General features: G+C 55.3%; 51 protein-coding genes (2 of these 51 only partly in view). 35 read left to right on the top strand and 16 right to left on the bottom strand.

The annotated features are described in order from the left end of the window. The 6 genes from porV to EGT74_RS05585 form a co-directional block, all read left to right on the top strand. Nucleotides 1–482: the end of a type IX secretion system outer membrane channel protein PorV gene (gene porV, locus EGT74_RS05610; protein ID WP_123845542.1), read on the top strand. 682 nt of this gene lie to the left of the window's left edge; only the last 482 of its 1,164 coding nucleotides appear in the window; its start codon lies off the left edge, out of view; the stop codon is at nucleotides 480–482. Nucleotides 483–578: 96 nt separating this feature from the next. Beyond that, the gene (gene ispF, locus EGT74_RS05605) at nucleotides 579–1,061 is read left to right on the top strand and encodes a 2-C-methyl-D-erythritol 2,4-cyclodiphosphate synthase (protein WP_123845541.1); all 483 of its coding nucleotides are present in this window, start codon (nucleotides 579–581) and stop codon (nucleotides 1,059–1,061) included. 30 nt (nucleotides 1,062–1,091) lie between these two features. Continuing rightward, nucleotides 1,092–1,535 (top strand): dUTP diphosphatase, encoded by a 444-nt coding sequence (gene dut, locus EGT74_RS05600; RefSeq protein ID WP_123845540.1) that lies wholly within the window; start codon nucleotides 1,092–1,094, stop codon nucleotides 1,533–1,535. Nucleotides 1,536–1,537: 2 nt separating this feature from the next. After that, entirely contained in the window at nucleotides 1,538–3,289 is a 1,752-nt protein-coding gene (locus EGT74_RS05595; protein ID WP_123845539.1) for a tetratricopeptide repeat protein, read from the top strand. Nucleotides 3,290–3,331: 42 nt separating this feature from the next. Beyond that, nucleotides 3,332–4,159, top strand: coding sequence for a DUF4292 domain-containing protein (locus EGT74_RS05590; RefSeq protein ID WP_158618017.1), 828 nt, complete (start codon nucleotides 3,332–3,334; stop codon nucleotides 4,157–4,159). A gap of 69 nt (nucleotides 4,160–4,228) precedes the next feature. Next, entirely contained in the window at nucleotides 4,229–5,626 is a 1,398-nt protein-coding gene (locus EGT74_RS05585) for a murein hydrolase activator EnvC family protein (protein ID WP_158618016.1), read from the top strand. A 104-nt stretch (nucleotides 5,627–5,730) separates the two neighbouring features. Here EGT74_RS05585 and bshA read toward each other — a convergent pair whose 3' ends face one another. Then, nucleotides 5,731–6,870 carry an N-acetyl-alpha-D-glucosaminyl L-malate synthase BshA gene (bshA, locus tag EGT74_RS05580; RefSeq protein ID WP_123845536.1) on the bottom strand — a complete coding sequence of 380 codons (1,140 nt, stop codon included), beginning with the start codon at nucleotides 6,868–6,870 and terminating at the stop codon, nucleotides 5,731–5,733. A 141-nt stretch (nucleotides 6,871–7,011) separates the two neighbouring features. Here bshA and EGT74_RS05575 point away from each other — a divergent pair, with 141 nt between their 5' ends. The 3 genes from EGT74_RS05575 to EGT74_RS26840 all read left to right on the top strand — a co-directional run bounded on the left by EGT74_RS05575 (nucleotide 7,012) and on the right by EGT74_RS26840 (nucleotide 9,101). Continuing rightward, nucleotides 7,012–8,385 (top strand): M20/M25/M40 family metallo-hydrolase, encoded by a 1,374-nt coding sequence (locus tag EGT74_RS05575; RefSeq protein ID WP_123845535.1) that lies wholly within the window; start codon nucleotides 7,012–7,014, stop codon nucleotides 8,383–8,385. A gap of 42 nt (nucleotides 8,386–8,427) precedes the next feature. Further along, entirely contained in the window at nucleotides 8,428–8,823 is a 396-nt protein-coding gene (locus EGT74_RS05570; protein ID WP_123845534.1) for a hypothetical protein, read from the top strand. 113 nt (nucleotides 8,824–8,936) lie between these two features. Further along, nucleotides 8,937–9,101, top strand: a complete 165-nt coding sequence (locus EGT74_RS26840) for a hypothetical protein (protein WP_158618015.1) — start codon at nucleotides 8,937–8,939, stop codon at nucleotides 9,099–9,101. A gap of 38 nt (nucleotides 9,102–9,139) precedes the next feature. On the opposite strand, the gene EGT74_RS05565 is transcribed toward EGT74_RS26840, so the two are convergent. After that, a complete protein-coding gene (locus tag EGT74_RS05565; RefSeq protein WP_123845533.1) occupies nucleotides 9,140–9,841 on the bottom strand; it encodes an SAM-dependent methyltransferase in 702 nt (233 codons plus the stop codon). Beyond that, nucleotides 9,831–10,604: an EI24 domain-containing protein gene (locus EGT74_RS05560; protein ID WP_123845532.1), complete on the bottom strand. Its 774-nt coding sequence runs from the start codon at nucleotides 10,602–10,604 to the stop codon at nucleotides 9,831–9,833. Before EGT74_RS05560 ends, EGT74_RS05565 begins: the two co-directional genes overlap by 11 nt. 94 nt (nucleotides 10,605–10,698) lie before the next feature. On the opposite strand from EGT74_RS05560, the gene EGT74_RS05555 reads away from it, so the two are divergent. Continuing rightward, nucleotides 10,699–11,310 carry a DNA-3-methyladenine glycosylase gene (locus EGT74_RS05555; protein WP_123845531.1) on the top strand — a complete coding sequence of 204 codons (612 nt, stop codon included), beginning with the start codon at nucleotides 10,699–10,701 and terminating at the stop codon, nucleotides 11,308–11,310. Between the two features lie 62 nt (nucleotides 11,311–11,372). Here EGT74_RS05555 and EGT74_RS05550 read toward each other — a convergent pair whose 3' ends face one another. Both EGT74_RS05550 and upp read right to left on the bottom strand, forming a co-directional pair. Then, nucleotides 11,373–12,395, bottom strand: coding sequence for a PorP/SprF family type IX secretion system membrane protein (locus tag EGT74_RS05550; RefSeq protein ID WP_123845530.1), 1,023 nt, complete (start codon nucleotides 12,393–12,395; stop codon nucleotides 11,373–11,375). A gap of 202 nt (nucleotides 12,396–12,597) precedes the next feature. Further along, nucleotides 12,598–13,251 (bottom strand): uracil phosphoribosyltransferase, encoded by a 654-nt coding sequence (gene upp, locus EGT74_RS05545; protein ID WP_123845529.1) that lies wholly within the window; start codon nucleotides 13,249–13,251, stop codon nucleotides 12,598–12,600. Between the two features lie 111 nt (nucleotides 13,252–13,362). Between upp and EGT74_RS05540 the strand changes: the two genes are divergently transcribed. Further along, nucleotides 13,363–14,454, top strand: coding sequence for an anhydro-N-acetylmuramic acid kinase (locus EGT74_RS05540; protein ID WP_123845528.1), 1,092 nt, complete (start codon nucleotides 13,363–13,365; stop codon nucleotides 14,452–14,454). On the opposite strand, the gene ade is transcribed toward EGT74_RS05540, so the two are convergent. Next, nucleotides 14,440–16,083 carry an adenine deaminase gene (ade, locus tag EGT74_RS05535; RefSeq protein ID WP_123845527.1) on the bottom strand — a complete coding sequence of 548 codons (1,644 nt, stop codon included), beginning with the start codon at nucleotides 16,081–16,083 and terminating at the stop codon, nucleotides 14,440–14,442. The two genes, EGT74_RS05540 and ade, sit on opposite strands and share 15 nt — an antisense overlap. Before the next feature lie 87 nt (nucleotides 16,084–16,170). Here ade and EGT74_RS05530 point away from each other — a divergent pair, with 87 nt between their 5' ends. After that, nucleotides 16,171–16,893: a LolA family protein gene (locus tag EGT74_RS05530; protein ID WP_123845526.1), complete on the top strand. Its 723-nt coding sequence runs from the start codon at nucleotides 16,171–16,173 to the stop codon at nucleotides 16,891–16,893. Between the two features lie 32 nt (nucleotides 16,894–16,925). Here the strand turns inward: EGT74_RS05530 and EGT74_RS05525 are convergent, their stop codons facing one another. Next, on the bottom strand, nucleotides 16,926–17,930 hold the full coding sequence (locus EGT74_RS05525) for a helix-turn-helix transcriptional regulator (protein WP_158618014.1): 1,005 nt from the start codon (nucleotides 17,928–17,930) through the stop codon (nucleotides 16,926–16,928). Nucleotides 17,931–18,029: 99 nt separating this feature from the next. Here EGT74_RS05525 and EGT74_RS05520 point away from each other — a divergent pair, with 99 nt between their 5' ends. Both EGT74_RS05520 and EGT74_RS05515 read left to right on the top strand, forming a co-directional pair. Then, a complete protein-coding gene (locus tag EGT74_RS05520) occupies nucleotides 18,030–18,617 on the top strand; it encodes a hypothetical protein (protein ID WP_123845524.1) in 588 nt (195 codons plus the stop codon). A gap of 192 nt (nucleotides 18,618–18,809) precedes the next feature. Next, entirely contained in the window at nucleotides 18,810–19,445 is a 636-nt protein-coding gene (locus EGT74_RS05515; protein WP_123845523.1) for a peroxiredoxin, read from the top strand. A 339-nt stretch (nucleotides 19,446–19,784) separates the two neighbouring features. On the opposite strand, the gene EGT74_RS05510 is transcribed toward EGT74_RS05515, so the two are convergent. The 4 genes from EGT74_RS05510 to rlmN all read right to left on the bottom strand — a co-directional run bounded on the left by EGT74_RS05510 (nucleotide 19,785) and on the right by rlmN (nucleotide 24,824). Next, nucleotides 19,785–21,299 (bottom strand): S41 family peptidase, encoded by a 1,515-nt coding sequence (locus tag EGT74_RS05510; RefSeq protein WP_123845522.1) that lies wholly within the window; start codon nucleotides 21,297–21,299, stop codon nucleotides 19,785–19,787. A gap of 182 nt (nucleotides 21,300–21,481) precedes the next feature. Further along, entirely contained in the window at nucleotides 21,482–22,249 is a 768-nt protein-coding gene (locus tag EGT74_RS05505) for an RluA family pseudouridine synthase (RefSeq protein ID WP_262697110.1), read from the bottom strand. Beyond that, complete coding sequence (locus EGT74_RS27140; protein WP_123845520.1) at nucleotides 22,249–23,742, bottom strand: pseudouridine synthase; 1,494 nt, start codon at nucleotides 23,740–23,742, stop codon at nucleotides 22,249–22,251. Before EGT74_RS27140 ends, EGT74_RS05505 begins: the two co-directional genes overlap by 1 nt. Before the next feature lie 41 nt (nucleotides 23,743–23,783). After that, complete coding sequence (rlmN, locus tag EGT74_RS05495; protein ID WP_123845519.1) at nucleotides 23,784–24,824, bottom strand: 23S rRNA (adenine(2503)-C(2))-methyltransferase RlmN; 1,041 nt, start codon at nucleotides 24,822–24,824, stop codon at nucleotides 23,784–23,786. Between the two features lie 96 nt (nucleotides 24,825–24,920). Here rlmN and EGT74_RS05490 point away from each other — a divergent pair, with 96 nt between their 5' ends. Together EGT74_RS05490 and EGT74_RS05485 are read left to right on the top strand one after the other, a co-directional pair. Then, complete coding sequence (locus EGT74_RS05490; RefSeq protein WP_123845518.1) at nucleotides 24,921–26,120, top strand: acetyl-CoA C-acyltransferase; 1,200 nt, start codon at nucleotides 24,921–24,923, stop codon at nucleotides 26,118–26,120. A 98-nt stretch (nucleotides 26,121–26,218) separates the two neighbouring features. Further along, complete coding sequence (locus EGT74_RS05485) at nucleotides 26,219–27,148, top strand: DMT family transporter (RefSeq protein ID WP_123845517.1); 930 nt, start codon at nucleotides 26,219–26,221, stop codon at nucleotides 27,146–27,148. Between the two features lie 532 nt (nucleotides 27,149–27,680). On the opposite strand, the gene EGT74_RS05480 is transcribed toward EGT74_RS05485, so the two are convergent. Further along, on the bottom strand, nucleotides 27,681–28,253 hold the full coding sequence (locus EGT74_RS05480) for an RNA polymerase sigma factor (protein ID WP_123845516.1): 573 nt from the start codon (nucleotides 28,251–28,253) through the stop codon (nucleotides 27,681–27,683). A gap of 350 nt (nucleotides 28,254–28,603) precedes the next feature. Between EGT74_RS05480 and uvrA (EGT74_RS05475) the strand changes: the two genes are divergently transcribed. Beyond that, on the top strand, nucleotides 28,604–31,408 hold the full coding sequence (gene uvrA / locus EGT74_RS05475; protein WP_123845515.1) for an excinuclease ABC subunit UvrA: 2,805 nt from the start codon (nucleotides 28,604–28,606) through the stop codon (nucleotides 31,406–31,408). A gap of 153 nt (nucleotides 31,409–31,561) precedes the next feature. On the opposite strand, the gene EGT74_RS05470 is transcribed toward uvrA (EGT74_RS05475), so the two are convergent. After that, nucleotides 31,562–32,011 carry a DUF4293 domain-containing protein gene (locus tag EGT74_RS05470; RefSeq protein WP_123845514.1) on the bottom strand — a complete coding sequence of 150 codons (450 nt, stop codon included), beginning with the start codon at nucleotides 32,009–32,011 and terminating at the stop codon, nucleotides 31,562–31,564. Between the two features lie 114 nt (nucleotides 32,012–32,125). Between EGT74_RS05470 and EGT74_RS27440 the strand changes: the two genes are divergently transcribed. From EGT74_RS27440 to EGT74_RS05385, 17 genes are all read left to right on the top strand, one after another. Next, the gene (locus tag EGT74_RS27440; protein ID WP_123845513.1) at nucleotides 32,126–34,432 is read left to right on the top strand and encodes an NADP-dependent malic enzyme; all 2,307 of its coding nucleotides are present in this window, start codon (nucleotides 32,126–32,128) and stop codon (nucleotides 34,430–34,432) included. A 51-nt stretch (nucleotides 34,433–34,483) separates the two neighbouring features. Next, nucleotides 34,484–34,927, top strand: coding sequence for a DUF2059 domain-containing protein (locus EGT74_RS05460; protein WP_123845512.1), 444 nt, complete (start codon nucleotides 34,484–34,486; stop codon nucleotides 34,925–34,927). Nucleotides 34,928–35,096: 169 nt separating this feature from the next. Then, nucleotides 35,097–36,128 (top strand): hypothetical protein, encoded by a 1,032-nt coding sequence (locus EGT74_RS05455; protein ID WP_123845511.1) that lies wholly within the window; start codon nucleotides 35,097–35,099, stop codon nucleotides 36,126–36,128. Nucleotides 36,129–36,180: 52 nt separating this feature from the next. After that, nucleotides 36,181–36,924 (top strand): MlaE family ABC transporter permease, encoded by a 744-nt coding sequence (locus EGT74_RS05450; RefSeq protein ID WP_123845510.1) that lies wholly within the window; start codon nucleotides 36,181–36,183, stop codon nucleotides 36,922–36,924. Nucleotides 36,925–36,948: 24 nt separating this feature from the next. Next, nucleotides 36,949–37,764, top strand: coding sequence for an ABC transporter ATP-binding protein (locus EGT74_RS05445; protein WP_123845509.1), 816 nt, complete (start codon nucleotides 36,949–36,951; stop codon nucleotides 37,762–37,764). A 92-nt stretch (nucleotides 37,765–37,856) separates the two neighbouring features. Then, a complete protein-coding gene (sucD, locus tag EGT74_RS05440) occupies nucleotides 37,857–38,744 on the top strand; it encodes a succinate--CoA ligase subunit alpha (RefSeq protein WP_123845508.1) in 888 nt (295 codons plus the stop codon). Nucleotides 38,745–38,828: 84 nt separating this feature from the next. After that, nucleotides 38,829–39,887, top strand: coding sequence for an NAD(P)/FAD-dependent oxidoreductase (locus EGT74_RS05435; RefSeq protein WP_158618013.1), 1,059 nt, complete (start codon nucleotides 38,829–38,831; stop codon nucleotides 39,885–39,887). Nucleotides 39,888–39,943: 56 nt separating this feature from the next. Further along, nucleotides 39,944–41,692 (top strand): aspartate--tRNA ligase, encoded by a 1,749-nt coding sequence (gene aspS / locus EGT74_RS05430; protein ID WP_123845506.1) that lies wholly within the window; start codon nucleotides 39,944–39,946, stop codon nucleotides 41,690–41,692. A 682-nt stretch (nucleotides 41,693–42,374) separates the two neighbouring features. Then, entirely contained in the window at nucleotides 42,375–42,887 is a 513-nt protein-coding gene (locus tag EGT74_RS05425; protein ID WP_158618012.1) for a glucosaminidase domain-containing protein, read from the top strand. Nucleotides 42,888–42,937: 50 nt separating this feature from the next. Then, complete coding sequence (locus EGT74_RS05420) at nucleotides 42,938–44,275, top strand: SGNH/GDSL hydrolase family protein (RefSeq protein ID WP_123845504.1); 1,338 nt, start codon at nucleotides 42,938–42,940, stop codon at nucleotides 44,273–44,275. Beyond that, entirely contained in the window at nucleotides 44,262–45,416 is a 1,155-nt protein-coding gene (locus EGT74_RS05415; RefSeq protein WP_123845503.1) for a GDSL-type esterase/lipase family protein, read from the top strand. Before EGT74_RS05420 ends, EGT74_RS05415 begins: the two co-directional genes overlap by 14 nt. A gap of 3 nt (nucleotides 45,417–45,419) precedes the next feature. Next, on the top strand, nucleotides 45,420–46,898 hold the full coding sequence (locus tag EGT74_RS05410; protein ID WP_123845502.1) for an MBOAT family O-acyltransferase: 1,479 nt from the start codon (nucleotides 45,420–45,422) through the stop codon (nucleotides 46,896–46,898). Between the two features lie 112 nt (nucleotides 46,899–47,010). Beyond that, a complete protein-coding gene (gene fabF, locus EGT74_RS05405; protein WP_123845501.1) occupies nucleotides 47,011–48,273 on the top strand; it encodes a beta-ketoacyl-ACP synthase II in 1,263 nt (420 codons plus the stop codon). A 281-nt stretch (nucleotides 48,274–48,554) separates the two neighbouring features. Further along, entirely contained in the window at nucleotides 48,555–51,431 is a 2,877-nt protein-coding gene (uvrA, locus tag EGT74_RS05400; protein WP_123845500.1) for an excinuclease ABC subunit UvrA, read from the top strand. 27 nt (nucleotides 51,432–51,458) lie between these two features. After that, nucleotides 51,459–51,926 carry a DUF6452 family protein gene (locus EGT74_RS05395; RefSeq protein WP_123845499.1) on the top strand — a complete coding sequence of 156 codons (468 nt, stop codon included), beginning with the start codon at nucleotides 51,459–51,461 and terminating at the stop codon, nucleotides 51,924–51,926. Beyond that, nucleotides 51,898–52,608: a DUF6048 family protein gene (locus EGT74_RS05390; RefSeq protein WP_123845498.1), complete on the top strand. Its 711-nt coding sequence runs from the start codon at nucleotides 51,898–51,900 to the stop codon at nucleotides 52,606–52,608. Before EGT74_RS05395 ends, EGT74_RS05390 begins: the two co-directional genes overlap by 29 nt. A 161-nt stretch (nucleotides 52,609–52,769) precedes the next feature. After that, nucleotides 52,770–54,494, top strand: coding sequence for a hybrid sensor histidine kinase/response regulator (locus tag EGT74_RS05385; RefSeq protein WP_123845497.1), 1,725 nt, complete (start codon nucleotides 52,770–52,772; stop codon nucleotides 54,492–54,494). Nucleotides 54,495–54,524: 30 nt separating this feature from the next. On the opposite strand, the gene EGT74_RS05380 is transcribed toward EGT74_RS05385, so the two are convergent. The 3 genes from EGT74_RS05380 to EGT74_RS05365 form a co-directional block, all read right to left on the bottom strand. After that, on the bottom strand, nucleotides 54,525–55,646 hold the full coding sequence (locus EGT74_RS05380; protein WP_123845496.1) for a terpene synthase family protein: 1,122 nt from the start codon (nucleotides 55,644–55,646) through the stop codon (nucleotides 54,525–54,527). 178 nt (nucleotides 55,647–55,824) lie between these two features. Then, nucleotides 55,825–56,955, bottom strand: coding sequence for an SMI1/KNR4 family protein (locus EGT74_RS27005; RefSeq protein WP_181954731.1), 1,131 nt, complete (start codon nucleotides 56,953–56,955; stop codon nucleotides 55,825–55,827). A gap of 39 nt (nucleotides 56,956–56,994) precedes the next feature. Next, on the bottom strand, nucleotides 56,995–57,447 hold the full coding sequence (locus EGT74_RS05365; protein WP_123845495.1) for a GNAT family N-acetyltransferase: 453 nt from the start codon (nucleotides 57,445–57,447) through the stop codon (nucleotides 56,995–56,997). Between the two features lie 120 nt (nucleotides 57,448–57,567). On the opposite strand from EGT74_RS05365, the gene EGT74_RS05360 reads away from it, so the two are divergent. Continuing rightward, nucleotides 57,568–57,671 carry the beginning of an ATP-binding cassette domain-containing protein gene (locus tag EGT74_RS05360; RefSeq protein WP_123845494.1) on the top strand. It continues 1,372 nt past the right edge of the window, so only the first 104 of its 1,476 coding nucleotides appear in the window; it begins with the start codon at nucleotides 57,568–57,570; its stop codon lies off the right edge, out of view.

The raw sequence follows: 57,671 nt of genomic DNA, 5'->3' as shown, positions 1-57,671 counted from the left end.
GTATCTCCTATACGCAATCCGCACAGAAAGATTTCCTTCCCACCAACCTCGGTTTGGGCACATCTTATACCATCGGCATCGACGAATACAACAAAGTGACCTTTTCGCTCGACGTGAATAAACTGCTCGTGCCTACGCCGCGCGCAGACAGCACTTATCCCGACAAAAGCATGCTCGAAGGCATGTTCACCTCTTTCGGCGATGCGCCGGGCGGGTTCAAGGAAGAGCTGCATGAGCTGATGTATTCCTTCGGCGGCGAATACTGGTATAACGACCAGTTTGCCGTGCGTGCGGGGTATTACAACGAGCACAAAACAAAAGGCAACCGCCGTTACTTTACGGCCGGCCTGGGCGTGAAATACAATATTTTCGGCCTCAACTTTTCTTATCTGGTGCCCTCCGGAACTGGCATACAGCGCAACCCGCTGTCGAACACCCTGCGGTTTACCCTGTCGTTCGATTTGTCGGGGAATGAAGAATAGTACAGTATCTTTGCCATAATAATTCTAGCAATGAATAAATCCTCCGTGCCACTGGAGGATTTATTATTTTAACAGACCGTAATATATTGAGCGACTATGAGCAAACTCAGGATTGGATTAGGGGTGGATTTTCACCAATTGGTACCGGAAAGGGATTTTTGGCTGGGTGGTGTGCTGGTGCCGCATCACAAGGGCGCTTTGGGCCACAGTGACGCAGACGTGCTGCTGCATGCCATTTGCGATGCCATGCTGGGCGCGGTGGGTTTGGGCGATATCGGCGTTCATTTCCCGGATACCGACCAGGCGTATAAAAACATCGACAGCAAGATTCTGCTGGCGCGCTGCCGTGAGCTGATCGGGGAAAAAGGCTACAGTGTGGTGAATGTGGACTCATCGCTTTGCCTGCAGGCGCCGAAAATCAAACCTTATGTGCCGCAGATGCAGGAAACCATTGCACGCCTGCTGGGCGTTACGGTGGAAGAAGTGTCCGTCAAAGCCACCACTACCGAAAAACTGGGTTTTGTGGGCCGTGAAGAGGGCGTTGTGGCATATGCCACCGTATTGCTGGAAAAGCAGTAGGTTTATTTTTAACTGTTTACCTTTGTTCAAATGGCTGATATACAAGTAAAGATCATTAACCGTTCGGATAATCCGTTACCGTCTTACGCCACGGCTGATGCCGCAGGCATGGATTTGCGCGCCCATCTGGCCGCGCCGCTCACCCTGCAACCGCTGGAGCGCACCCTGGTGCCTACCGGCCTTTTTATGGAACTGCCGTCGGGTTTTGAAGCGCAGGTGCGCCCCCGCAGCGGCCTGGCCATCAAACAGGGCCTCACCCTGCTGAATACACCCGGCACGATAGATGCTGATTACAGGGGAGAGATTAAAATCATTCTGATCAATTTGTCGAACGAGCCGCAGACCATCCAGCATGGCGACCGCATCGCCCAAATGGTGATCGCGCCTTTTGTGCAGGCCACGCTGGCGGAAGTGCTCGAACTGACCGACACCGAACGGGGAACCGGCGGTTTCGGCCATACCGGAAAATCCTGAGTATGCGTTTAACCGTAATCGTTATAACATTTGCTGCAGCCCTCGCGGCCGCAGGCTGTGGAAGCAACCGAAAGGTAGCCTCCGTGCCGGCCCCGTTGCCGGCCGGCGTGCAGCAGCAGGTGCTGACGCAACGGGCAGACAGCCTGTTTTTTGCCGCCCAGCGCTCCAAAATGTTAGGGGATTACAAAACAGCCATTACCCAGTATTCGGACTACATCCGCCTCAACCGCACCAACCCGACCGTTTACTACGAACTGAGCAGGCTGTTTATGGAAGTGCGCAACCCGTCGTACTCCCTCGGCTTCGCACGCCGCGCCGTTCAGCTGGACTCTTCCAATAAATGGTTCCGCATGGCGCTGGCGGACGCCTATACGATGAACGAACTGTTCGACAGTGCGGCCGTCGTATACGACCAGCTCCACCGCCAGAACCCGCAGGACGATGACCTGCTCTTCAATAAAGGCATGTCGCTTTCCAAAGGCCGCCACTACTCCGAAGCATTGCAGGTGTTCGATACGCTCGAAACCCGCGTGGGCGTGGTGGAAGACCTCGTATTCCAGAAACAGCGCATTTTCATGCGGCTCGAAATGGTCGATAAAGCGGCGGACGAGATCCGCAAGCTCATCCGCCTGGAACCGGGCGAACTGCGCTACTGGGGCCTGCTGGCGGAAATTTATGAGTCGGTGGACCGTATCCCGGAAGCAAAAGCCGCCTACGACACCATCCTGCAGATAGACCCGTACCACCCCCGCGCGCTCATCGCCAAGGCGAATTTTGAAAAGCGCAACGGCAACGAACCGCAGTACAGGGCCTATCTCATCAAAGCATTCCAGAACAAGGAATACAACATCGACGAAAAGATATCGTTCGTATACCCTTACCTGCAGATGCTGGAAACGGACTCCACCAAACGCGACGAAGGATTGCTGCTGACCGGCCTCATCGTGGAATCCCATCCCAACGACGCCAAAGCGTATGCCCTCCGGGCAGACATGTTCTCGCAGGGGAATATGCCGGACAGTGCGCTGGTGAACTACCGCAAGGCCATCTCGCTGGACTCCACGCGCTTCAGCGTTTGGTACCAGCTCATGTGGATGTATTCGCGCACCGAGCAGACCGATTCCCTGCTGCGGGTGAGCACACACGTGATACAGCAGTTCCCGAAAGAGTTCATGGGGTTCTATTTCAACGGCCTGGCCAATTACTTCAAACAAAAATATGATGCCACGATTCATTCGCTCAACACCGCCCTCACCATCGGCGGCGAAAAGCGTTTTGTGGCCGACGTATATGCGCTGCTGGGCGATGCCTACCACGCCAGCGGCCTGCACGCGCGCAGCGACAGCAGTTATGACATGGTGCTGAACCTGCGCCCGAAAGACCATATCGTGATGAATAATTACAGCTATTACTTGTCCGTACGGGGCGATAAACTGGAAAAAGCCGAGCAGCTCAGCCGCCGCTCGTTGGAGCTGAAGCCGGAGAGCCCGACCTATATGGACACCTACGCCTGGATACTGTTCAGGCTGGGCAAATACGAGCTGGCCAAAACCTGGATAGAAAAAGCCATGCAGTATCCCGAAGCGCGGCAGGACCCTGACGTGCTCGAACATTACGGCGACATCCTCTTCAACCTCAACGAAAAGGACAGAGCCGTGGAGTTCTGGCAGCTGGCCAAAGCCAGGGGAGCCAATTCGCAGGGGCTGGCCAGGAAAATAGCAGAGAAGCGTTATATCAAAAGCGTGGACCGCTGACCGGTAACGGCCATGACGGTACCTGAAAATACTATTCTAACAATGAAGCAAAAAGCAGTACTACAGATTGTTGCATGTTTATTCAGCCTCGTATTGTTTTCGTGCCGGGCTACTAAAATCACCCGGGCCACTTTCCCATCAGATACTACTGCCCGCAATATCGACTCCCTGAGCAGGGAAAAAGAGCACGCCCTGGCCCGGAACATTCTCGAAAAAGTGCGCGCCAACCGCATCGAATTCAAAACTTTTTCCGCGGAGCTGAAAATGGACTACGACGATGACAAAGGTAAACGGATGAACAACCTGGGCGTCAATATCCGCATGGAATACGACAGCGCCATCTGGATACGGGTGGCCGGCCCCGCCAACATCGAAGGCGCGCGCATACTGGTAACGAAAGACAGCATCAAGATCGTGAACCGCCTCGAAGGCACCGTGATGCTGCGCAACGTGAAGGAAGGCCAGGAGAAGCTGAAACTGAATATGGACCTCCGTACCCTGCAGGACCTGATCGTCGGTAACGCGGTATTTCTCTCCGATTCCATTTCCAACATCGTGACCACCCAGTCGGTGATCTCTTTCGCTTCGCTGCAGCCCACCCTCGTGAGCCTGTTCAATGTGTTTGCAGACGACTATGTGATACAGCAGTGCAAGGTGACCGACAAAGACAGTACGGCCGTCAACAGCCGCGTGATGGAACTTACCTACGGAGACCACAAGGTGGTGGAAGGCCGCAAGATCGCCTTCCAGCGCAAGATTTACGTGGAAGATAAAAACGTGGTGAAGGTGGCGCTCGACTTCAAACGGATGGAATTCAACAAACCCCAGTCGTTCCCCTTCCCCATACCTGATAAGTATACGCGCGAGTAATTGGGGCTCGTAGCAATTTCGTTGTATATTTAACGTTATAAATCATCACTCACATAAAAAATGGTGCAATTGAAAAAGTTTATCCCTGTTTTACTGATGGCATTCATGCTGCTGCCCGCCTTGCTGCAGGCGCAGAACCAGCCGTCGCGGGAAGAACTGGAACGGAGGAAGCGGGAGCTGCAAAGGGAAATGGAGGAAGCGCAAAGCCTGCTCCGTGAAACGAAAAAGACCAGCAAGGAGAGCCTGGGCCAGTTACGCGCCCTGCGTAACAAGATTGACGTGCGCAGCCGCATGATCCGCAATATCAACGAAGAGATCAATTTCATCAACGGCGATATCAATTCCGCGCTGCGGGATGTTAAAACGCTGGAACGGGACCTCGATACCCTCAAACAGCAATATGCACAGCTGATTGTGGCAGCCTATAAAAACAGGAGCTCCTACGCGATGCTCAACTTCGTGTTTTCAGCCGACAGTTTCAACGAAGCCATCCGCCGTTATCAGTATCTCAAACAATACCGCGAGTTCCGCAAGCGCCAGGCCGACAATATCATTGAAACCCAGGGGCAGCTGAAAGCCAAGGTGAAGAACCTGGAAGATCAGCGCATGAAGCGGTCCACCACACTGAAGTCCGAGCAGGAGGAAAGGGCCACGCTGGAGAAAGACCGGAAAGAAAAGGACGAAGTGGTGGCGAAGCTGAAAGGCCGTGAAAAGGAACTGCTGCAGGATATCGATCAGAAGAAAAAAGCCCAGAAGAAAGTACAGGATGCCATCCGCCTGGCCATCCGTAAAGAAATAGAAGACGCGCGCAAAAAAGCCGAAGCGGAAGCGCTCGCCAAGAAGCGCGCGGCCGAGGCAGAGCGCAAGCGCCGCGAAGAGGAAAGAAAACGTGCTTTAGCCGCCGCGGCGGAAGCAGCTAAAAATAACCCGACGGCCGCCGCCACACCGCCGCCTGCGCCACCACCGGTGAAAGAGCCGGAGCCGGTAGCAGCCGAAAAACCGGCGCGTGTGCTGAACGTACTGGAAGCGTCGCCGGAAGCCGCCGCACTGTCGGACAACTTCGAAGCCAACCGGGGCAGGCTCCCCTGGCCCGTGGAATCCGGTATGATCGTGGGTTATTTCGGCAAACAGAAGAATGCGGACATGGAGCGGATCACGGAAGAAAACGACGGTATCATCTTCGGCACCCGCAAGGGTGGCGCCGTGAAGGCCATCTTTGAAGGCTCCGTATCGAGAGTGTTCTCCATCCCCGGCGCAGGATTTGTGGTGATGGTAAAACACGGCCAGTACTTTACCAACTACGTAGGCATTCAGAGCCCCAGTGTAAGGCCCGGCGACAAAGTGAGGACCGGCCAGGTGATCGGCTCGGCGCGTTCCAACGAAGACGAATCGATGGGTGTGGTGGAAGTACAGGTATACAAGGGCGGCGCCCTGCAGAACGCCAATAGCTGGATTAAACTGCGATAGTCAACAGATCATCATAAAAAAGAGGGCTGCTTTACACAAGCAGCCCTCTTTTTTATGATGTCCTGCAATAAGCAGACCGTATGTCAACTTGTAGCGGGAACGATTTATGACTTCACCAGCGCCTGCTGCAGCACGGCATCGTACAGCGCTTCGTACTGGGGGATGATATTGTCGATGTGGAAACGGGCCGCCTGCTCCAGTGCGCCTTTGCGGAGGCGGGCCAGCAGGTTCTCGTCTTCCAGCACACGGATGGCGTGCGCGGCCATCTGGTCTACGTCACCCACGGGGCTGCTGAAACCGGTGACCCCATCGATGTTGATTTCGGGAAGGCCCCCGGCATTGGAGGAGATGACCGGCACCTGCGAAGCCATGGCTTCCAGCGCGGCCAGACCGAAACTTTCATATTCCGAAGGCAGTACGAACAAGTCGCTGATCGACATCACGTCTTCCAGCTGCTCCTGTTTGCCCACGAACCGCACATCTTCACAGATGCCCAGGTCGCGGCACAGGCATTCGATCGTCGGCCGGTCCGGCCCGTCGCCCACCAGCAGCAGCTTCGCCGGCATGGCGTCGCGCACCTGCTTGAATACTTTCACTACATCGGGTACGCGCTTCACTTTCCGGAAGTTCGACACGTGCAGCAGTATTTTTTCGTTGTTGGGTGCGATGGCCCTGCGGAAATGCGGCAGGTCGCGGCGCGCGAAACGCGCCGTGTCTACAAAGTTGTAGATCACCGAAATGTCTTTTTCAATGGGGAAGTACTTGAAGGTTTCCTCCCGCAGGTTTTCAGAAACGGCGGTAATCGCGTCAGATTCATTGATGGAAAAGGTCACCACGGGAGCATAGGTTTTATCCTTGCCCACGAGGGTGATATCTGTGCCGTGCAATGTCGTGATGAACGGTATATACCGGCCCTGCTTGGCTACGATCTGCTGCGCCATGTATGCGGTAGAGGCATGGGGGATGGCGTAATGCACATGCAGGAGGTCCAGTTTCTGATTCAGGATAACATCCACCATCGTGCTGCTCAATGCGCTTTCGTATGGCGGGAAATCAAACAGCGGGTAGGTGGGTACCTGTACTTCGTGATAATATATATTGGCGTGAAAGGCATTGAGGCGCACCGGTTGCTGGTAAGTGATAAAATGCACCATATGCCCCTTGTCTGCCAGTGCTTTTCCCAGTTCCGTCGCCAACACACCGCTACCCCCGTAAGTGGGATAGCATACGATTCCTATGCGCATCCTTATTGTGGATTTTATGAATTGCTAAGGTAAGTAATTTAAAAACACGGGCCGGGCGGCTCTGTCATGATAGCTTCATTTGGGGTTGAACGGTGGATTTAGTAGTTTTAATTTTACGTTAACTGACCTTCAAACCGATTTATGAGAACACCATTCCTTATGCTGGCAGCCTGTTGTGTGGCGCAATTCGCCATGGCGCAGCACGACGATTCCCTCACCATCCGGCGCTTCAGCAATGAAGTACTCGACCATAGCACCGCCTACGAAAACCTGCGGGTGCTGACCAAAACCATTGGCGGCCGCCTGGCCGGCTCACCGCAGATGGTGAAAGCCGAAAAATGGGGCGAAGCCGCGCTGAAAGCGGCCGGCGCCGATAAAGTGTACACGCAGGAATGCAAAGTGCCCCACTGGGTGCGCGGCGAAAAGGAACAGGCCCGCATCATCAGCAACCGCCGCGATTTTGTGCCGCCGCTGAACATCCTGGCGCTGGGCAATTCCGTAGGTACGGGCCCGAAAGGGGTGACCGCGCCGGTACTGGAGATACATTCGTTCGAAGAACTGGAGCAGAAGAAGGACCAGGTGAAAGGCAAAATCGTGTTCTACAACTACCCCTTCAATAAAAAATTCGTCAAAACCTTTTATTCATACGGTGATGCCGTGCGTTTCCGCGGCGCGGGCCCCAGCCGGGCGTCCAAATACGGCGCGGTGGCGGTGATCGTGCGGTCGATGAGCCACAGCACCGACAATCATCCCCATACCGGGTCCACCCGCTACAACGATTCCTTCCCGAAAATAGCCGCCGTGGCCATCGGTTTGCAGGATGCCGACCGGCTCAGCAAAAGAATAGCCAACGATCCCAGCGCCAAAGTGTTTCTCCGCACCACCTGCCAGATGCTGCCGGACACCATCGGCCATAACGTGATCGGCGAACTGAAAGGCAGTGAATTCCCCGATGAATATATTACCGTGGGCGGCCACCTCGATTCATGGGACGTTTGCGAAGGTGCGCACGACGATGGCGCCGGTTGCGTGCAGTCGATCGAGATCCTCCGCGCCTTCAAGGCCGCCGGTATCCGCCCCAAACGCACGCTGCGCGTGGTACTGTTCGCCAACGAGGAAAACGGTGTTCGCGGTGGCGCCAAATATGCCGAACTGGCAAAAGCCAACAATGAAAAGCACCTCTTCGCGCTGGAAAGCGATGCCGGCGGCTTCACCCCGCGGGGATTCATCATGGAAATGAAACCGGAGCAACGGGCCAGAATCAAAAGCTGGCTGCCCTTGTTCCTGCCCTATGGGCTGTACGACTTCGACGAGCCCGGCGGCGGGGTAGACATCACGCCCCTGCACAACCAGTTGGGTACGCCCATGGCAGAACTTTCCCCCGACTCCCAGCGTTATTTTGATTATCACCACGCCGTTTCCGATACCTTTGAAGCCGTGAACAAAAGAGAACTGGAACTGGGCGCCGTGGGAATGGGCGCATTGGTGTATCTTGTAGACAAATACGGTTTATAGCCATCCACGGGATGTTGCTGAGCAAATAAAGACCAATACCACATGAAAAGATTTATTTTAATCATCGTGAGCATACTGCTCCTGGCCTTTGCCATCTTCTTCTTTTACCGCTACTACTTCGTATTCGGCCGCGGCACCAAAGCGGGAGAACTGAACTTTTTCGTGCAGAAAGGTTATGTATGGAAAACCTATGAAGGCCGGCTGATCCAGACCGGGTTCAAACCTCAGAACCTGGGCGGCGTGCAGAGCAACGAGTTCCAGTTTTCCGTGACCGATGAAAGGATCGCCCGGCAACTGATGGGCAGCAGCGGGAAGGTGCTGGAGCTGCATTACAAGGAATACCTGGGTGCGCTCCCCTGGCGCGGATACAGTGTTTATATCGTCGACAGCATTATTTCGGTGACTGACCCGGCAACCGGGAAGAAGGTGCCGTTCTGATATTTTTGTGTAATTGCAGGAACCGGTCTGATGGAGTAACTTACCATCAGGCCGGTTCTTTTTTTATGCTGGAAATGGTCTTAAGAGAAATATTTGATGCCTTATATCGCGGGGTGTCACGAGGTATCGGCGCCGCCATATGGTGGTTGTTGGCCGGTTGCAGGCCGCGCTTCAGGGAAATGTATGCCAATGACGCGTATGAATTCCGGCACGGTGTAACGGGGCTGATCGTGAAGGCAGGCGTGCTGATGGGAATAATCATCTGGCAATTCAGCTAAACCGGCTCATTGCAGGATTTCGTAGCAGTGAATCATTCTCACTCCGCAAACAGCAGAAATATCGCCGGCCTTTTATGGAAATCAAACCCCTCTTTCCCCCATTGCGCCACGGTTTGCGTGCGGATATATTCCGTTGGTGCGGTGAGGTCTACCGCCACGCACACCTGCGTGGAAGGTTTGCAGTTTGCTAACACATCTTTCAATAACTGGTTGTTCCGGTAAGGCGCTTCGATGAACAGTTGCGTCTGGCCTTTACGGGCCGATGCCGCTTCCAGCTCGCGGATGGCTTTGGCGCGGTCTGCGGGTTTTACCGGCAGGTATCCCACAAACTGGAAGTTCTGCCCGTTCATGCCGGAGGCCATCAGGGCCAGCAGCATGGAATTGGGGCCTACCATCGGTATAACGGTGGCGCCTGCGGCGTGGGCGGCTTTTACGACCAGCTGGCCGGGGTCGGCCACGGCCGGGCATCCCGCTTCGCTGATCACGCCGATGGAATGGCCTTCTTTCAGGAGCTGTTTCGTTTTGGCGAGGTCCGGGGGCTCATGCTCGTTCATGGGCAGCAGCTGCAGCGAATCGATATCGATACTTTTATCCAATGCCTTGAGGAAACGGCGCGCCGTGCGTTCGTTTTCCACGTAAAAGATACGCAGGCTGCGAACGGTATCCGTGATGTAGGGAGGTAGGGAAAACAGCGCATCGGCACTGAGCACGGTGGGGATCAGGTATACTTTACCGGACATCGGGAAGCTTTTGTTGTTGTAAATGAATGGTGGCGGCAATCACGGCGTAACAGGGCGCCAGTATCCAGCCGATCACAGGGATGAACATACCCAGGTAGAACACCAGCCCGTTGCCGATCGCCATGCCTTTATGCTGGCCGATGTAAGTGATGCTCTGCTGCATCGTCCACCGCCGGCGCTCGAAGCTGTAATCCATCATCGAAAACCCGAAATAATAACATTCCACGAAAAGCGCGATGAGCGGGGTGAGCCAGCCCAATATGGGAATGAAAGCGAGGATGGCGATGATCAGCATGAACACCGTCTGGTAAAGCAGGTTCCGGAAAGAAAGCCTTACGCCGCGCACCACGTCCTGCAGCAACTGGGAAAAACTGAAAGGAAAATCCTTGTTTTGCATGATGGCTTCCGTTTTTTCCGAGAGGTAGGCAAAAAGCGGAGAGCCGATAATGAGGAACAGGTATTTGAAAAACGAAAAATACATGAGGAGGAACACCATGCGCACCGCCAGCCCTACCAGCAGGAACAGGAAATTGACCCAGCTGTTCTGCAGCTCTTCGATCCAGGTTTTAAGGGTGAGCAGGTTCAGCACATAGTCGATGAAAACGCCGGAATAATCCCACACGAAATAGATGCCCGTGACGAACAGCAGGCAATAGATGATGCCCGGAATAATGATCCACTTCCAGAGGCGATGGTGTGAAATAAACTGGTGAGCCCTGCCGTAAGATTGCACGGCCCCCAATACTTCTCTTAATGAAAACAAAGGTTATATCTTTTATGTATGACAGAAATAAGGTATGCGGGAGTAAACCTGGAACAACGAATGTAACGAAACTAAATTAATAATATTTTGCAGTATGGCTAAAATAGAACCGGGATTTTATGAGCGGGGGGATGTGCTGAAGATATCGAAAGCCTTACTGGGTAAGCTTTTGGTGACTGAAATAAATGGGGTGCGCACATCGGGTCGCATCGTGGAAACGGAGGCGTATGCCGGGGCGGGCGACCGGGCTTCGCATGCCTGGAACAACCGCCGCACCAACCGCACGGAAATCATGTACGCCCCGGGTGGCGTGGCTTACGTGTACCTCTGTTACGGCATCCACCACCTGTTCAACGTGGTGGTGATGGGCCGGGATGTGCCGCATGCGGTGCTGGTGCGCGGGCTGGAGCCCGTGGAAGGCATCGATGTGATGCTGGCCCGCACGGGTAAAACACGGGTGGATACAACACTCACCGCCGGGCCTGGCAGCCTCACCAAGGCACTGGGCATCACCACGCGCCTCAACGGCCAGCCCCTGACGGGCGATACGGTATGGATAGAAGACGCGCCGGCCCTGCGCCCGCGGGAGATCGCGGCAGGCACCCGCGTGGGAGTGGCGTACGCGATGGACGATGCGTACCTGCCTTACCGCTTCTGGATCCAAGACAGCCCCTGGGTGAGCAAAGGAAAGGGCCTCACACGCTAAAACAACAACGGCCGGCCAGAAGCGGCCAACCGTTTTTCAATAAGACAGGTGGATACAGGGAATCAGAATTTCGGACAGAGGGTGCCGTTCTTTTTATTGTCGCCTTTGGTCATGATGTAGATCAGTGATAACTCCGTACCACCGCGGTAATTGGAAGCGGGCTTCAGCGTGGAGGTGTTCAGGTCGTAGCTGAGGCCGGCCTTGAAACTTTTGAACTCCAGCCCGATGTACGGGTTGATGGCGTCTTTCAGGCGGTACCAGGAACCTACATAGAAGATGGTCGGTGAATCCTGCATGTCGTTCAGCATAAACCCGTACGCACCGCCGAATGTCGTTTCCACGGCCTGGTTCTGGCGCATATAGTGGGCGCTGATGTGAATGCGGTTGTTACCGTTCACCGGGAAAGAGCCGCCGCCGTGTATGGTATAACGGTAACTCAGCCGGTTGTTATCCTGCGTCATGAACGTTTCGGTCGGTTGGGTGAAATGGTAATAGGATATACCGAAGTACAGGTTCGACGATTCGCCGATCAGCCCGCTGTACAGCAACCCCACGTTATAGTCCATGTAAGAAATCTTCACGTTGGTCAGTGTTTCCCCGCTCGGTAAAGCAGGGTCGTAGCCGCTTTCACCGAACTGCGATTCGAACTGCAGCTTGCTCGGGTCTACGCGCTTCTGCACGAATGCCGCCTGCAAACCCAGGCCCAGCGTATGATTGCCTTCCACGTCGAGGCCCTTGTGGTAAGCCGTGCTGAGCCCCACGAAAGAAGAGTTCAACGCACCAGCGCCGGTTTTATCGTACAGCCCCAGGATGCCCACACCCCAGGTATCGGTATAAGAAATCACATTCTTCATGATCCCGAAATCGGCGGAAACGGTGCCGGTGATATAAGGGGAAGCAATACTGCGCCACTGAGAACGGTAGTTGCCGGCCAGGCGGAGGTCGCCGGAGAAATAACCGGTAAATGCAGGATTGAGTGTCAGCGGTGATGCGAAGAATTGGGTAAAATGCGGGTCCTGCGCTTTTACCGGACTAAAAGCATATGTCAATGCCAATATGGTTAATAGGAGTAGTTTTTTTTTCATCACTTTCAACGGTTAAAGCATATAGGGACACTATATAATGTGAAGGTACAAAATTACTATCATATTTCAAATTAAATCTATATAATGATATTGGGTCAATATAACTGATTCATTTTGAACTGTTACCTCCGTGATTTCCACACTTTGCCGATAGCGCCAATACTGATGTTATATATACTAGAACGCAAAAAAACGTGATTTGTTACTGTTGCATCTTGGTGCCGAAAGCAAGGTCGCCGGCATCGCCGAGGCCGGGCACGATATATCCCTTGGCGGTCAGCTCGTCGTCGATGTCGCCGGCCCAGATGCTGATGTTGGCGTCCGCATTGCGCTGCACGTATTCGATGCCGATGGTGCAGGCGATGGCCGTTACGATATGGATGTGGGCGGGTTTGCCGAACTCCGTCAGGTGGTCGATGGTTTTCACCAGCGAGGCGCCGGTGGCCAGCATCGGGTCGGAAAGTATCAGCACCTGCTCGTCGAGCGGGGGACAGCTTACATACTCGAGGCTGATCTCGAAACTCCCGTCGCGGTTATGTTTGCGGTACGCTGAAATGTAGGCGTGGTCCGCCTTGTCGAAATAATTCACCAGCCCCTGGTGCAGCGCCAGGCCCGCGCGCAGGATGGTGCCGAGAACGGGCTGCTGCCGTACCACCATGCAACTGGCCGTACCCAGCGGCGTCTGTACTTCACGGTCAACGTAAGTGAGGGTTTTGCTGATCTCGTATGCCGCCACTTCTCCCAGCCTTTCGAGATTGCGGCGGAAGCGCATCCGGTCGGTCTGAATTTCAGCATCGCGGATCTCGCTCATCCAGTCGCCTATCAGCGAATTGGTTTCACTTAAGTTGATTATCATAGCCCTGTTGCGTTTAGTGCTGCCAAAATAGCACTTTTTCAAATAGGAACACTGAATAAACGGTACGAATTAAATACAGCAGTCGTTGCCCGCATTTTTTATATTTGCCGGATGGTTTACAATGTTATAGGCTTGATGTCCGGGAGTTCGCTGGACGGTTTGGATATTGCTTTTGTTGAACTGAGCGAGGTAGGCGGTACCTGGACCTACGTCATCCGCCACGCTGAATGCCGGGACTACACCCCTGAATGGGTGGAGGCGCTGAAAGGGGCCATCAACCTGCCCGCGCGCGAATACCAGCTGCTGCACAGCCGTTACGGCCGCCACATCGGCGGGGAGGTGATGGATTTCATCGCCCGCCATAATCTCGATCATAAAGTGCATTTTATCGCCTCCCACGGCCATACCACCTTTCACATCCCCGAAGAGCATACCACTTCCCAGCTCGGCTGCGGCGCTGCTATTGCGGCCGTCACAGGCCTGCCGGTGATCAGCGATCTCCGCGCCATGGACGTTGCGCTGGGTGGCCAGGGTGCGCCCATCGTGCCCATCGGTGAAAAACTGCTGTTCGGCGGGTACGACTACTGGCTGAACCTCGGCGGCATCGCCAACATTTCCGCCCGCGACGGGGACCTCTTCCGCGCTTTCGATATCTGTCCCGCCAACCGCGTGCTCGACGCGCTGGCCGCCGCCCTCGGTAAGGCATACGATGAAAACGGGGCGCTGGCCGCAGGCGGCGTTACGGATGCGAAGCTGTTGCAGGAACTGAACAGCCAGCCCTATTACAGCCAGCCTTTCCCCAAATCGCTCGCGAATGACTTCGGCACGGACGTCCTGTTGCCGCTGATTGCCCGCCATACCCTGTCTGTTCAGGGAAAACTCCGCACTTACGTGGAGCACATCGCCGCACAAACCGCCGCCGCGGCGCAAAGCCTGCCGGTTGCCAAAGAGGGGCCGAAAAAACTGCTGGTAACAGGCGGCGGCGCTTTCAACGCATGCCTGGTGAAAAGCATCACTGAACAGCTCGCCCCGCTGGGTATCGAAGTGCTCGTGCCCGATGCGCAGACGGCCGCCTACAAGGAAGCATTGGTAATGGCGCTCATCGGCGCGCTGCGCTGGCGCCAGCAGCCCAACGTGCTGGCTTCCGTGACGGGCGCTTCGCGCGATAGCGTGAACGGCACCCTGTGGTTAGGAGAGGGTTAAATCTTCAAACGTAAAAGTATCTCCGTTAAACAATCCCCGGTCGCTGAGCTTGAGGTGAGGGATCACCAGCAGCGCCATGAACGACAGCGTCATGAAAGGCGCGTCGAGGCGGCTGCCCAATGCCTTGGCCGCTTTGTCGAGCGCGCTGTAGCGCTGCGCCGTAGCGTAACCGTCTTCCGCGCTCATGAGCCCTGCCACCGGTAAAGGCATCACTTCGCTGCCGTTGCTGCCGGTTACGCAGATGCCGCCATGGCAGTGTATCAGCTCGTTAACGGCCTCGCATATACGCACATCGTCCGTGCCTACCGCGATGATGTTGTGGCTGTCGTGCGCCACCGTGGATGCGATGGCGCCTTCCTTCAATCCGAAATTTTTGATGAACCCGATAGCCGGCGCCGCATTGCGGTAGCGGTTCACCACGGCGATTTTCAGAATGTCGTTACCGGTGTCGCTTACCAGGTTGCCGTCTTGAACCGGTATGGTAGCGGTGAGGCTGTTGGTGATCAGCTGCCCGTCCATCGCTTCGATCACTTGCACGGTGGCGCTGGCGCCGGTGGCGGGCGCCCTGAACTGCTGCGGCGTTTTCGGCTCGCAGCTGAACTGGTTCACCGGCGTAATGGGAACGGACGCGATGTTCGTTTTGCCGTTGGCGGCAACGAGCTGCCCGTCGATATAAGTTTCGAGGATGTTGAAATGCCGGAGGTCGGACACGACGATGAAATCGGCCGCGTCGCCCGGTTGCAGCAGGCCCACGGGCATGTTGTAATGTTGCACGGGATTGATGCAGGCGGCCTGGAGGATGTTGTAGAGATCGTAGCCCTTCGCCAGCGCGCGGCGCACCAGCTGGTCGATGTGGCCTTCCACTAGGTTGTCCGGGTGTTTGTCGTCGCTGCAGAACATCACCATCTGCGGGTGGCTTTGCAGCAGGGGGGCCAGTGCTTCAAAATTGCGGGCCGCACTGCCTTCACGGATGAGGATGTGCATGCCGTGCTGCAGTTTGCCGAGCGCTTCTTCGAGCGTAAAACATTCATGGTCGGTGCTGATGCCGGCGGCGATATAAGCGGCCGCATCTTCGCCCCGCAGGCCGGGCGCATGACCGTCTACCGGTTTGCCGGCATGCCGGGCGGCGGCTATCTTGGCCAGCACTTCCGCATCTTTATGCAGCACGCCGGGGTAGTTCATCATTTCAGACAGGTAGTAGATATCCGGCCGCTGCAGCAGTTGGGCCACTTCCTCCGCACCGATGGCCGCGCCGGCTGTTTCGAATACCGTGGCGGGTACGCAGGAAGGGGCGCCGAAGCAGCATTTGAAAGGTACCTGCGCGGCATTCTCCAGCATGTACTCCACGCCCGCCACACCCAGCACGTTGGCGATCTCGTGCGGGTCCGAAATAGTGCCCACCGTGCCGTGCACCACGGCGAGGCGCGCAAATTCCGACGGCACCAGCATCGCGCTTTCCACATGCACATGCGCATCGATGAAACCGGGGAGGATGTAGCGCTGCGGCACCGTGCCGTCCGCGGCGGGCGTGATGGATGCGATACGGCCGTCGGATATGTTCACCACGGCCGGATAACTGCGTTTGCCGGGAATGTCTACCACATGGCCGGCTACCTGGAACTGCTTCATGGGCGTAAAACTAAATTGATTTTGCCATTTTCCGGAAAAGGATACATTTGTAACAGTAACAAAGACACATTTACCAAAAATCATTTTATGAAAGCAATACGCACGTTAACCCTGTCTTTCATCCTCGCCGGCGCCGCGTTCTGCGCACAGGCGCAGACGGTGGACGAAGTGGTGAACAAATACGTGGAGGCACTCGGCGGCGCCGACAAGATCAAAGCCGTTAAAGCACAGCAGGCAGAAGGCACCATGACCATGCAGGGCCTCGATATTCCGCTCAAAGTGATCACTATCCATAAAAAAGGCATCCGCGTGGAGTTCGACGTGATGGGTACCAGTAACATCACCGTGATGACGCCCACCGCCGGATGGATGCTGATGCCCATCAACCAGCAAACCACGCCGGTAGACGCGGATGCGGCCACCGTGAAAGAAGCGGCCGTTGACCTGGACCTGACGGGCGAACTGTACGACTACAAAACAAAAGGCAATAAAGCGGAACTGGTCGGGAAAGAAACCCTCGAAGGCCAGGAGCTCTACAAAATCAAGCTGACCCGCACGGACGGCTCTGCCACCGATTATTTCCTCGATGCGGGCACTTACCACATCGCGAAAAAAATCACCATAAAGAAAATGGAAGGGCAGGAAGTGGAAGTGACCGAACTGCTGAGCAACTACAAAAAAACGCCGGAAGGATTCGTATATGCCGAAACGGTGGAACAGTTACCGATCGGGATGAAGATGAACTTCTCCAAGGTGCAGATCAACCCGCCGGTAGACGAGAAAATATTCGAGAAACCCAAGCAGCCATAATTGTAAAAGCCGGGCGTGATGCCCGGCTTTTTTTATTGATATCTTTTGATGATGTCTTCCCCTTCTTCCCGTATCTTATCCGCCAGGTGCTGCGGCTGCAATACTTTCACCCTTCCTCCCGAGCTCAGCAGCAGCATGATCAGTTCATGATTCACCACGATTTTTAGCCCGACGCGGCATTCTTCGTCGTCATCTTTCAGGATAACCTGCGAAGGGTGCAGCGGCTGTGTTTTTACGTATTTGCCCTGCAGCGGGGTATAAGAAAGCACAATGTCTTCCGGGGTTTCAGACGACACGGTGATGCCGATGGCATGCTGGAAATAACTCGCGTCGTCGAAGTTTTTCTCATCGAAGTGTTTGTTGGTGGGCCAGGTATTGACGATGCGGTCGAGCGCAAACGTCAGCACCGTGCCGCCTTTGGCTTTCTGGCTTTTGCCGATGAGGTAGAAGCGGTGGTTGTATTCCCGGAGGTGATAGGGCTCCACCCAGTGCTCCTTCGGTTCCTTGCGGTCGAAGCTCTGGTAGGCGATGCGGATCACTTCGCGGTCCTTGATGGCGTCCACGATGTCCGGGATCAGTTCCGCGCCTTTATACTGGCTGCCCCTGCTGAACTTGATGAGCCCGCGGTTTTCGAGCTGCTGGCGGTTCATTTTGAGGCTGGCCGCAATTTTCAGGATGGCGTCTTCAAAGCGCTGGATCACGGGCAGGCTGCGGAATTGCTCCAGGATGCCGATGGCCACTTCCAGGCCCTGCAGATCCGCTTCGTCGATCGGGTTGTTGCTGATGGAATACCCTTCATCTTCATAGTGGTAGGCTTTGGAGCTCCGGTTGTATTTGATGGGGGCGAAGTAATTCAGTTCGGGATCGTTGCGCATGTCTTCCAGGTCTTTCTGGATAGTACGTACCGCAATGGTTTTATCGAGTTTGCCGGATACGAATTCCACCAGGTCGTCGAGGGTGGGCTTCGGCAGGCGTTTGTTGCGTAATCGTTCGTCAATCCAGCGATACCGGGAAAGGGCATCTTTGTTTTTGGGCATGTAACCGGTTTTTTTTCGGCATAAAAGTAAAACAATTTTACTACGCAGTTCCCCTGCGCAGTGCATGGATATTTTTGTATCGTTATTAAATCAGCTACTATGAAAAAGGTATCCGTAAACATCGCACAAACAGAGGAAGCAACAGCCATCAAAGTAGGCCAGATCATCCTGGACGATTCCCACTACCTGACCATCTGGGGCTATCTGCAGACGGAAGACGGCTGGCGGAAATGCGATTTTGTAACGAATTACGAGGTGCTCAACACCATGCTGCGGGCTATTGAGGACAAAAGCGAGGCCGTTCAGATGGCCATTGTGCAGAAGCTGGAAAACATGGAACAGATACCCGAAATGATTGATTTTGAGGCGCAGCTGGGCGAGGCCGTGATGTTCGACAACCTGCGCTTCTACCTGTCGAAGCCGCAGTTCCAGCCCGGCACCGACTATATGGAGTACGCCGGCGACAGCTGTTATTACATCCGCCGGGCCGAGCACTGCACGCCGCAGGAGCTGTATGCCCGCCGGATAGACCAGTGCATGCTGAACCTCAGCAAAACCTACGAACTGTACCTGGGCTACCTGGAGCTGGAATTTGACGAGCAGGATGCCCGTGCGGAAGCTAATCTCGACGATGACATGAAATATACGCTGGCCTATTACGCCTGGAAACAGGCTACCGGCCGCTGATCCCCATACCTTGTTAACCCCAGGTTTCCCAAGGGGGGCAATGGTGCCGCTCAACGATCCCCCAAAACGCCATTGTCCCCCGCTTTTTTGCCCTTATAGACCCTTTTCGCCCAAAAAACCTGAAAAAAAATCCTTAAAGTCTATAAAATTTGTAGGAAATTACTATTTTTGGTGTCTATAAACAGGTGAAATATGAGTTTAAGATTAGGCGATGCGGCTCCCAACTTCAAGGCGAAAACAACCGTGGGAGAGATAGATTTTTACGAATACCTCGGCGACAGCTGGGGCATCTTGTTTTCTCACCCGGCGGATTTCACGCCCGTTTGTACCACAGAGCTGGGTAAAACCGCCCTGCTGAACGGCGAATTCGCCAAACGTAATGTAAAAGTACTGGCGCTCAGTGTAGATCCCCTGGATAAACACAAGAGCTGGATTAACGATATCAACGAAACGCAGCAATGTGACGTGAATTTCCCGATCATTGCCGACGAAGATAAAACGGTAGCCAATCTCTACGGCATGATCCACCCGAATGCTTCCGAAACCTTCACGGTACGGTCGCTGTTCGTGATCGGACCCGACAAGAAGATCAAGCTCACCATCACGTATCCCGCATCCACCGGCAGAAACTTCCATGAAGTGCTGCGCGTGATCGACTCCCTGCAGCTGACGGCCAACTACAGCGTGGCCACCCCGGCTGACTGGAAAGACGGTGAAGACGTGATCGTAGTGCCGGCCGTTAAAACGGAAGACATTCCGGCGAAGTTCCCGAAAGGCCACAAAGTGATCAAGCCTTACCTGAGAACCACACCGCAGCCGAATAAATAATCCCGCAAGGGTAAACATATTAAGGGAGGCCAACCCCTCCCCATCGTTTTTTTTAATGGTTGGTTTTTGATTTTACGAAACGGGGATTTTTCCCCGTTTTTTTTATGCCCTTATGTGCAGGGGAATGTACATAGGGCGGGCATTTGAAGAGCCGAAAGCCGGTTGGGGTGCCGAACCTGTTTGCAAATCCCTGGTTTATGACGGAGCCGGTCCATAAACGTCCTGTTTCCTGGAAAGGAGCGCTCTCCGGGCATTTCACCGGCGGGAATGCGCAAAAAAAGCCGCAAACCTTTTGTTTGCGGCTATGGAAAAACATGAACAGCTATTATTTTGAGGCGGTTACTTTAACACCCTGCGGTCTTCCACCATCCCGTTAAACCCCTCTCCACCCACGCTGATCGCACGGGATACTTCTTCACTCAAACGGAAATTGACTTGCGGGTCGGGGCTCACGATGCCTGTGTTGATGAACGCGAGCGCTTTGCCCAGGCACACTTCCCGCTTGTCGCCAAAGTCGTAGCGGTAATCGTCCGCCGCCGGGTAATCCGGTTTGAAGCCCGCGTAATAATCTCCCTGGTCGAGCGAGTTCACGGAATTGAACTGGCTCATATACGCGGTGTATTTGTCGATGCCGATGCCGAAGAAACCCACGGGTTTGCCGTAAGTGGTATCGCCGATGAGCTTGACGGTCATGTAGGGCTTGAGGCTGTTGATCGTCAGTTCACTGGCGGAAGCCGAGGAGCCGGTTACGATGAACACCACGTTTTTGATGGCGCCCAGGGAACCTTCCTTCTGGAATTTCTTTGTGTTGCCGGCGATGGAAAAGTTGACGTTGGCGTAGGTCAGCGGGTTGCCGCTGCCGTCTGTCCGCTGTTTGCCGTCGGCTCCCATCAGGGGAATGGTTTTGAGGATGGGCGCCCTGCCTTCGCGGAGCAGGTTGTTGAAAATTTCCTTGTACATCACCTGCCCGGTGAGGCTGGCCGGCCCGATCAGGTTGGCGAGATATTCGAATGTTTCCACGTAACCGCCGCCGTTATAACGGAGGTCTATCACGAGATTGTTGACCCCTGCCGCTGCAAACTCACTGAAGGCCTGCTGCAGGCTGGGCTGCGCAACGCTTTTGCGCGAAAAACGGCCCAGGTTGATGTAGCCGGTGATGTTGGTGCCGCTGGTGAAAGTTTTCCAGATATATACCGGGTCGTTCGTATAGGCTGCTTTGGTAAGCTGCACGGATCTTTCTTCGAGGCCGCCCACCGTTTTATAGGTGATGGTCAGGCTGCTGCTGTTGAGCGCGGCATTAACGGCGGCGGATGTAGGTGTAACGGCCGCCCCGTTGAACTTGGTGATCTCGCAGCCCCGGGTCAGGCCCGCAAGGTAGGCGGGGGAGCCTTTTTCCACCAGCCTGATAAACACCCTGGTGCCACCGACGATGAACACGCCGATACCCAGGTCGTTCCCCTTGCCTTCGAGATCCACGGCGCCCTGTATGCCCTGGGCGGCGTTGCCTTTTTCCATAAAGGAGAACTTGGCGGAACTGCCGCCGGTATACTCGTATGGTTTACCGGTTTCCGGATTGATCTTGTACTGGGTGATTTTGAACAGTTCGTTTTGCAGGCTCGTAAAGTCGTCGGAGCCTGCGAAGGAACGGGGATTGAAGGTGGTGTAATCCGGCAGCGCGTCGTACCACAAATAGGTTTCTTTGGCATAGAGATACAGTGAGTCGAGGCTGAGCTGCGTGCGGGTGCCGTTGGCTGGCGGGTTGCCGGGCCCCGGGTCCTGTTTCGGATTCTTTTTGCAGGCGGGGGCTGTGGCCACCATCAGCAGGCCGATAGCGGCAATCCATGTTCTTCTCATACAAAGGAGTGATTTACTTTGAAATTTACTATTATTCGATCAGATTTTGTGGCCTCAACCGGCCAGTAATAAAAATTTCACGGCGAACGGCCTGTTTTACCGCATATTCCATAATAAACGGAGAAACGGACGCATTAGTTGCCCGCCGGGTACAAAAAAAGAGGCGCGGGGCCTCTCTTTTCCTATGCTTTTTTATGTTTCCGCAATTGCTGCAAAACCGCCGCCATATCTTTCGGGAGCGGGGCTTCCAGTTCGTGCCGCACCCCCTTTTCGTCGGTAAACCGCAGCTGGAAGGCGTGGAGGGCCAGCCTGGCCAGCAGGGGCTTCTCTTCTTCGGTGAATTTCCCCAATCTGAACTTCTTTTTGATGGCGGACAGCCGCACCGGTTCCTTGCTGCCATACAGCTCGTCCACCGCAATGGGATGCCCGAGGTGCTTCATATGCACCCTGATCTGGTGGGTACGGCCGGTGTGGATGCGCAGTTTCACCAGACTGAACAACCCGAACGATTCCTGCACCTCGTAATCGGTGAGGGAAGGGCGGCCCTTGGCGTTGGTCACCATTTTGCCGCGCTGTACGGGATGCTCCATGATAGGGGCGTTGATGCTGCCGGCCGGAACGGGCAGCTCGCCGTTGACGATGCCGAGGTAATACTTCTCCACGTCGCGCGACTCGAAGAGCTGCGACAGGTACTTGTGGGCGGCTTCGTGTTTCGCGAACAGCACGGTGCCGCTGGTGTCGCGGTCGAGGCGGTGCACGGTAAAGATGCTGCCGTAATGTTTTTTCAGCAGGGTGGAAAGGGCTTCGAGCGCGTTGTCGTGGCGGTCGGGAATGGTCAGCAAACCGGATGGTTTATTGACGGCCACGAAGTCGTCGTTCTCGAATATGATCAGCTGTTCTATGCGCATATGGTAAAAACGGGCCGCTGTAAGGCGGCCCGGATTGGGAATTATTTAAAATGTTTGAGCAGGATCACTTCCTTGTCGGTGAGGAAGCGCCATTTGCCGCGGTTCAGGTTCTTTTTGGTGAGCCCGGCGTACATCACGCGGTCGAGTTTCTCCACCTGGTATTGCAGGTGCTCGAAAATACGGCGCACGATGCGGTTTTTACCGCTGTGGATCTCGATGCCGATCTGCTTTTTATCTTTCGTGTCTACATACCCGAGCGCGTCTACCAGCGCCAGCCCGTCTTCGAGCGTAACGCCGGCGATGATTTTTTCGAAATCGGCTTTGGTGAGCGGTTTATCCAGCTCTACGTGGTAGATTTTTTTGATGTTGTGTTTAGGATGGGCGAGTTTCTGCGCCAGTTCACCGTCGTTGGTGAGCAGCAGCAGGCCCGACGTGTTGCGGTCGAGGCGGCCTACGGGGTAGAGCCTTTCTTCCGCCGCATCTTCCACCAGTTCCATCACGGTCTGACGGCCTTCCGGGTCATCAGTGGTGGTGATGTAGCCTTTGGGTTTGTTCAGCAGCACATACACCAGGTTCTTCTGCAGGTAGATGCGTTTGTCGTCGAGCTTCACCAGGTCCTTGCCGGATACCTTGAAGGCGGGCTCGATGATCTTCTCTCCGTTAACGGTCACCTGGCCTTCCTTGATGTAATCCACCGCTTTCCGGCGGCTGCAGATGCCGCAATGGGCGATGAACTTGTTCAGCGGCATGTCCTGGAGATCGGCCTCTGTAGGCGTTTCTATGACAATGCGCTTGCGGGTGCTTTTCGGCTTGTTGGATTTGGTGCCGTGTACGGCGGCTTTGCGATCACTCTTGCGGATGCGTTTATCGTCTTTGTTGAAGGGCTTTTTCGGGCGGTCTTCACCATCGCCGAAACTTCTCTTCGGTTTGTCGTCGTCAGTATCGAAGCGTTTCTTCGGGCGGTCTTCTCCGTCGCCGAAACTTCTGCGCGGTTTGTCGCTGTCCGCGCCGAAACGCTTTTTGGGACGGTCTTCCCCGTCGCCGAAACTTCTTTTCGGTTTGTCATCGTCGCTCCCGAAGCGTTTCTTCGGGCGGTCTTCCCCGTCGCCGAAGCTCCTGCGGGGTTTGTCGCTGTCTGCGCCGAAACGCTTTTTGGGGCGGTCTTCCCTGTCGCCGAAACTTCTTTTCGGTTTGTCGTCATCGCTGCCGAAGCGTTTTTTCGGACGGTCGTCCCCGTTGCCGAAACTTCTGCGCGGTTTATCGGCATCGGCGCCAAAGCGCTTTTTGGAGCGGTCTTCCCTGTCGCCGAAACTTCTTTTCGGTTTGTCGTCGTCGCTGCCGAAACGTTTTTTCGGGCGCTCGTCGTTATCGCCGAAGCTTTTGCGGGGACGGTCGCCGTCGGCGCCGAAGCGCTTTTTGGGCGCGTCGCCGCTATCCCGGAATTTCCGGAATGAGCCGTCTCCATCTTTTTTGTTTGTTGATTTATTCTCTTTGAAAGGTGTAAACCCTTTTTTGGCGGGCTTGTCTTTTTTCATGCTGTTGATTTATAGTTGCTGCATTCCTGCAGTAATTTCTTTTATGCTTTATTGGCCAGTTGACCGCACGCGGCGTCGATGTCTTTCCCGCGACTGCGGCGCAGGCGCGCATTCACCCTGTGTTTGCCGAGGTATGCCATGAACTCGTCGGTAACTTCCGGCGAAGGTTTCTGGAACCGGGCATTATCGATCGGGTTGTACTCGATAATGTTGATCAGGTCTACCGGCACCTGGCGGTATATTTTGATCAGCTCGTCCGCATCCTGCACCGAGTCATTGAAGTCCTTGAAAAGGATGTATTCGAACGAGATCTCGTTTTGCGTGGCTTTGTAGAAGTAGTTCAGCGCCTCCACCAACACTTTCAGGTTGTTGGTTTCGTTGATGGGCATGATTTCGCTTCTTTTCCTGTCGTTGGCCGCATGAAGGCTCAGCGCGAGGTTGAACCGCACCTGGTCGTCGCCCAGCTGTTTGATCATCTTGGCCACCCCGGCGGTAGACACGGTGATGCGTTTGGGGCTCATGGCGAGGCCTTCCGGGGAGGTGATGCGCTCGATCGACTGCAGCACGTTCTTATAGTTGAGCAGGGGCTCGCCCATCCCCATGTACACGATATTGGTGAGTTTTTTACCGGATTGTTCGAGGGCCTGTTTGTTGATCAGGGCCACTTCGTCGAAGATTTCGTCGAAATCCAGGTTGCGTTTACGGTCCATATACCCGGTGGCGCAGAACTTGCAGCTGAGGCTGCAGCCCACCTGCGAGGAAACGCAGGCCGTTTGCCGGGTGGCGGTAGGGATCAGGACCCCTTCTACCAGGTGCCCGTCGTGGAGGCGGAAACGGCTTTTGATGGTGCCGTCGGTGCTTTGCTGGGTGGTGTCCACTTTGATGGAGGGCAGGGTGAACCTTTCTTCCAGGGCAGCGCGCAAAGGCTTGCTCAGGTTGGTCATGGATTCAAAATCCGGGGCCTGCTTCAGCCACAGCCACTCGTACACCTGCTTGGCCCGGAACGGTTTCTCGCCCATTTCCGCAAATACTTCCTGTACCTGGGAAAGGCTCAAATGCCGTATGTTCTGCTTCTTCATCATCCCGCAAAGGTACGTCCATATTTCGGATTTGGCAGGGGGCGGCGGGAGGTAATGCCGAATAGTTGCAATAAATTCGCAACTTTAACAAAACACCACATGCAAGCAGCTTACATTACCGATGCCGTAAGAAGTCCTATTGGCCGCTATGGTGGCGCATTGCGAACCGTCCGGCCCGACGATCTGCTGGCCCTGATGCTCCGTTCCCTGTTAAAACGCAGCCCCTCCCTCGACCCTTCGGCCGTGGAGGACGTGATTGCCGGGGCTACCAACCAGGCAGGGGAGGATAACCGCGATGTGGCCCGGATGGCCGTGCTGCTGGCCGGCCTGCCCGTATCGGTAGCGGGCAATACGGTGAACCGCCTTTGCGCGTCCGGCCTCCAGGCCATCATGGACGCCGCCCGGGCCGTGATGTGCGGGGAAGGCGACGTGTACATGGCCGGCGGGGTGGAAAGCATGACCCGCGCCCCCCTGGTGATGCCCAAGGCCGACGGCGCCTTCAGCCGTAAAACAGAAATCTACGATTCCACCATAGGCTGGCGTTTCACCAACGAAAAGCTGGCCGCCCTGTATTATCCCTTTTCCATGGGCGAAACGGCCGAAAACGTGGCCCGGGAGTGGAAGATCGGCCGGGAAGACCAGGACCGGTTCGCCTTCGACAGCCAGCGCAAGTACAAACAGGCGCTGGGGGCGGGTATCTGGCAGGATGAGATCATCCCCGTGGAGATCACCCCCAACAAGGAAGAGCAGGTGGTGTTCTCCAAAGACGAACATCCCCGTGAAACCACCCTCGAAAAGCTGGCCGGGCTCAAACCCGCCTTCGCCAAAGACGGTACGGTCACCGCCGGAAATTCCTCCGGCATCAACGATGGCGCGTCCGCCGTGCTGGTGGTGTCTGAAAGCGCGCTGAAACGTTTCAACCTGCAGCCCATCGCCCGGATAAGCGCCATGGCCGTGGCCGGGGTAGATCCCGCCATCATGGGCATCGGGCCCGTTCCCGCCACCGCCAAAGCGCTCAAACGGGCCGGCCTGCGGGTAACCGACCTGGACGTCATCGAGCTCAACGAGGCCTTCGCCTCCCAGTCGCTCGCCTGCATCCGCGAGCTGGGCCTCAACCCGGAGAAGATCAACTTCAACGGCGGCTCCATCGCCATCGGCCACCCGCTGGGTTGTAGCGGCGCCCGCATCACCACCACCCTGCTGCACGAAATGAAACGCCGTGCCGGCGCCCGTTACGGGCTGGCCACCATGTGCGTGGGCGTGGGCCAGGGAGCGGCCATCGTGTTCGAGAGGATGTAGCCGGTTCCGGTGTTGAAGGAACCTCGTCATTGAGCAATACTTTTCATCCATATCGCTGCCGATTTTGCCGCAGGAAGCCCGATCTTTGCAGCACTGTCATGAAAAAATCCGGCTTCGCCCTTGGGTTTGCCATGGCCCTCATTGGGGCTATGATGTTTTCCGCCAAGGCCATCTACGTCAAACTCATATACCGTTCGGAATCCATCGACGCCATCTCCATGCTGGCATTACGGATGCTGTTTTCCCTGCCTTTTTACCTCGTTACCGCCTGGGTGCTGGCGCGCCGGCCGGACAATGTGAAGCTCACCGCCCGCCAGTGGGGCATCATCGCCGTACTGGGCCTGCTGGGGTATTACATGAGCAGCCTGCTCGATTTCATGGGCCTGGCCTACATTTCCGCCGGCCTGGAGCGGCTCATCCTCTTCCTGTACCCCACCTTCGCGCTGCTGATCGGCGCCGTGGCCTTCCGCCGAAAAATTACCCGCACCCAAAAACTGGCTTTGGCTATCGCTTACGCGGGCATGCTCGTGGCTTTTCTCGGGGATGTACAGCAGGAATGGGGCGCGTCCGTGGTGACCGGCAGCCTGCTGGTGCTTGGCTGTGCGCTCACCTATGCCTTTTACATCGTGGGCGGCGGGGAGATCATCCCGAAAGTGGGATCCATGAAATTTACGGCCTATGCCCTCGTGTTCTCGTCTACCGGGGTGTTTACCCAATACCTGCTGAAACACTGGGTGCAGCCGCAGCAGTTTTCCGGGCATACCTACTGGCTCTGTTTCCAGATGGCCATCATTTCCACGGTTATCCCCACTTTCCTGACCAGCGAGGGCATCCGCAAGATCGGTTCCGGCAATACCGCCATCATTACCAGCGTGGGGCCGGTGGCCACCATCGTGCAGGCTTACATCTTCCTGGGAGAGCCCATTACCTGGCAGCAGCTGCTGGGTACGGCGCTGGTGCTGGCGGGCATATTGCTGATCGGTAAAAAAGGGAAAACGACGCCCGCAAACCCTTCACCAGACAAGTAATTCAAAAAACGGCCCGCGCCGGCAGGGCGTTTGGTGGGTGTTCAACGAACCTCCAACGAAGGACCAACGAACCTTCAACGAAGGATGAGATTTGCGGTGATCCTTCGTTGATCACCCAGGGAAGCTTCGTTCATCCTTCGTTCGGGACGGGGGAACGGCACGCTGGGCGGCCGTGACCGGAAGCCTTCAGCCAGGAGAAACATCCTGACGGGCGGGGTGTCTATCATGACCGGAAAACCTTTCATTCGGGACGGTAAGCCTGGTACGTCCCGGGGAGCGGGCAGGGCGATAGCGACCAGAAACCTTCATCCGGAACGGTAAACCCGGCTGCATTCTGAAGAACCCGAGCAGGTCGTAAAAACGGTAAAAGATTTTGTTAGGAGGGAAAGAGCATCGCCGGGGCAAGGCTGCCGGCGGTAAACAGGGAAAGCCGTTCAAAAAGGGCGAAGGGCCGGAATTCCTGATGGGCATAAAAAAAACGAGCGGTAGACATACATCGTACCGCCCGTTTATGGCAAGCAAAAAAGGGTACTCACAAACAAATCTGCTTCTCCGTCATCATCTTCCGGAGATTGATCAGGCCATAGCGCATACGGCCCAATGCAGTATTGATGCTCACATTTGTGAGGTCGGCAATTTCCTTGAAGCTCAGTTCCGCATAGTGCCGGAGGATGATCACCTCGCGCTGCTCTTCGGGCAGCATATCCAGCATCCTGCGCACGCTGTCGTGGCTCTGCCGGGTCATCATCTTTTCCTCCGCGCTCGGCTCGCTGAAGCCCAGTACATTGAAAATATCTTTGTCGTCGCTCGTTTTGATCACCGGCGTACGTTTGATCTTCCTGAAATGGTCTACACAAAGGTTATGCGCGATGCGCATGGCCCAGGGAAGAAACTTTCCTTTCTCGGTGTAACGTTCGGCACGGATAGTATCGATGATCTTGATGAAAGTATCCTGGAAGATATCCTCAGCGAGAAAGGCGTCTTTTACGAGCAATACGATGGAAGTATAGAGTTTATCTTTGTGGCGGTAAACCAGCTCTTCCAGGGCAGAAGCGTGCCCCTTTTTGAACAGTGTGATCAGTTGTTCATCATTCAGTTTGTACATTACTTGCATATACGACTACCAATAACGGTTAGTAAATAGTACGGACTTAACAGTCAGTAGGTTGTGTGATAGCGTAAAGTTTTACTATAATGTACAGTTTTAATGTTTAGAATATCAACCGAGAATTCAAGGTATAAGATGTCGGTTATTGCAAATATAACGGAATACTTCAATAAAACAACACCCCCCGGTAAAATTGCTACTAAAGAGGTACGAGGCGGCTGGCACGGCGGTTTGCCGGCGACCGCACCATAACACGAAATTAACAAAAGGGGCCCCGTGCGGCTTCCGGAAATGGGGATATTTATACCCCCTCAGAACTGCTCCCGAATCCTTAAATTTGTGTTTCTATGTGCGCAAAAGTAAAAACCAAGGAAGTAACCGTTGAACGTGAACCAGTTAGCACTTCGGACCATATCTTTATCAAAGGGGCCCGGGTACATAACCTCAAAAACGTCAGCGTTTCAATACCCAGAAATAAATTAGTGGTGGTAACCGGCGTCAGCGGCTCCGGCAAGAGCAGCCTGACCATGGATACCCTCTACGCCGAAGGCCAGCGCCGCTATGCGGAAAGCCTCAGCGCCTACGCCCGCCAGTTCCTCATGCGGATGAACAAGCCGGAGGTGGACTATATCAAGGGCATCTGCCCGGCCATCGCCATCGAACAGAAGGTGATCACCCGTACGCCCCGCTCTACCGTAGGCTCCATGACGGAACTGTACGACTACCTGCGCCTGCTCTTCGCCCGCGCGGGGCAGACGTTCTCCCCCGTATCCGGCCAGCTGGTGAAAAAACATGAGGTGAGCGACGTGGTGGACGCCATCACCCGCCTGCCCAAAGGCAGCAAGGTGCAGATACTGGTGCCTTTCCGCCAGCACGCCAACCGCAAACCGGCCGAAGAGTTGGGCATCCTCATGCAGAAAGGTTTTTCCCGCCTGTACGTGAATGGCGCCCTGGTGCGGATAGAGGAGCTGCAGGAAGATAAAAATCCCAAAGTGCCGGCCGGGGCCCACGTGCTCATCGACCGCATCGTGGTGAAGGATTTTGAGGAAGACGACAAACACCGTATCGCGGACTCCATCCAGACGGCTTTTTACGAAAGCGAAGGCGACTGTTACCTGGAAGTGGACGGCGCCATTTCCCATCACTTTTCCAACCGCTTCGAGCTCGACGGCATCCAGTTCGAAGAGCCCGTGCCGAACCTGTTTTCCTTCAACAATCCCTACGGCGCCTGCCCTACCTGCGAAGGTTTCGGCCAGGTGCTGGGCATCGACGCGGACCTGGTGATACCGGACCGGCGGCTGAGCGTGTTCGAAGGGGCCATTGCGCCCTGGCGCGGTGAAAAGATGGGCGAATACAAGGAAGCGCTGATCAAAAGCGCCCGGAAATTCAACTTCCCGGTGCATAAACCCGTGGCCGACCTTACGGACGAACAGCTGAAGCTGCTGTGGACCGGCAACGAACATTTTTACGGGCTGAACGAGTTTTTCAAAATGGTGGAGCAGAACCTCTACAAAGTGCAGTACCGGGTGATGCAGGCCCGCTACCGCGGCCGCACCGTTTGCCCTACCTGCAACGGCGCCCGCCTCCGCAAGGAAGCCACCTATGTGAAAGTAGGCGGCATGGGCATTGCGGAACTGGTGGACATGCCGGTGGAAAACCTGAAAGCATGGTTCGATAACCTGACGCTGAACGAATACCAGCAACAGGTGTCCAAAAGGATACTCATCGAAATCAATCACCGCCTGAAAACTCTGCTGGACGTAGGTTTGAGCTATCTCACCCTCAACCGTGTGGCCAATACCCTCAGCGGCGGCGAAAGCCAGCGCATCCAGCTAACCCGCACCCTGGGCAGCAACCTCACCAACTCCCTTTATATCCTCGACGAGCCGAGCATCGGCCTGCATGCGCGCGACACCAACCGCCTCATCAGGGTGCTGCACGAACTGCGCGACCTCGGTAACACCGTGGTGGTGGTGGAGCACGATGAACAGCTCATGGAAAAAGCGGATTACATCATCGACATGGGCCCCCTAGCCAGTCATCTCGGCGGCGAGGTGATCTTCGCCGGCACCTATCCCGAAATTCTCACCGACGGCAAAAGCCTCACAGGCAAATACCTCAGCGGCAACATGCGCGTGGAGCCGCCCGCCCGCACCCGCAAATGGAAACGCTCCATCGTGCTGGAAGGCTGCCGGCAGAACAATCTGAAGAACATTGACGTGGAGTTTCCCCTCGGCATCCTCACCGTGGTAAGCGGTGTGTCCGGCTCCGGGAAAACCACCCTCATCAAACAGATACTCTACCCCGCGCTGATGAAGCTAAAAGGGGAGTTCACCGATAAAGTGGGCCACCACCGCCTCATGAAAGGAGACGTGGATTATGTGACGCAGATCGAGATGATTGACCAGAACCCGATCGGCAAATCATCGCGCTCCAACCCGGTCACCTACATCAAGGCGTACGACGAGATCCGCGACCTGTTTTCCAAACAGCCCCTCAGCAAAATGCGCGGCTTCCAGCCCAAACATTTTTCGTTCAACGTAGACGGCGGCCGTTGCGATACCTGCAAAGGCGAAGGCGAAGTGATCGTGGAAATGCAGTTCCTCGCAGACGTGCACCTGACCTGCGAAACCTGCGGCGGCAAACGTTTTAAAGACGAAGTGCTGGAAGTGACCTATAAGGGCAAAAATATTTACGACATCCTGGAAATGGGCGTGGACGAAGCCATCGAGTTTTTCAAAGATGAAAAGGAAGTGGTGAACAGGATACGCCCCCTCAGCGATGTGGGATTGGGATATGTGAAACTGGGGCAGTCGTCCGACACACTTTCCGGCGGCGAAGCGCAGCGTGTGAAACTCGCGTCGTTCCTCGGCAAAGGAAAAGCGCAGGGGCACATTTTGTTTATCTTCGACGAGCCCACCACCGGCCTTCATTTTCACGACATCAAAAAACTGCTGGCGTCTTTTAACGCGTTAATCGAACAGGGCCACAGCGTGCTGGTGATCGAACATAACCTCGACGTGATCCGCTCCGCGGACTGGGCGATCGATCTCGGGCCGGAAGGCGGCGAAGGCGGCGGAAGCCTGCTCTACGCGGGCGTTCCGGAAGGATTGAAAAAAGTAAAGGAAAGTTATACCGGGAAGTTTTTATAACGGTACTTCAGGAGCTTATATAAAAGCGGATGTTTCCCTCCGGCAGGGGCATCCGCTTTTTTTGCTCCTGCCTGCCGCAGATGGTGTGTATACAAAAAGAGGATGCCCCACTTCGGCAGGACATCCTCTTTTTTTATGCGGTTTCCATCGCGCTTACCGCAGGCGGTCGAGCGACTTGATGAGCTTTTCGTCTTTATAAATACCGCGGGCCGCCAGAAACAGGCATACCACCATCACTACCGGTAAAAAGGCCGGCAGCAGGAAAGTGGCCTGTACGATCACCGCGCCTTCGCTCTGGAGGAGATTGGCCTTGTCCTGCACCTTGAAATAGATCAGCAGGAGCACGGCAATGGCCAGGAAAATGTTCAGGACGGTGAGGCGGAACTGGAGTTTGCGTTTTTTGTAGAGGAAGATGGTCACCAGCGCCAGGATGGTGCTGACCATCAGCACGATAAATATCAGATAGCTGGAGGTAGCGTTGAAATAGTCTTCGCTGGCCACGTTCCCTTTCGTGAGTTTGGCCTTCCACAGGTTGAAGTTGCCCATGAAGCCCCCGGCGATGGCGGCCAGCAATAAAAACAGGCTTTGGATACGTTGTATCATGATATTTGTAAATGTTTAACAGCGTAAAAGTAAATAATTATTGCGAACCTGCACGAACGTATTAGCCCCCGTTCCTCCGATACTTCGTATATTGCACGCCCAATAACAATCTTTATGGCCAAAAAACTGAATAAGCAGGATGCACTGGATTACCATGCGAAAGGCAGACCCGGTAAGATAGAAGTCATACCCACGAAAGACACCAAAACCCAATGGGATCTTTCGCTGGCCTACTCTCCCGGGGTGGCCGAGCCTTGCAAGGAAATAGCGCGGGATGTTGAAAATGTGTATAAATATACTGCCAAAGGTAACCTCGTAGCGGTGATCAGCAACGGCACGGCCGTGCTGGGCCTGGGCGACATCGGTCCCGAGGCCGGCAAGCCCGTGATGGAAGGGAAGGGCGTACTGTTCAAAATATTCGCGGATATAGACGTATTTGATATCGAGCTCAGCAGCAAGACCGTAGACGAATTCGTGCAGGTGGTGAAGGCCATGGAACCTACTTTCGGCGGCATCAACCTCGAAGACATCAAAAGCCCCGAGTGTTTCGCCATCGAAGAAAGGCTGCGCAAGGAGCTGAAAATACCCGTGATGCACGACGATCAGCACGGCACCGCCATCATCTCCAGCGCCGCCCTGCTGAACGCATTGGAGCTGGTAAAAAAGAAAATAGAAAAAGTGAAGTTCGTGGTGAACGGCGCCGGCGCCGCCGCCATGGCCTGCGTGCGGCTGTACGTGTCGCTCGGCGCCAAACCCGAGAACTTTATCATGTTCGATAAAGACGGGGTGCTGAACAAACAGCGGGCAGACCTCGATGAGATGAAACAGGTGTTCGCTACCACATCCAAAGCCACCAGCCTCACCGAGGCCCTCAAAGGCGCCGATGTGTTCGTGGGGCTGTCTGTCGGCAACGTGGTAACCGCCGAAATGGTCAAAAGCATGGCGAAACATCCCATCGTGTTCGCGATGGCCAACCCCGATCCGGAAATTCCCTGGGACATGGCGGTGGGCGCGCGCAAAGACGTGATCATGGCCACCGGCCGCTCCGATTATCCCAACCAGGTGAACAACGTACTGGGCTTCCCGTACATCTTCCGCGGCGCGCTCGACGTGCGGGCCACGCAGATCAACGAAGCCATGAAACTGGCCGCTGTGCATGCGCTGGCCGACCTTGCCAAGTCGCCCGTGCCCGATATCGTGAACCTTGCTTACAACGAGCGTAACCTGGTATTCGGCCCCAACTATATCATTCCCAAACCGCTCGACCCGCGCCTGCTCAGCACCGTAGCGCCCGCAGTGGCCAAAGCGGCGATGGACAGCGGCGTGGCGCAGGCGCCCATTACAGACTGGGATGCCTACCGCGAAGTGCTCAACAACCGCCTCGGCCTCGATAACCAGCTGTTCCGCGTGATCGGCTCCAAAGCCCGCAAAGACCCGCGCCGCGTGGTATTCGCGGAGGCCGACAATATCAAGATCCTCAAGGCCGCCCAGGTGGTGAACGACGAAGGCATCGCCATCCCCATCCTGCTCGGCAACGAAAAACGCATCCGTTCGCTCATGGCCGAAAACAGCATCGACATCGACGACGTGCAGATCGTGGACCCGAAGAGCGACGAAATGAGCGAAACCCGTCACCGCTTCGGCGAACTGTTTTTCCAGAAACGCCAGCGCAAAGGTTTCAACCTGTATGAAGCCAAAAAGATCATGCGCGAGCGTAACTACTTCGGCTGTATGATGGTGGAAACCGGCCAGGCCGATGCGCTCATCTCCGGCCTCACCCGCAAATACCCCGATACCATCCGGCCTGCCCTGCAGGTGATCGGGATGGAAGAAGGCGCCAAGCGGGTGGCTGGTATGTATATCATCAATACCAAGCGCGGCCCGCTGTTCCTCGCCGATACCACCGTCAACTTCAATCCCACCGCGGAAGAGCTGGCGGATATCACCATGCTGGTAGCCAAAGAAGTGCGCCAGTTCAACATCACGCCCCGCATCGCCATGCTGTCGTATTCCAACTTCGGATCCAGCCCCACCCCGGAAGCGCAGACCATGAGCCGCGCCCGCGAGCTGGTGAAAAAAATGGATCCCACGCTGACCGTAGACGGCGAGATCCAGGCGGCGATGGCTTTCAACAAAGAGATCCTGAAAGATAACTACCCCTTCTCCGAGCTGATCGGCGAAGATGTGAACACCCTCATCTTCCCCAACCTGGCCGCCGGTAACGTGGCGTACAACCTGCTGCAGGAAGTGGCCGGCTTCGACGCCATCGGCCCCATCCTGCTCGGCATGAAAAAACCCGTGCACATCCTGCAGCTCGGCTCCACCGTGCGGCAGATCGTGAACGTGGTGCTGATTGCCGTGGTGGACGCGCAGACGAAGTGCTGCAAGGCGGAGGACGCGAAGAGCGGAAAGAAGAAATAATGAATACGGGGCGGCGCTCCCTGTGTCGCCCTTTTAAAACACCCTGTTACCATGAAAAAGACCATCGTAGTCCTCCTCATTTTTATCGGCTGTACATTCGCCGCATCGGCCCAGTCCATGGCCAAAGCAGAAAGCGTTAAAGAACTGGCGGCGCTCACCGGCATGCGCCAGCTGATGGTGCAGATGATGGATCAGCTTTTTGCACAGTTCAAAGCCCAGATGCCGGACGTTGGTGATACCGCCTGGGCAGAGATGAGAAAAGAAATAGTGGTGGATGAGCTGCTCGAGATGATGGTGCCTGTTTATCAAAAGAATTTCTCCGAGGAAGAGATGCGGGAGATGATCGGGTTTTACAAAACGCCACTCGGTCAGAAAATGATCCAGCGTTTGCCGTCAGTGATGCGCGAAGCGGGAGAAATGGGTAACGTGTGGGGACAGAACACCGCGAAGCGGATGCTCAAGCGGCTGAAGGAAAAAGGACTTATCAAGGAGTAGTGACCCGGGAGAAATGGTGCCGTCTAATGATCGCCCGGCATTCAGGCTGTTCGGATAATATCGGCGGCATGTTACCTGTTTGTATGGCATCGTTGCGAATTAAGGCGTAGTGCAGGATGTCCCCGTTGTTTTTTTATTTATTTTACAGTCTCAACGGAACACATTCGAAATGCAGTCCATCTCCCGGAAAAAGATATTCTTCCCGCTCAACCCGGCCTTCAGGAATTACCTGAAAATGTACGGGCGCGAGGTGCAGCTGCCCGTGTCGTACGAAGAGCTGAAGTATTACGAATACGGCATTCCGCTGTACGACAAGGCCGGGAAAGACACCCTGTGGGAATCGGTGCTGTACCCGCAGAGCATGACGCCTGCGCTGCACGCCGGGCTCAAGCGCATCTATTCCATCATGAAGGCGGGCGGCGACCAGGGGGCCGAAGAGCACCTGCACATCGAGCGCATCGACTATTGCACCTTCGGCAATTCCCATCCTTTCCGCATCAAGATCGTCAATAACTACAACGAGGTGTACGACTATTTTTATATCAAGATAGCCGACGCCTCGCGCATATATGGCCTCGAACTGGAGCATATCCTGTCGCCTTACTGGATGAACTTCCTCGTAGACGGCAACACGCTCGTGGAGGAGCACATCGCCGGGGTGCCCGGCGACCAGTTCGCCAAAGACTACCTCCACCGGCCGGAATTCAACCCGAAGCGTATCGCCAAGGAGTTCGTGAAGTTCAACGAACGCTGCTTTGTGCGCCTGCTGGGCGACATGCGGTCGTACAATTTCATCTTCGACATCACGCCCGACTTCGACGATGTGCAGTTCCGCATCCGGGCCATCGACTTCGACCAGCAGTTTTACGAAGGCAAGAAAACCCTCTACATGCCGCAGTTTTTCAAGGAGAACCGCGTGTTCGTGGAGCTGGCCATGAAACACCTCAATGCCGAGGTGGTGAAGCAGTACCAGCAGGAAGAGCGTTCCCTGATCGCCCGCCGCATCAAGGCGCAGCGGCATCGTATCAAAGACCTGCGCGATGTTATCATGACCGACCGGGTTTCTTTCCCTGAAAAGATCAGCCAGCTGGGCGAGGAACTGGCCCAGCATTATCATGATCCTGTATTTGCCCGCTGCCGCACCATGGGCGAGATCATCGAGCGCAGCCTGAAGCGCCTTCTGGTGAACAGCTTGCGATAAATAACCCTTTGGCTGGCCCACGAATTGTTTTTCAGACTATCTTTGACAGGTTATGGAGTTCAAATTGTTTTACCATTTCGGCAGGTTCCTGCTGATGTTGAAAGGGATGTTCTCCCGGCCGGAGAACTTCAGGATGTACTGGAAGGAATTTATGCATCAGTGTGTGGAGATCGGCATCGGGTCGCTCGGCATCGTAGTGATCATCTCCCTGTTCCTGGGTGCGGTAACCACCGTACAAACGGCTTACCAGCTGGTGAGCGGCCTCATCCCCAAAACCGTGATCGCCCAGGTGGTGCGGGACACCATCGTCATCGAACTGGCCCCCACCATGGTCTGTATCGTACTGGGCGGGGTAGTAGGTTCCAAGATCGCCTCCGAGCTGGGCAACATGCGCATTTCCGAACAGATAGACGCGCAGGAGATCATGGGCATCAATACCAAAGCGTATCTCATCCTTCCCAAAATACTGGCGGCCATGCTCACGATTCCGGCACTGGTGGTGATTGCGGCCTTCCTCGGTATTTACGGCGGCCTCGAGGCCGGCAAGCTCAGCGGCATCATCTCGCACGATCAGTTCATGGAGGGCCTGCGCGCTTCCTTTGACGGCTATAATGTGTTTTTTGCCCTCAGTAAAGCGTATACGTATTCCTTCATCATATCCAGCATACCGGCCTATTACGGCTACAACGTAACCGGCGGCGCGCTGGAAATAGGACGGGCCAGTACAACTGCCGTGGTGGTGAGCTGCGTGCTGATCCTTTTTGCCGACTATGTGCTGGCGGCCATTTTGCTCTAATGTTCAACTTTCGAAGACTGAGTTATGATTGAATTGAAAAACATCCGGAAAAGCTTTGGAGAAAAGGAAATCCTGAAAGACGTGTCTGCGAAAATGGAAGCCGGTAAAACAAACCTCATCATCGGCGCCAGCGGCAGCGGCAAAACCGTGCTCATGAAATGCATGGTGGGCCTCATGCAGGTAGACAGCGGGCAGGTGCTGTACAACAACGAAGACTTCACCGCCATGGACGATAAGGAAAAGAAACCCATCCGCCAGGCGATCGGCATGCTGTTCCAGGGCTCCGCCCTGTTCGACAGTATGACCGTGGAGCAGAACGTGATGTTCCCCCTCGATATGTTTTCAGACAAGAGTTATAGAGACCGGAAAAAGCGGGTGCAGGAAGTGCTCGACCGTGTGCAGCTGAAAGACGCCAATAAAAAATACCCCGCCGAAATCAGCGGCGGGATGAAAAAGCGCGTGGGCATCGCCCGGGCCATCGTGCTCAATCCCAAATACCTGTTCGTAGACGAGCCCAACTCCGGCCTCGACCCGCAGACCTCCCTGGTGATCGATAAACTCATCAAAGACCTGACGCAGGATTACAAGATCACCACCGTGGTGAACACCCACGATATGAACACCGTGATGGAAAGCGGCGATCATATCATCTACATGCACGAGGGCAAAAAACAGTGGGAGGGGAGCAACGAAGACATCATTTTCTCCGACGACCAGCTGCTGAACGACTTCATTTTCGCCTCCGAGTTTTTCCAGGACATCAAGGAAATGCGGAAAATGGAGATGTTCCGCGACAAACAATGGCGGAAAAAAGCCGGGGGATCCTCATCAAATAGTTAATATTCCTCAACCGCCGGCAGTTCCTTTCTTTTTTAGCCATTATCCGTTATTTTTGCCCCACCTTAACGTAAATATTAATTAAATCAAGCGCGATGAGTGTTTTAGTAAATAAGCATAGTAAAGTGATTGTGCAGGGATTTACCGGTACTGAAGGTACTTTCCATGCCACCCAAATGATCGAGTACGGCACCAACGTGGTAGGTGGCGTAACGCCCGGTAAGGGCGGCAGCTCCCACCTCGAGCGCCCGGTGTTCAATACCGTGGCTGATGCTGTAAAGGCAACAGGAGCGGATGTATCTATCATTTTTGTGCCCCCGGCTTTTGCTGCGGACGCCATTATGGAAGCGGCAGATGCGGGCATCGCGCTGGTTGTTTGTATCACGGAAGGTATTCCCGTACAGGATATGGTAAGGGCCAAAAACTACCTCCAGGGCCGCAAAACCCGCCTGGTAGGGCCTAACTGTCCCGGTGTGATCACTGCCGAAGAAGCGAAAGTGGGTATCATGCCCGGTTTCATCTTCAAGAAAGGCCGTGTGGGCATCGTTTCCAAATCAGGCACCCTCACTTACGAGGCGGCCGACCAGGTGGTGAAAGCCGGCCTGGGCGTATCTACCGCCATCGGTATCGGCGGCGACCCGATCATCGGCACCCCCACCCGCGAAGCGGTGGAACTGCTGATGAACGACCCCGAAACCGAAGCGATCATCATGATCGGTGAGATCGGCGGCAGCATGGAAGCGGAAGCAGCCCAGTGGATCAAAGCCCACGGCACCAAGCCCGTAGTAGGTTTCATCGCCGGCCAGACAGCGCCTCCGGGCCGCCGCATGGGCCACGCAGGCGCCATCATCGGCGGTGCGGACGATACCGCTGCAGCTAAAATGAAAATCATGCGCGAGTGCGGCGTTCACGTGGTGGACAGCCCCGCAGACATCGGCAAAAAAATGGCGGAAGTGCTGAAAGCAAAAGCAGTACCTGCCTGATAACATATTGCACGAATGGCGTCCCCGCTGCCTTTGGTAGCGGGGACGTTTTGTTTTGGGGCATACATTACATTTGCGTTTCCAATGGCAAACCGGTACGACTATATCATTGTAGGCCAGGGCATTTCCGGCACCCTGCTCAGCTGGGAACTGCACCAGGCCGGGCAGCGGGTGCTCGTATACGACGATGCCCGGCCCCATACCGCCTCCCGCACGGCCGCCGGCATCATCAACCCCGTATCCGGCCGGCGGTTTGAGCTGGCATGGCTGTACGATACCATTTTCCCTGAGGCGCAAGGCACCTACCGCGCCCTGGAAGCCGCGCTGGGCATTGCCTGCTTCCATCCCCGCGATATCTGGAGCGTGTGGCCTTCCGCGCAGATGAGAGACGCTTTTGGCGAGGCGGCCGGCAACGGCCAGGCGGCGCCGTATATGGAGCAGCCCTCCTCCGCCCGCCACGGCAACGAACTGCTGCAGCCCTTCGGCGCCGGTATCGTCAAAGGCGCCAATGTGCAGCTGGGCGCGCTGCTGCCCGCCTGGCGCGCGGCCCTGCAAAGCCGGGAGCAGCTGCGGGAAGAGCGGTTCGACGTGCGGGCGCTGGAGCTGCTGCCTGATGGCGTGGCTTACAAAGGGTTGCAGGCGAAAGCCGTGATTTTCTGCGAAGGCGTGGAAAGCCCCGCCAACCCCTATTTCGGCGGGCTGAAGTTTTTGCCTAACAAAGGCGAGGCGCTGGTGGTGGAGGTGCCCGGGTTTGAAACCCCCGATATCATCAAAAAAAGCATTACCCTCGTGCCGCTGGAAGGCTGTACCTACTGGGCCGGCGCTTCGTTTTCGTGGGATTATCCCGATGCGGCGCCTACGGAAACAGCCCGCGCTTCCCTCGAAAGCAGCCTGCTGGAGCTGTTGAAAGTGCCGTTTTCGGTGAAAGGGCATATCGCGGCCGTACGCCCGTCCGGGATGGACCGGCGGCCGTTCGTGGGCATGCACCCGAAATATCCGCAGGTCGGCATCTTCAACGGGATGGGCTCCAAAGGCTGTTCCCTGGCTCCCTGGGCGGCGGCGCAGTTCCGCCGGCAGCTGCTCGAAGGCGCGCCCATGCGGCCCGAAATAGATATTAAACGGTATTTTAATGCGCTGAGGTAGATTTTCAGATATCCATATCTTATCTTTGACCTCCTTTATTAAAAGAATCAGAACAAATGTACAGATCGCACACATGTGGTGAATTGCGCATGGAACATGCAAGCCAGCCGGTGACACTGGCGGGATGGGTGCAAACCGTCCGCAAGTTTGGAAGCATTACGTTTATAGACCTGCGCGACCGCTACGGCATTACGCAACTGCTGCTCGGAGAATCGCTCAACGCCCAGCTCGACAACCAGCCCCTGGGCCGGGAATTTGTATTGCAGGTGAAAGGCACCGTTACCGAACGTACCAATAAGAACCCCAATATACCCACCGGCGACGTGGAAATCACCGTATCGGAATTCACCATTCTCAACAGCTCCAAAACCCCGCCCTTCACCATCCAGGACGATACGGACGGCGGCGACGAGCTGCGCATGAAATACCGTTACCTCGATCTGCGCCGCAACCTCGTTAAACAGAACCTCACCCTGCGCTACCGCGTGAACCGCTCCGTGCGGAACTTCCTCGACAGCCGCGGGTTTATGGATATCGAAACGCCGTATCTCATCAAGTCCACGCCCGAAGGCGCGCGCGACTTTGTGGTGCCCAGCCGCATGAACCCCAACCAGTTCTATGCCCTTCCCCAAAGCCCGCAGACGTTCAAACAGCTGCTGATGGTGAGCGGGTACGACCGGTACTACCAGATCGTGAAGTGTTTCCGCGACGAAGACCTGCGGGCCGACCGTCAGCCGGAGTTCACCCAGATCGACTGCGAGATGAGCTTTGTGGACCAGGAAGACATCCTGACCACCTTCGAGGCCATGACCAAACACGTATTCCAGGAAATCAAAGGGATCACCTTCAACGAGGCCTTCCCCCGCATGACCTGGGAAGACGCCATGAAATATTACGGGAACGACAAGCCAGACATCCGTTTCGAAATGAAACTGGTGGACCTCGGAGAAACCGCCCGCGGCAACGGCTTCAAGATATTCGACGAAGCCGAGCTGGTAGTAGGCATCAACGCCGCCGGCTGCAGCGAGTATACCCGCAAGCAGCTCGATGAGCTGACGGAATGGGTGAAGCGCCCGCAGATCGGCATGACGGGCCTCATCTACGTGAAGTACAACACCGACGGATCGCTGAAAAGCTCCGTAGACAAATTCTTCAACGAAGAAGGCCTGAAACTGTTCGCACAGCAGTGCAACGCCAACCCCGGCGACCTCATCCTGATACTCGCCGGCAAGGAAGAACGCACCCGTAAAGCCATGAGCGAACTGCGCCTCGAAATGGGCGAGCGCCTCGGCTATCGCAATAAAGACGTGTACAAACCCCTCTGGGTGATCGACTTCCCGCTGTTCGAATACGCGGAAGAAGAAAACCGCTGGGTAGCCCGCCACCACCCGTTCACGGCGCCCAAACCGGAGCAGCTGCACCTGATGGACACCCCTTCCGAATACGGCAAGATCAAAGCCAACGCGTACGACATCGTGCTGAACGGCACCGAGATCGGCGGCGGCTCCATCCGTATTTTCCAGAAAGACCTGCAGGAAAAAATGTTCTCGGCCCTGGGCATGAGCAAGGAAGAAGCGCAGCATAAATTCGGCTTCCTCCTCGGCGCTTTCGAATACGGTGCCCCCCCGCACGGCGGTATCGCCTTCGGCTTCGACCGTTTCTGCTCCCTGCTGGGCGGCAGCGAAACCATCCGCGACTTCATCGCCTTCCCGAAAAACAACTCCGGCCGCGACGTGATGCTGGATGCCCCCTCGGAAATCGACCAGGTACAGCTGGATGAACTGAAACTCTCCCTGCTGAAATAACAGCGGTAATGAATAATGAAAAAGGCTGATCAGGATGCAATGGCTCCCGGTCAGCCTTTTTTCATGGGGCAGGTTGCCGCATCCTCCGGTGATCCACCTGTGGTTGTTCTGTGATTCTCCTGTGCTGTTCGCGACCATGGCCGATTGGAAGGGGCTTGCAGGAGGATCGCAGGAAGATGAACGAAGGATCGCAGGAGAATGGCCCCCCGCGGTGCATCCTAAAAAAGGTTTACACCATCAAAGAGTGTAAACCTATACCAGGACTAGGCCCAGGGTGAGTCTGGTTAAGGTTAACCAGGGGGCTCCTCCCATGTTACTTAAGGGTTACTTAGGGGATACTTAAGGGATAGTGCGTAGGGAGTGCGTGTTTTCGGCAAAAATGCATTTTAGGGAAACAATCAATCCGCACAGTATCAATCATTTATGGGCCTTTTTTCCGAAAACGACCCTTATTTTAACGCACTAAGCGCAGAAAATGGTACCGTAAGCACTTATCCACACCATTACTTTTCCACTTAATAGCGACCTGCAGACGAATTGTGCCTCTTTCAAGGTAAAATACCATCAGGAATTAAATAAATTATCAATTATTAACATGTCAATTACAATTCATGTATGCGGTTTGGCGTAATATTGCCCTGTGAAAGGCACCCGTGCGGATTGGTTCATTTAAATGCACAGCATGTTTTTAGTTAAAAAAAGAAACCTGTTGCTGAGCGGCCTGCTGGTATCCGGCCTGGCGGCTTCGGCGCAGAAGACCCCCAAAAAGTATTTACAGCAGTATGAGCCCATTGCGGTTAACCTCATGAAAGAAACCGGTGTTCCGGCCAGTGTGATATTGGGTGTGGCCATGCTTGAATCCGGCATGGGCACCAGCAGGAATGCCAGGTTGCTGAAAAACCATTTCGGCATCGTCGGCAAAAACAGCCTGGCAAAAAAGGGCGGCACCTACCGCTCCGTGTATCGCGAATTCGCATCGGACTCGGCTTCCTACCGCCAGTTTGTGAAACTGATCATGAAACGCAGGTGGTATGCAGACCTGAAGGGCAATGAAGATTACAAGGCCTGGCTCGGCAAACTGATCCATTCCGGGTATTCTTCCGCCGGCCAGGTTTGGGTGAACCGGGTGAGCGGCATGATCAGGCGCTATAAATTATATGAGCTGGATGATGAATTAAAGCTGGCAAAACAATAGATTTGCAGCGTTAACTGTTACGGGTATACGTAACTGACATATACCGACTTATGCCTTCCGGAAACAAACATCCCTACCCGTTCCTGATAACCCTTGGCACTTTGGGTTGCCTCGGGCTGTTGTCGCTGTTCAACAACACTATTTCCATCGGCGCCCATACCACCCGTCCCCTCGACGTGCTGGCCGCCCTGCGCCCGGCGGATCAGGATACGGCGGCGGTCGCGCTGGCGGATGCTTCGGCTGCGGCGGCGGATTCAGCGCTGGCCCTGCCGAGAGATTATGCCTCCTACACCGGCATTCTCGACTATGGTTACAGCCGGCAGGGCGCGGGAATGAAGAATTTCATCGATGCGCTCAAAGCCCTCAAAAGCGGGCACCGCAAAAAAGTGCGCATTGCCTATTTCGGGGATTCGATGATCGAGGGCGACCTCATCACCCAGGACCTCCGCGACAGCCTGCAGGCCTATTTCGGCGGCAGGGGCGTGGGGTATGTGCCGGCCACTTCGGTAGTATCCGGTTTCCGCACCACCATCGCGCATAGTTTTTCCGGCGACTGGATGGATTACCATTTTAAGAACACCCCACCCGCGGGTACCGAGCTGGGTTTGTCGGGGCACGTGTTTGTGCCCGCTCCCCAAAGCTGGGTACGTTATCAGCCTGTGAAACGCAGCCGCCTCAACCAGTTTGAGGAAGTGAGCCTGCTGTACGGGCGCGGCAGGCGCAGCCTCAGCGTGAACGCCCGCCCCATCCGCCTGCAAGGCGAAGCCGGTATCAACGCGTACACTTTCATCTCCGATTCCACCGAACGTTCCATTACCCTGCGTTTCAATGCCGACGATACGGCGCCGTTTTATGGCGCCTGCTTCGAAAGCGGCACAGGTATTTTTCTCGATAATTATTCTTTCCGCGGCATCAGCGGCATAGAGCTGGGCAAACTCAGCAGCCGCATGTGGAAAGAAATGCAGGTAGTGCGCCCCTACGATCTCATCGTGCTGCACTACGGCGCCAACGTACTCTTCCTGCCGGAAAACACCCGGTTCGACTGGTACGAAAAACCCATGACCAAAGTGGTGGACTCCCTCCGCCGGATGTTCCCCGAAACGTCCATTCTCATTGTAGGCACGGCCGACAAGGCGTACAAGAAAAAAGGCCGGTATGTGACCGCTCCGGGCGTAAAGGCGCTGATGAAAATCCAGCACAGCTTCGCCGAAACGAGGGGCATGGCCTACTGGAACCTGTATTCCGCCATGGGCGGCGAAGGCGCCATGGCGCGGTGGGTGGAAGGGGATACCACGCTGGCCAACAGGGACTATACGCACTTCAACTTCAGGGGCGCCTCACGCATCGGCGCATTGCTGTATAAAGCCATTATGGATGAATACCAGTAAGCGCGGCCGCAAGGTCATGTTCATGCTGCTGTTGTGGGCAGGCTGTTGCAGCACCGCGCTGGCGCAGCGGAAATTCCTGTATAACGATACGGCGCTTCACCGCTTCTATACCCTTTTACAGCAGGCAGACACACAGGTGCTGAGCATCCTGCACCTGGGCGACTCCCACGTGCAGGCAGGCTTTCTGCCGGATGCCGTGGCCGCCGGGCTCAAGGCGCGCTTCGGCGATGCCGGCCGCGGCTGGGTGTTCCCTTACAACCTCGCCGGCACCAACGGCCCAGACGGGTACCGCTGGAGCAGCAACGTTCGCTGGGACGCGGAAAGAGTGGTGGACAAGGGGAATATGCGGATGGAAAGTCCGGGTGGTATAGTGATACGCACTACCCACCCCGCGCCGTCATTGTCTTTTACCGCCAACCCGCCCATCCCCATGCATACGGTGGCATGTTTTTACGACGGTCCGCCTGTAGAAGCAGACGGCGCTGCGGTGGAAACCGGCGACCATCAAGCCGTTATCACCATGGACAGCACCGCGTACAGCTTCCGCCTCCGCTGGCCCGCCGGCGTGGCTTTTTACGGGGCGGTGCTGAAAAACGGTAAGCCCGGCGTATTGTATCACGCCATCGGTGTGAACGGCGCGCAGTTTTCACATTACAACAAACCCGGCGGTGCGGTGGCCGCGCAGATGCAGGCATTGCAGCCGCAGCTCGTGATCATATCCCTCGGCACCAATGAGGCTTTCGGCGGCGTAACGGCCGCACAGCTGCGGAGCGATATGGAAACCACCGTGGCAGCCATCCGGGAGCATGCGCCGCAGGCATGCATCCTGTTTACCACACCGCCTTCCGGAATGATGAAAAAGCGCCAGGTGGCGTACCGGAAAAAAGGATCCCGCAAGGTGTATTACCGCACCCGGTACACTAGCAATCCGCAGGTGCTGGTGATACGCGACGCGATGGTGCGATACTGCCGTGAAAACGGCTTCGCATATTGGGACCTGTACCAGGCCATGCCGCAGGACAAGCGGTTCGCGCGGGCCTGGAGCCACGACCATGTGCATTTCAACGCCTATGGATATACACTGCAGGGCACGCTGCTCTATGAAGCGCTCGAAGCAGGCTATACAAATTTTAACCGATAACCGATGTCTTTTGCCGACAACCTGATTGCACAACTGCTGTACAACCCGGAAGAGCCCATTCTCTTCAACAGCGCGTTTTTCCTGTACTTCTTCGCCGCCTTCCTGCTGTGCTACCAGCTGGTACGGAACAACGAACGCGGCCGCGTATGGGTGTTCACCCTGTTTTCGCTGTATTTCTTTTACAAAGCCTGCGGCGAATTCGTGGGGCTCGTGATCTTGTCGGCCATCGTGGATTTTTACCTCAGCAACCGCATCTACCGCGAAGAAAAAGAAGGCCGCCGCCGGGGGCTGCTCTGGTTCAGCGTGATTATCAACATCGGGATGCTGTTCTATTTCAAGTACACCAACTTTTTCATCGATATCATCAACGGCATCGGCAGCGGGAAAATCAGCCCCATTAACATCCTGCTCCCCATCGGCATTTCCTTTTACACGTTCGAGAACCTCAGTTACACCATCGACGTGTATCGCCGGGAAATCAAACCCGTGGAGCGGTTCATGGACTACCTCTTTTTCCTGTCGTTTTTCCCGAAGCTGATGATGGGGCCCATCGTGCGGGCGGCGGACTTCATCCCGCAGATCTACAAACCGTACGTGCTCACGAAAGAAGACGTGGGGAAAGGGTTTTTCCTCATCGTCAGCGGCCTCTTCAAAAAGGTGGTGATCTCCGATTACATCTACCAGAATTTCGTGCAGTACATTTTCGACGACCCTACCCGCTATACCGGCATCGAGTGCCTCTTTGCCGTGTACGGTTATGCGCTGGTGATCTACTGTGATTTTTCCGGTTATTCCGATATGGCCATCGGCATTGCCCGGTGGATGGGCTTCGTGATACCGCCCAACTTCAACAAGCCGTACAAGAGCAGCTCCATCACCGAGTTCTGGCGGCGCTGGCACATCTCCCTGTCGTCGTGGCTCCGGGATTACGTGTACATTCCCCTGGGCGGCAACCGCAAGGGCAAATGGCGGCAGCATCTCAACCTGCTGCTCACCATGCTCATCGGCGGGTTCTGGCACGGGGCCAGCTGGAACTTCATTTTCTGGGGCGGCGTGCATGGGGCCGCGCTGGGCGTCGACAAACAATGGAAAAAGATCGGTCTCCTCAAAAACGCCGGCGGGCTGAAAGGCAGGCTCTGGAAGCTGGGCGGCATCCTCTTCACGTTCCACCTCGTCTGTTTCTGCTGGGTGTTCTTCAAATGCGAAACCTTCGAAAGCGCCTGGAACCTGCTGCACCAGGTGGCCTTTAACTTCCAGGCCGGTTTGGGGCTGCAACTGCTGCAGGCTTACGCCGCCGTATTTGTCGTAATGGCGCTGGGGTACATCCTCCATTTTATGCCCGATGCGGCCGAACGGAAAGTGGAAGCCGGCCTCGTGCGGTTGCCGCTGTGGGGCAGCGTGGCCGTGATGGTCGCCTTCCTCTGGTTCCTGAACGAAGTGAAGACCCTGGAGCCCATGTTGCCCATCTACCTGCAATTTTAAAAAGGCTCATATAAATATGAAGTGTATACTAAAATAATTACATGTGTATGCATATTACTGATAATAAGTGCCTAACTTTGCGACCTAACTTTTGTCAAACAAAGTAAAACTTATGCGTACTGTTACACTGAGGAGAGTAGTGATCACCGGAATGGGAGCAATCACACCGATTGGTAATGATGTAAACACGTTCTGGAATAACATGAAAGCCGGGATGAGTGGTGCGGGCCCGATAACCAAGTTCGATACCACGGAATTCAAGACCAAGTTCGCCTGCGAGCTGAAGGGTTTGGATATAGAAGCCTTTATTGAAAAGAAGGAAGCCCGTAAAATGGACACTTTTACCCAGTACGCGATGGTGGTGGCACATGAGGCAATCCAGAACAGCGGTGTGGATCTGGAAAAGATCGACCGCAGCCGTTTTGGCGTGATCTGGGCATCGGGTAACGGGGGGATGCAAACCTTCGAAGACCAGATCGTGGAATTCACACAGAACAACTTTGTGCCTAAATTCAGCCCTTTCTTTATTCCCCGCCTGATCTCCGATATTGCCGCAGGCCAGATCGCCATCAAATACGGCCTGATGGGTATCAATTACTGTACCGTTTCCGCCTGCGCATCTTCCAACAGCGCGCTCGTGGATGCGTTTAACTATATCCGCCTCGGCAAAGCCAACATGATCATCGCCGGTGGTTCCGAAGGGCCTATCACCCGCGCCGGCATTGCTGGCTTCAACGCCCTCAAGGCGCTCTCCACCCGTAACGACGATGCGATGCACGCTTCCCGCCCGTTCGACAAAGACCGCGACGGTTTTGTAATGGGCGAAGGCGCAGGCGCCATCATCCTGGAAGATTATGAGCACGCCATTGCCCGCGGGGCCACTATCTACGGCGAAATGGTAGGCGGCGCCATGAGCTGCGACGCCTATCACCTCACTGCCACGCACCCCGAAGGGGCCGGTGCGCAGCTGGGGATGAAAGAGGCACTGGCCGATGCGGGCCTGAAACTGGAAGATGTAGACTACATCAATGCCCACGCCACTTCCACCCCGCTGGGCGACATCAGCGAGCTGAAAGCCATCCAGGCCACATTCGGCGAGCACGCTTCCAAACTCAACATCAGCGCCACCAAATCCATGACCGGCCACCTGCTCGGCGCAGCCGGCGCCATCGAGGCCATCGCCTGTATCAAAGCCATCCAGGACGACATCGTGCCGCCCACCATCAACACCACCGAACTGGCGGAAGATATTCCCCAGGGCCTGAACCTGACCATCGGCCAGGCGCAGAAAAGAGTGATCAACGTGGCGCTCAGCAATACGTTCGGTTTCGGCGGGCACAATGCCATCGCGGCGTTTGCGAAATTCAGAGGTTAATCTTACCTGATTATATCGAAAAGGAACGGGCGCTCCCCGTTCCTTTTTTTATGCCCACCGGTGTGTCGTCCGGCCGTTCAATCATGCCGCCGGAAATCACCGCAGAAACGGAAGCGGCCAACCTCCGTTCCATCCGCTCCGCACTCGCTGCTGCCAACCTGCTGCCATTTTTTCCGGGCCCCATTTTATTTTTCATTCAGTGCACAAAAGCGTAGTTTAGTATCTTGAAAATACATGTTCCATCAGATGATAGCCTGATGAATAGCGTGTTCGGGAACTATATGGCAAAGCAAAAGCAACAAACAACAGAAAAACCCGCTCCTGTAGCAGTTAGTGACGAAATGATCGAGGTGTACGGCGCCAGGGAACATAATCTCAAAAACCTGGATATCCGCATCCCGAAAAACAGCCTTGTGGTGATCACCGGCATCAGCGGCAGCGGCAAATCGTCGCTGGCGTTCGATACCATTTACGCCGAGGGGCAGCGCCGGTATATGGAAAGTTTTTCCGCCTACGCCCGCCAGTTTATCGGCGATATGGAACGGCCGGATGTGGACAAGATCATGGGCCTTTCCCCTGTTATTTCCATCGAGCAGAAAACGACGAATAAAAACCCGCGGTCGACCGTAGGCACCATCACCGAGATATACGATTTCCTCCGCCTGCTTTACGCGCGCGTGGGAGAAGCATTTTCGTACAACACCGGCAAACGCATGACGCGTTTTTCGGAAGAGGAGATCCTCGGCCACCTTTTTTCCAACTACCCGAAAAAGAAACTCGTGATACTCGCGCCCCTCGTGCGCGGCCGTAAAGGGCACTACCGCGAACTGTTCGAGCAGGTGCGCAAACAGGGCTACCTCAAAGTACGGGTAGACGGTGAGGTGCTCGACCTGAAGGAGCGCATGCAGGTGGACCGTTACAAGATCCACGACATCGAGCTGGTGATAGACCGCGTACAGGTGCAGGACGATGCCCGCACCCGCATCAGCCAGAGCGTGCAGAAAGCCCTGCAGATGGGCAAGGGCCTGATGTTCGTGATGGACCACGATACCAGCAAAGTGTCGCAGTACAGCCGCCAGCTGATGTGTGAAGACACGGGCATTTCCTACGAAGAACCGTCGCCCAACACCTTCTCGTTCAACTCGCCGTACGGCGCCTGCCCGCGCTGCAAAGGGCTCGGCACCATTTACCAGATCAATATGGACGAAGTGCTGCCCGACCGCAGCAAATCCATCAACGACGGAGGCCTTGTTCCGTTGGGTGAGGTGCGCGATACGTTTACGTTCAAACAGATACAACAGCTCGCTAAAAAATATAAATTCTCCCTGTCGGCCCCCATCGAAAAGATCCCGGAAAAAGCGCTGAACGTACTGCTGTTCGGCGACGAGAACGGGAAGCTGGAAGTGGACATGGATTTTGACGAGAACGGCGGCGCCGAAGCCTACGCCACCGAATATGAAGGGGTGGTGAATATGGTGCGCCGTTATTTCAACGATACTTCTTCAGACGCCGTGCGCAACTGGGCCGAAGGGTTCATGCAATTGTCGACCTGCCCCGAATGCAACGGCAGCCGCCTGAAAAAGGAAAGCCTGATGTTCAGGGTGGACGGCATGAATATTTCCCAGCTGGGCGATATGAACCTCAACAAGCTGGCCGGTTGGTTCGCGGGCATAGAAAAAAGGCTCGACAACAAACAGAACGTGATCGCCAAAGACGTGCTGAAGGAAATCCGCGAGCGCCTGGGCTTTTTGCTGGACGTGGGTTTGACCTATCTCACCCTCAACCGGCCCACCCGTACGCTGAGCGGCGGTGAAAGCCAGCGTATCCGCCTCGCCACGCAGATCGGCTCGCAACTGATGGGCATCACCTACATCCTCGACGAGCCCAGCATCGGTTTGCACCAGCGCGACAACATGCGCCTCATCGAGGCCCTGCGTAACCTGAAAATGATGGGCAACACCGTGATTGTGGTGGAGCACGACAAAGATATCATGCTGGCGGCCGACCACCTGATCGACATCGGGCCCGGCGCCGGTATTCACGGCGGTAGCGTGGTGGCGCAGGGGCGCCCCGCGGAAATGCTCAAGCTCAATACGGCCACGGCCGGTTACCTCAACGGATTCCGGGAAATTCCCGTGCCGGAGAGCCGCCGCAAAGGCAACGGCAAGTTCCTCGAACTGAAAGGCGCCACCGGCAACAACCTGAAAAACGTCAGCCTCAAACTGCCGCTGGGCGTGTTTATCTGCGTGACGGGCGTATCCGGCAGCGGCAAATCCACGCTCATCAACGAAACCTTGTATCCCATTCTTTCCCGCCATGCGTACGATTCCAAGCTGGTGCCCATGCCTTACAAAAGCATCAAGGGGCTCGAGGAAATCGACAAGGTGATCGAGATCGACCAGTCGCCCATCGGCCGCACCCCGCGCAGCAACCCGGCTACCTACTGCGGTTTCTTCACCGAAATCAGGCAGCTGTTCGCCGCTGTGCCCGAAGCGAAGATCAGGGGCTACAACGCCGGCCGTTTTTCCTTCAACGTGAAAGGCGGGCGCTGCGATGTGTGCGAAGGCGCCGGTGTGCGGGTGATCGAAATGAACTTCCTGCCAGATGTGTACGTGCATTGCGAAAAATGCAACGGCCGCCGCTACAACCGCGAAACGCTCGAGATCCGTTATAAAGGCAAATCCATTTCCGACGTGCTCGACATGACGGTGGAAGAAGCCGTTGAGTTCTTCCAGGCCGTGCCCTATCTTTACCGCAAAATCAAAACCCTGCAGGACGTAGGGCTGGGGTACATCACCCTGGGGCAGAGCGCCGTTACCCTGTCCGGCGGTGAAGCGCAGCGTGTGAAGGTGGCCACCGAACTGTCTAAAAAAGACACCGGCAAAACCATCTACATACTCGATGAGCCCACTACCGGCCTGCATTTCCAGGACATCCAGCTGCTGTTGAACGTACTGAATAAACTGGTGGAAAGAGGCAATACCGTGCTGGTGATCGAGCATAACCTCGATGTGGTGAAGGTGGCCGATTACGTGGTGGACCTGGGGCCCGAGGGCGGCGAAGGCGGGGGCCAGATCCTCTGCACCGGCACGCCCGAAGAGGTTAGCAAATGCAAGGAAAGCCACACCGCCATATTTTTGAAAAAAGAACTGAAGTAACAGACCGCTGTGCCAACAAAGCGCCATATGAAACATTTCCTGCTGATAGCCGCCCTGGTGGCCGGCCTCGTTGCATGCGACGACGAAACCAAGGTATGCGATACCGATACGCGCACCGAACTGCGCGCCTCGTTCGTGTACTTCAAAGATTCTTCGGACATGCAGCACGATACCGTTTTCCGGAAAGTATCGTTCGGCGCACTGGGTAAAGACAGCATCTACCGCCGCCAGCCCGGGCTGCGCGGGCTGCAGTTCCAGCTCGACCGGGTGAGCGACAGCGCGCGCTTCTTTTTCCAGACCGATTCAACGGCCGCGGTAGATACCATTACGTTCCGTTACCGCCGCCAGCCGCATTTCGTGTCTGCCGGCTGCGGTGTTGTGATGTATTTTAACCTGGATACCGTGTTTTCCACCCGGAGGGTCATCCGCAGCATCACCATTCATCAACCAGCTATAACCACCGTCAATGAAAAGAACATCACCCTTCATTTTTAGCGCCCTGCTGCTGTTGCTTTCTTTCGCCGCTGCCGCACAGAAGCCCAAAAAGGATTCGGTGAAAACGGTGTATATGGCGGTGCCCGCCGGTTTACGGGTGGGCCTCGACCTGTCTAGGTTCGTGGTGCATGCCTTCCAGCCCTACCGCACCGATGTAACCGTGAATGTGGACGCGCGTTTCCGCGACCGGTTCTACTTCGCTTCAGACCTCAGTTATAACCGTACTTCGCATAAAGACACCAATTACACTTACCGCAGCAGCGGCATGTCCGCCACGCTGGGCGTGAACTATAACTTCCTGAAAAAACAGGTGCCGAAGGAAAACTTCATGATCTACGGCGGCGCCCGCTACGGGCTTGCCTTCTACAATTATGAAGTGCCCGAATACCATGTGTACAGCCCTTACTGGGGCAAATACACCGGCAACGTGCCCAAAACCAGCCAGCTGGCGCATTGGTTTGAGCTGACCGTGGGCATCCGGGTGGAGGTGCTCAAAAACTTCTACCTGGGCTGGAGCCTGCATGAGCGCATCCTGCTCAGCCGCAACGTGTCGAAGCAGGACTTCCCGCCCCTGGTGATCCCCGGCTACGGCAAGGGCAACAAAAACAGCAGTTTCGATATGCAGTATTCCGTGGCTTACCTGATCCCCCTCTATAAAGTGAAGCAGGCCGTACGGCTGTAGGCAGGCCATTGTAGATATCTGGTTGTTTTTTTATATATTTGAGGAATTAAGACAAAAAGCATACATTTAGTTACCAGGAACAGAATACCCTTAGCTAAGGCACCTTGTTAATTCTATCCGGCGTATATAAGAATACATCATCCTACAACCCAACTGACACGATGAGCTTTTTCGGATCCCTGCAACGAATTGTTTCCACTATCCGGCATGCCGGCGCCTCGGGCATTACGGACGAGGAAGCGCGCAGGCGTGTGATCATGGTCAATACCATCTGTTTATCGATTTGTGTGCTGCTGGCGCTGATCACCCCGGTCTGCTATGTTTTTGCCGCTTCCAACCGCGTGTTGATTCCCGCCATCTTCGATTTTGCGATCACGGCATCCGTGATTTACATGAACCGGCGCCGGCTGTACAGCGCGGCCAGCATGACCATTTACATCCTGCAATGTGTGGCCATCATGTATTTCGGTTTGCTGCTCAGCAACGTGGTGGCGCTGGAGGCCATGATCATTTTCCTGATCGCCATCATCTACCTGATATTCAAGGACGAAACCCTGCGGCGCGTAGCCCTGTTCACCGCCATGGCTTCGCTGGCGGCGATGGAAGCCTGCAACTATTTTAAAGTGTTCGAGCCCATTCCCATGAGCAGCGACGCGATATTTTTATTGCATTCCATGATCATCTGGGGCGTGCTGATGCTGATTCTCGTGGTGAGCCGGCCTTACATCCGCAGCAATGACGAACTCATCAAGGCCAACTATTTCAAGAAGATGTTCCTCTACCAGATCAACCACGAGATCCGTACGCCGCTCAATGCCATTTACGGCGTGGCGCAGCTGCTCAAACGGGAGATCAAGCTCGATGAAAACCTGGAGAGCATCCAGCCGCTGGTGGATCAGCAGCTCGAGGCCATCAGAAATACCCGCAACATCATCAACAACGTGCTCGACATGGCGCAGATAGAATCGGGAAACATCGAAAAAACGGAGAAGGAATGTTTTATGCCCGAAACGTTTTTCGCCCGTATCCTCGACGTGAACCGCATCATTGCACGGCCCCGCCAGATACGGCTGAAGCTCGAGATCACGCAAATGCCCGAAGTGATTTACGACGACCTGATGAAGGTGCACCAGATCGTGACCAACCTGCTCGCCAACGCCATCAAATACGCCGGCAAAAATTCCGTGGTGGAGCTGAAGATCCGGCGCGACGGGCAGCACTGGCAATTACAGGTGATCAATACCGGCGCGCAGATTTCGGCGGAAAAGAAAGCAGTGATCTTTAATCCTTTTGTAACAGATAAAAGCAAATACACCGAAGGCACCGGCCTGGGCTTATACATCGCCAAGGGAAAGGTGGAATCGCTGGGCGGCACCATCGACCTGCAAAGCACGGCGGAGGGAATTACCACCTTCACCGTTACATTGCCGCTGACGGAGGGCCATCTCGAAGACCTGCAGCTTGAAGAACAGGATGCGGATACTTTCGACAACCTGGAGAATATCCATGTGCTCATTGCCGAAGACAATACCCTCAACGGGATGCTGCTGACCGGCTTCCTCAGTAAAATGGGCTGTTTTCCCGTACTGGTCAACAACGGCCTGGAGTTAATCCAGCAGGCGGAAAAGCAGCGGCCTGATATCATTATCATGGATTATCACATGGAGGTGATGGACGGCCAGGAAGCGCTGGCCTGGCTTAAAAAACACCCGCGGTTAAAAGAAGTGCCCGTGATCATTTCCACCGGCGATTCGTTTTCCGAAACGCGCGAGGCCTTCATAACAGCGGGCGCCGACGCCTTTATTGAAAAACCGGTGAACTACAAATCGCTGGTGAAATTATTGAAACAGCACCTGCATTATAACAAAGAGGCATCCCTGCAGTAGCCCGCAGGAATGCCGCAGTTGTGAAACACATTAAGCCATTGCCGGCACCGCCAGCTGTGTTTCTTCCCAGATGGAGAATGATTTCTTGTACCGCCGGGTGTACACCTGCCAGGCCCAGCTGGCCTGCACCACCCGTTCGAGCCCTTCCATATTTTTCCGCAAAGCATCCATGGCGGCGGGTTCCGTAGCCTCATACAGCTGGCATTGAAACTTCAGCTCGTCGATGTTGCTCATGAACGTTTTGAGCTCCGCCTGTACGATGGCCGCACCATGATGGATCACATCCGTCAGGGAATACGAGGGATGATTGAGCGCGATGGACATCAGCAGGTTGGCGTCCGTATTATTTTTGATCACTTCTTTTTCGAACGAGAACAGGTCGTTCATCAGGCAGCCGATGAGCGCGGACGCCCGCTGGATCTTCCGCAGGCGCGCGGCCATGCCCAGGCGCTCGAGCGTATGCCAGTCGAGGTACGCATTCTCACTATATTCTATCAGCAACACGATGTGCGGCATTCCCGAGGTATGGTTGCGCATCTCGATATACTCTTCCACGGTGGGGATGTAATTGAGTGCGGCCGCGTTGTTGTCTTTATGCGTGACGGCGATGTGATAGGAGTACATCTCCACGAACTCGCGGAACCAGCGGCGCGGGGAGTCGTTTTTGATGAAGGTGAGCATTTCGATGTTGGCCTGTTCCACCGGCGCGGCCTGTGGTTCCAGTTGCAGCTGCTCGTTGACCCGGCCCATTCTTTCGATGATGGTGTGGGCGCGGTGCTGTTCGGCGGGGCTGAGGAGGGAGAAGATCTCGCGGCCCATGGTGTCGTTCAGGTAATAGTCGATCGCGCAGTTCTGCACCATAGCCAGCATCCGGTCGAAGCTGGCGGTTGGGTAGAGGAACAGCGCGCAACTGATGTAATATTTGGCATTGTCGAGCCAGATGCCGTATTGCTCGCTGAATTGCTGCACCATGGCGGTGAGCTCCCGGCTTTGCGGGTGCGGATAGAAGGTTTTGCAGTAGTCTTCCAGCCTGAACTGGCCGTAATTAAAAAGATCCTGCAGCGAAAATGAGGTGGTTTTACTTAAAAGTGCGTAGTCTTCCTGCACTTTTTTGAGCGTGTTCGCAGTAACGAACGTCACTTGGCTAGGCATAAGCGAAAATTTAGGAGGTGAGAGAAAAAACGTTAACTGTCCGTTAATCAGAGAAAAGTTACGTAATGCTGTGTTATTCTGTATGCCGTGGTGGCTCCGGACGGGAGAATTGTGAGGGGCTTAACAAAAAAAGCGCCGGGAGGCTATCCCGGCGCTGGTATTATTAACAATCCTGTTTTTATCCTTCGTGATCGAAGTTTTCGCTTGGGTTGCTTTTTCCTTCGTCACCACGGTCGTATCCGCCGCCGCTGCCGCCGCGATCGTAACCGCCGCTGCCGCGTTCGTATCCGCCGCTGCTGCCGCCACGGTCGTAACCGCCGCCGCGCTCGTAGCCTCCGCCACCGCTGCCGCCACGGTCATATCCGCCACCGCCGCGGTTATAGCCTCCGCCACTGCCGCCACGATCGTATCCGCCGCCACCGCCGCGGTTGTAACCACCGCCGCCGCTGCCGCCACGATCATAACCACCGCCGCCCCCGCCGCGGTTGTAGCCTCCGCCACCGCCGCCGCGATTGAAGCCGCCTCCACCGCCACCGCGGTTGAAGCCACCGCCTCCGCCGCCGCGGTTGAAGCCGCCACCGCCGCCGCCACGGTTAAAGCCGCCGGCGCGCTGCTGCTTTTTCTCGATACCCCAGAGGTAACCTTCGCGGTAACGGATGATGCCGCGAGGGTCGGTGCTGAATTTGCCCCAGGCAAAACCGGCGCCTACCGGCTGCTTGCGCAGGTCGCCGATAAAATAATTGTAAGGCAGCTTTTCGGCAAATGCCCGCAACTCTTCGTCTTCGGAATAACGGGCGTCGTCGCGGCTGATAAGCCCGTCTTCCCGGTTCCAGATATCGTTCACCACAATTTCATGCACCATGCCGATGCTCGATTTACGGGTTTCTTTCCCGTATTCGTGCAGCTGCTGCAAAAACTCTGTAAGGTTTTCGGATTGTTTCACGATCACGGCAGGGTCTGTGCATACATAGAACACGGCGCCCCAGTTGCCCTGGGTATCCACGTCCAGCACCCAGTAGTTGCCGTAACCATCCCCGGCGATGCGGATCGAATTGGGGATGAGATTGTAAATTTCAAAATCGCGGGTGCCGTCGAATGTGATGGCATCCAGTCCATAGAAAAGAAAACCGCTGCTGAACTGCAACAATTCCCGGATTTCTTCAGGGATGTGTTTGGTGCGGAGGTGTTTCGCGATGGTGTCGATTTCCTGGTCAGACAACCCAGGCATTAATTCTACGGTATATTCTTCCTGTTTGTTGGTTTGATACTTCTCATGCAGCATCGTATTCAACTGTTCGAGTGGCCTCATTGTAATTGTTGTATGTAATATGTTTTAAAAATTGTCAGTTTATGCCGGAGTTCTGATCATTTCTATGTGAGGGATTTGATCTTCCAGGTACATTTCGCTACTTTTTACAAAACCCAGGGATTCATAAAATTGTTGCAGGTACAGTTGTGCGCCTATCTTAACCGGTATTTTACCCCATTGCGTCTCAAGCGTTGAAATGGAAAACTGCATCAAGATACGTCCAATTCCTTTATTTCGTGCAAAAGGTGCTGTAACTACCCGGCCGATGGAGGCCATGTCAAATTTAATCCCCGGCGCAAACAGCCTTGTGTAGGCTGCCAGCCCGTCTTCCGCAAAACCCATCACATGGAGGGCCTGCTGGTCGGCATTATCCATATCAAGATACGCACAGTTTTGTTCCACTACAAATACTTCGCTGCGCAACCGGAGCAACTGGTAAAGTTCAGTGGTGCTTAATTCGCCGAACCGCTTGATTTTCCAATCGATATGCATGTATTCAGTTTTTGGGGCAGCCCACACTTTTAATATAATTTTATGCTACTGCTGTTATGATTTGTGCCGGAGGTTACCGAAATTAGGCCCGGAAACCGATTTTTGAACTCAAACAGCAGCATGCTTCCATTTCTGTCCCTGGAGCACATTACCGTGCGAAACCTCGATAAAACCCTCCTCCGGGAGTTCACCTGGCAGGTTCGGACCGGCGAGCACTGGGCCGT

The organism is Chitinophaga lutea (genome assembly GCF_003813775.1).
GTDB classification, from domain to species: domain Bacteria; phylum Bacteroidota; class Bacteroidia; order Chitinophagales; family Chitinophagaceae; genus Chitinophaga; species Chitinophaga lutea.
This window is presented reverse-complemented; position numbering and strand designations above follow the sequence as displayed.

Bases quoted from the DNA above. Each gene is read 5' to 3' on its own strand.
- rlmN (WP_123845519.1), bottom strand. From the start codon at position 24,824: ATGATGAAGAAGCAGAACATACGGCATTTGAGCCTTTCCCAGGTACAG.
- fabF (WP_123845501.1), top strand. From the start codon at position 47,011: ATGCGTACTGTTACACTGAGGAGAGTAGTGATCACCGGAATGGGAGCA.
- EGT74_RS05460 (WP_123845512.1), top strand. From the start codon at position 34,484: ATGAAAAAGACCATCGTAGTCCTCCTCATTTTTATCGGCTGTACATTC.
- EGT74_RS05570 (WP_123845534.1), top strand. From the start codon at position 8,428: ATGAAAAGATTTATTTTAATCATCGTGAGCATACTGCTCCTGGCCTTT.
- EGT74_RS05390 (WP_123845498.1), top strand. From the start codon at position 51,898: ATGAAAAGAACATCACCCTTCATTTTTAGCGCCCTGCTGCTGTTGCTT.
- EGT74_RS05425 (WP_158618012.1), top strand. From the start codon at position 42,375: ATGTTTTTAGTTAAAAAAAGAAACCTGTTGCTGAGCGGCCTGCTGGTA.
- EGT74_RS05450 (WP_123845510.1), top strand. From the start codon at position 36,181: ATGGAGTTCAAATTGTTTTACCATTTCGGCAGGTTCCTGCTGATGTTG.
- EGT74_RS05415 (WP_123845503.1), top strand. From the start codon at position 44,262: ATGAATACCAGTAAGCGCGGCCGCAAGGTCATGTTCATGCTGCTGTTG.
- uvrA (WP_123845515.1), top strand. From the start codon at position 28,604: ATGTGCGCAAAAGTAAAAACCAAGGAAGTAACCGTTGAACGTGAACCA.
- EGT74_RS05470 (WP_123845514.1), bottom strand. From the start codon at position 32,011: ATGATACAACGTATCCAAAGCCTGTTTTTATTGCTGGCCGCCATCGCC.
- bshA (WP_123845536.1), bottom strand. From the start codon at position 6,870: ATGCGCATAGGAATCGTATGCTATCCCACTTACGGGGGTAGCGGTGTG.
- ispF (WP_123845541.1), top strand. From the start codon at position 579: ATGAGCAAACTCAGGATTGGATTAGGGGTGGATTTTCACCAATTGGTA.
- EGT74_RS05380 (WP_123845496.1), bottom strand. From the start codon at position 55,646: ATGCCTAGCCAAGTGACGTTCGTTACTGCGAACACGCTCAAAAAAGTG.
- ade (WP_123845527.1), bottom strand. From the start codon at position 16,083: ATGAAGCAGTTCCAGGTAGCCGGCCATGTGGTAGACATTCCCGGCAAA.
- EGT74_RS05410 (WP_123845502.1), top strand. From the start codon at position 45,420: ATGTCTTTTGCCGACAACCTGATTGCACAACTGCTGTACAACCCGGAA.
- EGT74_RS05540 (WP_123845528.1), top strand. From the start codon at position 13,363: ATGGTTTACAATGTTATAGGCTTGATGTCCGGGAGTTCGCTGGACGGT.
- EGT74_RS05445 (WP_123845509.1), top strand. From the start codon at position 36,949: ATGATTGAATTGAAAAACATCCGGAAAAGCTTTGGAGAAAAGGAAATC.
- sucD (WP_123845508.1), top strand. From the start codon at position 37,857: ATGAGTGTTTTAGTAAATAAGCATAGTAAAGTGATTGTGCAGGGATTT.
- EGT74_RS27140 (WP_123845520.1), bottom strand. From the start codon at position 23,742: ATGAAAAAAGACAAGCCCGCCAAAAAAGGGTTTACACCTTTCAAAGAG.
- EGT74_RS05530 (WP_123845526.1), top strand. From the start codon at position 16,171: ATGAAAGCAATACGCACGTTAACCCTGTCTTTCATCCTCGCCGGCGCC.
- EGT74_RS05455 (WP_123845511.1), top strand. From the start codon at position 35,097: ATGCAGTCCATCTCCCGGAAAAAGATATTCTTCCCGCTCAACCCGGCC.
- aspS (WP_123845506.1), top strand. From the start codon at position 39,944: ATGTACAGATCGCACACATGTGGTGAATTGCGCATGGAACATGCAAGC.
- EGT74_RS05525 (WP_158618014.1), bottom strand. From the start codon at position 17,930: ATGCCCAAAAACAAAGATGCCCTTTCCCGGTATCGCTGGATTGACGAA.
- EGT74_RS27440 (WP_123845513.1), top strand. From the start codon at position 32,126: ATGGCCAAAAAACTGAATAAGCAGGATGCACTGGATTACCATGCGAAA.
- EGT74_RS27005 (WP_181954731.1), bottom strand. From the start codon at position 56,955: ATGAGGCCACTCGAACAGTTGAATACGATGCTGCATGAGAAGTATCAA.
- uvrA (WP_123845500.1), top strand. From the start codon at position 48,555: ATGGCAAAGCAAAAGCAACAAACAACAGAAAAACCCGCTCCTGTAGCA.
- EGT74_RS05550 (WP_123845530.1), bottom strand. From the start codon at position 12,395: ATGAAAAAAAAACTACTCCTATTAACCATATTGGCATTGACATATGCT.
- EGT74_RS05490 (WP_123845518.1), top strand. From the start codon at position 24,921: ATGCAAGCAGCTTACATTACCGATGCCGTAAGAAGTCCTATTGGCCGC.
- EGT74_RS05515 (WP_123845523.1), top strand. From the start codon at position 18,810: ATGAGTTTAAGATTAGGCGATGCGGCTCCCAACTTCAAGGCGAAAACA.
- EGT74_RS05395 (WP_123845499.1), top strand. From the start codon at position 51,459: ATGAAACATTTCCTGCTGATAGCCGCCCTGGTGGCCGGCCTCGTTGCA.
- EGT74_RS05565 (WP_123845533.1), bottom strand. From the start codon at position 9,841: ATGTCCGGTAAAGTATACCTGATCCCCACCGTGCTCAGTGCCGATGCG.
- upp (WP_123845529.1), bottom strand. From the start codon at position 13,251: ATGATAATCAACTTAAGTGAAACCAATTCGCTGATAGGCGACTGGATG.
- EGT74_RS05480 (WP_123845516.1), bottom strand. From the start codon at position 28,253: ATGTACAAACTGAATGATGAACAACTGATCACACTGTTCAAAAAGGGG.
- dut (WP_123845540.1), top strand. From the start codon at position 1,092: ATGGCTGATATACAAGTAAAGATCATTAACCGTTCGGATAATCCGTTA.
- EGT74_RS05485 (WP_123845517.1), top strand. From the start codon at position 26,219: ATGAAAAAATCCGGCTTCGCCCTTGGGTTTGCCATGGCCCTCATTGGG.
- EGT74_RS05365 (WP_123845495.1), bottom strand. From the start codon at position 57,447: ATGCATATCGATTGGAAAATCAAGCGGTTCGGCGAATTAAGCACCACT.
- EGT74_RS05385 (WP_123845497.1), top strand. From the start codon at position 52,770: ATGAGCTTTTTCGGATCCCTGCAACGAATTGTTTCCACTATCCGGCAT.
- EGT74_RS05595 (WP_123845539.1), top strand. From the start codon at position 1,538: ATGCGTTTAACCGTAATCGTTATAACATTTGCTGCAGCCCTCGCGGCC.
- EGT74_RS05435 (WP_158618013.1), top strand. From the start codon at position 38,829: ATGGCAAACCGGTACGACTATATCATTGTAGGCCAGGGCATTTCCGGC.
- EGT74_RS05555 (WP_123845531.1), top strand. From the start codon at position 10,699: ATGGCTAAAATAGAACCGGGATTTTATGAGCGGGGGGATGTGCTGAAG.
- EGT74_RS05510 (WP_123845522.1), bottom strand. From the start codon at position 21,299: ATGAGAAGAACATGGATTGCCGCTATCGGCCTGCTGATGGTGGCCACA.
- EGT74_RS05420 (WP_123845504.1), top strand. From the start codon at position 42,938: ATGCCTTCCGGAAACAAACATCCCTACCCGTTCCTGATAACCCTTGGC.
- EGT74_RS05590 (WP_158618017.1), top strand. From the start codon at position 3,332: ATGAAGCAAAAAGCAGTACTACAGATTGTTGCATGTTTATTCAGCCTC.
- EGT74_RS05575 (WP_123845535.1), top strand. From the start codon at position 7,012: ATGAGAACACCATTCCTTATGCTGGCAGCCTGTTGTGTGGCGCAATTC.
- EGT74_RS05520 (WP_123845524.1), top strand. From the start codon at position 18,030: ATGAAAAAGGTATCCGTAAACATCGCACAAACAGAGGAAGCAACAGCC.